At 60.3% G+C, this 57,671-nt stretch carries 49 protein-coding genes (1 of these 49 running past the window's edge); 22 read left to right on the top strand and 27 right to left on the bottom strand.

Annotation, left to right across the window (positions count from 1 at the left end):
• Positions 1-1,332: DUF6531 domain-containing protein (locus tag HX815_RS29075; RefSeq protein ID WP_256351190.1), on the bottom strand; the 1,332-nt coding region annotated here is incomplete at its 3' end.
• Positions 1,333-1,697: 365 nt separating this feature from the next.
• On the opposite strand from HX815_RS29075, the gene HX815_RS29080 reads away from it, so the two are divergent.
• The 7 genes from HX815_RS29080 to HX815_RS29110 all read left to right on the top strand — a co-directional run bounded on the left by HX815_RS29080 (position 1,698) and on the right by HX815_RS29110 (position 9,141).
• Positions 1,698-3,101, top strand: coding sequence for an amidase (locus HX815_RS29080; protein WP_032899092.1), 1,404 nt, complete (start codon positions 1,698-1,700; stop codon positions 3,099-3,101).
• Between the two features lie 212 nt (positions 3,102-3,313).
• Positions 3,314-4,072, top strand: a complete 759-nt coding sequence (locus HX815_RS29085; protein ID WP_177021221.1) for a DeoR/GlpR family DNA-binding transcription regulator — start codon at positions 3,314-3,316, stop codon at positions 4,070-4,072.
• A complete protein-coding gene (locus HX815_RS29090) occupies positions 4,050-5,330 on the top strand; it encodes a M20 family metallo-hydrolase (RefSeq protein ID WP_177029345.1) in 1,281 nt (426 codons plus the stop codon). Before HX815_RS29085 ends, HX815_RS29090 begins: the two co-directional genes overlap by 23 nt.
• A gap of 8 nt (positions 5,331-5,338) precedes the next feature.
• A complete protein-coding gene (locus HX815_RS29095) occupies positions 5,339-6,295 on the top strand; it encodes an aminoglycoside phosphotransferase family protein (protein WP_177029346.1) in 957 nt (318 codons plus the stop codon).
• On the top strand, positions 6,292-7,227 hold the full coding sequence (locus HX815_RS29100) for a choline kinase family protein (RefSeq protein WP_003218516.1): 936 nt from the start codon (positions 6,292-6,294) through the stop codon (positions 7,225-7,227). The genes HX815_RS29095 and HX815_RS29100 overlap by 4 nt, the downstream gene beginning before the upstream one ends.
• Before the next feature lie 130 nt (positions 7,228-7,357).
• Positions 7,358-7,612: a hypothetical protein gene (locus tag HX815_RS29105; protein WP_003218518.1), complete on the top strand. Its 255-nt coding sequence runs from the start codon at positions 7,358-7,360 to the stop codon at positions 7,610-7,612.
• On the top strand, positions 7,609-9,141 hold the full coding sequence (locus HX815_RS29110) for a sodium:solute symporter (protein ID WP_177029347.1): 1,533 nt from the start codon (positions 7,609-7,611) through the stop codon (positions 9,139-9,141). The genes HX815_RS29105 and HX815_RS29110 overlap by 4 nt, the downstream gene beginning before the upstream one ends.
• 134 nt (positions 9,142-9,275) lie before the next feature.
• On the opposite strand, the gene HX815_RS29115 is transcribed toward HX815_RS29110, so the two are convergent.
• The gene (locus HX815_RS29115) at positions 9,276-11,102 is read right to left on the bottom strand and encodes a sigma-54-dependent Fis family transcriptional regulator (RefSeq protein WP_177029348.1); all 1,827 of its coding nucleotides are present in this window, start codon (positions 11,100-11,102) and stop codon (positions 9,276-9,278) included.
• Positions 11,103-11,339: 237 nt separating this feature from the next.
• Here HX815_RS29115 and HX815_RS29120 point away from each other — a divergent pair, with 237 nt between their 5' ends.
• The 6 genes from HX815_RS29120 to HX815_RS29145 are packed head-to-tail and all read left to right on the top strand — an operon-like array spanning position 11,340 to position 17,266.
• Positions 11,340-12,434, top strand: a complete 1,095-nt coding sequence (locus HX815_RS29120) for an ABC transporter ATP-binding protein (RefSeq protein WP_003218524.1) — start codon at positions 11,340-11,342, stop codon at positions 12,432-12,434.
• Positions 12,434-13,531 carry an ABC transporter ATP-binding protein gene (locus HX815_RS29125; RefSeq protein ID WP_003218526.1) on the top strand — a complete coding sequence of 366 codons (1,098 nt, stop codon included), beginning with the start codon at positions 12,434-12,436 and terminating at the stop codon, positions 13,529-13,531. Before HX815_RS29120 ends, HX815_RS29125 begins: the two co-directional genes overlap by 1 nt.
• Positions 13,528-14,394, top strand: a complete 867-nt coding sequence (locus HX815_RS29130) for a carbohydrate ABC transporter permease (protein ID WP_003218527.1) — start codon at positions 13,528-13,530, stop codon at positions 14,392-14,394. The genes HX815_RS29125 and HX815_RS29130 overlap by 4 nt, the downstream gene beginning before the upstream one ends.
• Positions 14,395-14,404: 10 nt before the next feature.
• Positions 14,405-15,205, top strand: coding sequence for a carbohydrate ABC transporter permease (locus HX815_RS29135; protein WP_008433050.1), 801 nt, complete (start codon positions 14,405-14,407; stop codon positions 15,203-15,205).
• Positions 15,206-15,215: 10 nt separating this feature from the next.
• Positions 15,216-15,488 carry a DUF2160 domain-containing protein gene (locus HX815_RS29140; RefSeq protein WP_003218532.1) on the top strand — a complete coding sequence of 91 codons (273 nt, stop codon included), beginning with the start codon at positions 15,216-15,218 and terminating at the stop codon, positions 15,486-15,488.
• A 35-nt stretch (positions 15,489-15,523) separates the two neighbouring features.
• Positions 15,524-17,266, top strand: a complete 1,743-nt coding sequence (locus tag HX815_RS29145; RefSeq protein ID WP_003218534.1) for an ABC transporter substrate-binding protein — start codon at positions 15,524-15,526, stop codon at positions 17,264-17,266.
• A 140-nt stretch (positions 17,267-17,406) separates the two neighbouring features.
• Here HX815_RS29145 and HX815_RS29150 read toward each other — a convergent pair whose 3' ends face one another.
• The 7 genes from HX815_RS29150 to HX815_RS29180 all read right to left on the bottom strand — a co-directional run bounded on the left by HX815_RS29150 (position 17,407) and on the right by HX815_RS29180 (position 24,919).
• The gene (locus tag HX815_RS29150) at positions 17,407-19,047 is read right to left on the bottom strand and encodes a BatD family protein (protein ID WP_177029349.1); all 1,641 of its coding nucleotides are present in this window, start codon (positions 19,045-19,047) and stop codon (positions 17,407-17,409) included.
• Positions 19,044-20,786, bottom strand: a complete 1,743-nt coding sequence (locus HX815_RS29155) for a tetratricopeptide repeat protein (RefSeq protein ID WP_177029350.1) — start codon at positions 20,784-20,786, stop codon at positions 19,044-19,046. Before HX815_RS29155 ends, HX815_RS29150 begins: the two co-directional genes overlap by 4 nt.
• Positions 20,783-21,871, bottom strand: coding sequence for a VWA domain-containing protein (locus tag HX815_RS29160; RefSeq protein WP_008433043.1), 1,089 nt, complete (start codon positions 21,869-21,871; stop codon positions 20,783-20,785). Before HX815_RS29160 ends, HX815_RS29155 begins: the two co-directional genes overlap by 4 nt.
• Positions 21,864-22,358, bottom strand: a complete 495-nt coding sequence (locus HX815_RS29165; protein WP_003218539.1) for a DUF4381 domain-containing protein — start codon at positions 22,356-22,358, stop codon at positions 21,864-21,866. Before HX815_RS29165 ends, HX815_RS29160 begins: the two co-directional genes overlap by 8 nt.
• Positions 22,355-23,287, bottom strand: a complete 933-nt coding sequence (locus tag HX815_RS29170; protein ID WP_003218540.1) for a DUF58 domain-containing protein — start codon at positions 23,285-23,287, stop codon at positions 22,355-22,357. The genes HX815_RS29165 and HX815_RS29170 overlap by 4 nt, the downstream gene beginning before the upstream one ends.
• Before the next feature lie 5 nt (positions 23,288-23,292).
• Positions 23,293-24,252 carry a MoxR family ATPase gene (locus HX815_RS29175; RefSeq protein WP_003218556.1) on the bottom strand — a complete coding sequence of 320 codons (960 nt, stop codon included), beginning with the start codon at positions 24,250-24,252 and terminating at the stop codon, positions 23,293-23,295.
• Between the two features lie 310 nt (positions 24,253-24,562).
• Positions 24,563-24,919 (bottom strand): hypothetical protein, encoded by a 357-nt coding sequence (locus tag HX815_RS29180; RefSeq protein WP_003212949.1) that lies wholly within the window; start codon positions 24,917-24,919, stop codon positions 24,563-24,565.
• Between the two features lie 468 nt (positions 24,920-25,387).
• Between HX815_RS29180 and HX815_RS29185 the strand changes: the two genes are divergently transcribed.
• Complete coding sequence (locus HX815_RS29185) at positions 25,388-30,247, top strand: NAD-glutamate dehydrogenase (protein WP_003212956.1); 4,860 nt, start codon at positions 25,388-25,390, stop codon at positions 30,245-30,247.
• 100 nt (positions 30,248-30,347) lie between these two features.
• Here HX815_RS29185 and HX815_RS29190 read toward each other — a convergent pair whose 3' ends face one another.
• From HX815_RS29190 to HX815_RS29215, 6 genes are all read right to left on the bottom strand, one after another.
• Positions 30,348-32,084, bottom strand: a complete 1,737-nt coding sequence (locus HX815_RS29190) for an ABC transporter ATP-binding protein (protein WP_177029351.1) — start codon at positions 32,082-32,084, stop codon at positions 30,348-30,350.
• Complete coding sequence (locus HX815_RS29195; RefSeq protein ID WP_177029352.1) at positions 32,081-32,794, bottom strand: lasso peptide biosynthesis B2 protein; 714 nt, start codon at positions 32,792-32,794, stop codon at positions 32,081-32,083. The genes HX815_RS29190 and HX815_RS29195 overlap by 4 nt, the downstream gene beginning before the upstream one ends.
• The gene (locus HX815_RS29200; protein WP_177029353.1) at positions 32,787-34,361 is read right to left on the bottom strand and encodes an asparagine synthase-related protein; all 1,575 of its coding nucleotides are present in this window, start codon (positions 34,359-34,361) and stop codon (positions 32,787-32,789) included. Before HX815_RS29200 ends, HX815_RS29195 begins: the two co-directional genes overlap by 8 nt.
• 460 nt (positions 34,362-34,821) lie before the next feature.
• A complete protein-coding gene (locus HX815_RS29205; protein ID WP_177029354.1) occupies positions 34,822-35,505 on the bottom strand; it encodes a GntR family transcriptional regulator in 684 nt (227 codons plus the stop codon).
• 17 nt (positions 35,506-35,522) lie between these two features.
• Positions 35,523-36,227: a FadR/GntR family transcriptional regulator gene (locus HX815_RS29210; RefSeq protein WP_003212959.1), complete on the bottom strand. Its 705-nt coding sequence runs from the start codon at positions 36,225-36,227 to the stop codon at positions 35,523-35,525.
• 145 nt (positions 36,228-36,372) lie between these two features.
• Positions 36,373-37,683: a C4-dicarboxylate transporter DctA gene (locus tag HX815_RS29215; protein WP_008433031.1), complete on the bottom strand. Its 1,311-nt coding sequence runs from the start codon at positions 37,681-37,683 to the stop codon at positions 36,373-36,375.
• Positions 37,684-37,915: 232 nt separating this feature from the next.
• On the opposite strand from HX815_RS29215, the gene HX815_RS29220 reads away from it, so the two are divergent.
• On the top strand, positions 37,916-38,545 hold the full coding sequence (locus HX815_RS29220) for a DNA-3-methyladenine glycosylase I (RefSeq protein WP_032899088.1): 630 nt from the start codon (positions 37,916-37,918) through the stop codon (positions 38,543-38,545).
• 134 nt (positions 38,546-38,679) lie between these two features.
• Here HX815_RS29220 and HX815_RS29225 read toward each other — a convergent pair whose 3' ends face one another.
• From HX815_RS29225 to HX815_RS29250, 6 genes are all read right to left on the bottom strand, one after another.
• Positions 38,680-39,081 (bottom strand): cupin domain-containing protein, encoded by a 402-nt coding sequence (locus HX815_RS29225; protein ID WP_087692883.1) that lies wholly within the window; start codon positions 39,079-39,081, stop codon positions 38,680-38,682.
• Between the two features lie 83 nt (positions 39,082-39,164).
• The gene (locus HX815_RS29230; RefSeq protein ID WP_102604666.1) at positions 39,165-40,598 is read right to left on the bottom strand and encodes a PLP-dependent aminotransferase family protein; all 1,434 of its coding nucleotides are present in this window, start codon (positions 40,596-40,598) and stop codon (positions 39,165-39,167) included.
• A gap of 59 nt (positions 40,599-40,657) precedes the next feature.
• A complete protein-coding gene (locus HX815_RS29235) occupies positions 40,658-41,425 on the bottom strand; it encodes an SDR family oxidoreductase (protein ID WP_177029355.1) in 768 nt (255 codons plus the stop codon).
• 19 nt (positions 41,426-41,444) lie between these two features.
• The gene (locus tag HX815_RS29240) at positions 41,445-42,512 is read right to left on the bottom strand and encodes a phosphotransferase family protein (RefSeq protein ID WP_177008208.1); all 1,068 of its coding nucleotides are present in this window, start codon (positions 42,510-42,512) and stop codon (positions 41,445-41,447) included.
• A 130-nt stretch (positions 42,513-42,642) separates the two neighbouring features.
• A complete protein-coding gene (locus HX815_RS29245; RefSeq protein ID WP_177029356.1) occupies positions 42,643-44,499 on the bottom strand; it encodes a pilus assembly protein TadG-related protein in 1,857 nt (618 codons plus the stop codon).
• Positions 44,500-44,590: 91 nt separating this feature from the next.
• Positions 44,591-45,541 carry a 2-hydroxyacid dehydrogenase gene (locus tag HX815_RS29250; protein ID WP_087692887.1) on the bottom strand — a complete coding sequence of 317 codons (951 nt, stop codon included), beginning with the start codon at positions 45,539-45,541 and terminating at the stop codon, positions 44,591-44,593.
• A gap of 29 nt (positions 45,542-45,570) precedes the next feature.
• Here HX815_RS29250 and HX815_RS29255 point away from each other — a divergent pair, with 29 nt between their 5' ends.
• Together HX815_RS29255 and HX815_RS29260 are read left to right on the top strand one after the other, a co-directional pair.
• Entirely contained in the window at positions 45,571-46,056 is a 486-nt protein-coding gene (locus HX815_RS29255; RefSeq protein WP_177029357.1) for a hypothetical protein, read from the top strand.
• Positions 46,053-46,379: a hypothetical protein gene (locus HX815_RS29260; RefSeq protein ID WP_003210784.1), complete on the top strand. Its 327-nt coding sequence runs from the start codon at positions 46,053-46,055 to the stop codon at positions 46,377-46,379. The genes HX815_RS29255 and HX815_RS29260 overlap by 4 nt, the downstream gene beginning before the upstream one ends.
• A 15-nt stretch (positions 46,380-46,394) precedes the next feature.
• On the opposite strand, the gene HX815_RS29265 is transcribed toward HX815_RS29260, so the two are convergent.
• The 3 genes from HX815_RS29265 to HX815_RS29275 all read right to left on the bottom strand — a co-directional run bounded on the left by HX815_RS29265 (position 46,395) and on the right by HX815_RS29275 (position 48,180).
• On the bottom strand, positions 46,395-46,931 hold the full coding sequence (locus tag HX815_RS29265) for a cysteine hydrolase family protein (protein ID WP_003210786.1): 537 nt from the start codon (positions 46,929-46,931) through the stop codon (positions 46,395-46,397).
• A gap of 216 nt (positions 46,932-47,147) precedes the next feature.
• On the bottom strand, positions 47,148-47,744 hold the full coding sequence (locus HX815_RS29270) for a TetR/AcrR family transcriptional regulator (RefSeq protein WP_177029358.1): 597 nt from the start codon (positions 47,742-47,744) through the stop codon (positions 47,148-47,150).
• A 52-nt stretch (positions 47,745-47,796) separates the two neighbouring features.
• Positions 47,797-48,180 (bottom strand): tautomerase family protein, encoded by a 384-nt coding sequence (locus HX815_RS29275; protein ID WP_003210790.1) that lies wholly within the window; start codon positions 48,178-48,180, stop codon positions 47,797-47,799.
• Positions 48,181-48,432: 252 nt separating this feature from the next.
• Between HX815_RS29275 and HX815_RS29280 the strand changes: the two genes are divergently transcribed.
• The 3 genes from HX815_RS29280 to HX815_RS29290 all read left to right on the top strand — a co-directional run bounded on the left by HX815_RS29280 (position 48,433) and on the right by HX815_RS29290 (position 52,121).
• A complete protein-coding gene (locus tag HX815_RS29280) occupies positions 48,433-49,710 on the top strand; it encodes a serine/threonine transporter (RefSeq protein ID WP_008433015.1) in 1,278 nt (425 codons plus the stop codon).
• 169 nt (positions 49,711-49,879) lie between these two features.
• Positions 49,880-50,497 carry a ParB-like protein gene (locus HX815_RS29285; RefSeq protein WP_008433013.1) on the top strand — a complete coding sequence of 206 codons (618 nt, stop codon included), beginning with the start codon at positions 49,880-49,882 and terminating at the stop codon, positions 50,495-50,497.
• Complete coding sequence (locus tag HX815_RS29290) at positions 50,487-52,121, top strand: SulP family inorganic anion transporter (RefSeq protein ID WP_177029359.1); 1,635 nt, start codon at positions 50,487-50,489, stop codon at positions 52,119-52,121. Before HX815_RS29285 ends, HX815_RS29290 begins: the two co-directional genes overlap by 11 nt.
• Positions 52,122-52,129: 8 nt before the next feature.
• Here HX815_RS29290 and HX815_RS29295 read toward each other — a convergent pair whose 3' ends face one another.
• Positions 52,130-53,629, bottom strand: coding sequence for an FAD-dependent oxidoreductase (locus tag HX815_RS29295; protein WP_177029360.1), 1,500 nt, complete (start codon positions 53,627-53,629; stop codon positions 52,130-52,132).
• Between the two features lie 136 nt (positions 53,630-53,765).
• Here HX815_RS29295 and HX815_RS29300 point away from each other — a divergent pair, with 136 nt between their 5' ends.
• Positions 53,766-54,182: a MarR family winged helix-turn-helix transcriptional regulator gene (locus HX815_RS29300; protein ID WP_207241509.1), complete on the top strand. Its 417-nt coding sequence runs from the start codon at positions 53,766-53,768 to the stop codon at positions 54,180-54,182.
• A 58-nt stretch (positions 54,183-54,240) separates the two neighbouring features.
• Here the strand turns inward: HX815_RS29300 and HX815_RS29305 are convergent, their stop codons facing one another.
• Positions 54,241-54,735 carry a DUF934 domain-containing protein gene (locus tag HX815_RS29305; RefSeq protein WP_003210798.1) on the bottom strand — a complete coding sequence of 165 codons (495 nt, stop codon included), beginning with the start codon at positions 54,733-54,735 and terminating at the stop codon, positions 54,241-54,243.
• The gene (locus HX815_RS29310) at positions 54,719-56,377 is read right to left on the bottom strand and encodes a nitrite/sulfite reductase (protein WP_003210800.1); all 1,659 of its coding nucleotides are present in this window, start codon (positions 56,375-56,377) and stop codon (positions 54,719-54,721) included. Before HX815_RS29310 ends, HX815_RS29305 begins: the two co-directional genes overlap by 17 nt.
• Before the next feature lie 449 nt (positions 56,378-56,826).
• On the opposite strand from HX815_RS29310, the gene HX815_RS29315 reads away from it, so the two are divergent.
• Positions 56,827-57,671, top strand: partial view of an ABC transporter substrate-binding protein gene (locus HX815_RS29315; protein WP_177029362.1) — the 5' portion only. 235 nt of this gene lie beyond the right edge of the window; the window shows 845 of its 1,080 coding nt (coding positions 1-845); it begins with the start codon at positions 56,827-56,829; its stop codon lies off the right edge, out of view.

The following is a 57,671-nucleotide window of genomic DNA, read 5'->3' on the forward strand; positions in this document are numbered from 1 at the left end:
ATACAACCGCGTCCAGGCAAATGGCAGGACACCCTCCAACGAGCCGTCTGTGAGGGTCAGCAGTTCCTCACCAGTAACCATCGAAACCGGGCAGCCATTGGTACAGGTATTCGCCGAACAGACCGAAGCATCCCCATTGGGGTTTTTCGCCGAAGCCGGGGCATCATCCACATGTTCTTGCTTCACCAGCGCCGTGCGCGCCGCTTTAGGCTTTCGGACCAGCGCTGCCGGATTCGAAACCTCGTTTACACCGGCCTTCAACGGCACGGCCGCTGCCTTGATCGACACTGGATCATTTTTAAGCGACACCGGCTTAAGCACACTGGGGTGCCAGTCCAGCCGTGGTGCCTCGCCCAACTTGGCCATCTGCTCGAGTAACACCCGTGCCCGGCCGGACCTGACCTTGCCCAGCACCTGCGGGCCCAAACGCACCGCCACACCCATGCCGCCGGTGGCCAACAGCAACAGCAGGTTGAGCAGTACCTCGGAAGTCATTTCCCCCAGCAGCTCGTTCATGTCCGGCGGCGGAAGCAATTGCGCCCAACTGAACATCGCCGACAGATAGATGAACAGCAGCGGTTCATCGCTCAGCACCAGAAGACCGTTGGCAATGGCCTCATTGCTGAGCTTCAACAGCTCTTCAAGCTCGCCTTGGGAGAGGTACTGCAGCAACTTTTCGCTATTGGGTTTGATGTCCGCCAGCCAGTCGTACAGGTTTGGAATACCGTCCCAAAGGCTGTACAGCGTGTTCGTAATCCCTCGCACAAACGCGGCGTCCATCAACTTGCGACGGTCGAGGGCGCTGGCGTTTGAGTACTGTTTCCACTGCTCTTCGAAGGTGCTCGTCCATTCACTGCGCAAGCTGCTTTCCAGTGAGCTGATCACCGACTGATAGGAGGCGTAGAGCGCCTTGACGTGATCCTTGGAAACATCGGGGTAGAAGCTGACCTGATACTGCTGGTCGCGCGTGCAGTCGGTGATTTCGAGGATGCCGCTGGGGCCGATGGTTTTATGAATGGGGGGACCGATCAGGCTGCCGTCCTCGGCGATGGCCTGGAGGATGACCGGCGTGTTGCCGATCGGCACAAACCGCTTGCTCTCAAACATATGCACCAGGGTCAGCGCACCATTGGGTTTGCACATTGCAACGGTGGTACTGGGGGCTTTAGAGGAAACAGGCGCGACCAGCGCGACCTCATCCCCAACCTTGAACACCTGCTCGACTTCCAGCGACGAAAAGCTCCAGAAGCTCTCAGCCCAATCGTCAAACGTGTTAAGGCACTCCCTGAAGTTACGAAAGACCGCTTCAACGTCCTTCGTCTCCACATCCATGGGAGCCAGGGCCAACCTGCCTAGGGCGGGATTCAAGAGGCAGCCCCATCGGGCAGGGCATTAATCGAAAAAAACATCGGCGTTCCCTCGCGCTGTGTGATCAGGCGAGGGACTTTGCAGAGGTTTGTAAGAGAAAGAAGTCAGAGCTATCCACTGCTACTGATAGGACGTTTCGCCAAATCCCCGGCTAAACCGACCCGTTTTCGTAAGCCAAATCTCCGACAAAAATAAATCCCACAAAACCCACATACGCAACAAATCCAACTTGACAGCTTCCATTCCCTTGGCGTCTATTGACGTACCCGCTGGATCATTTCGCAGATGTCCCAGGATGCTCAATGAAGACTGATACCTCACTGACCCACATGCCCAGCGTCCTGCACGCAGCCGAAAGCATCCGCCAAGGCACACTGACCCCTGTGCAACTGGTCGAGCAAAGCCTCGAAGCCATCAAAACCCACAATCCCACACTGAATGCCTTCGGCGACGTCTACACCGAATCCGCGCGGGAGCAGGCTGAAATCCTGACCGCAGAAGCGCAGGCCAACCAATTTCGTGGCCCGCTCCACGGCATCCCCTTCGGCATCAAAGACCTGTTCTCCACCGCCAATCTGCGCACCACCCGCGGTTCGCTGACCGGCCTGGACAACGTCCCCACCCAGGACGCCCCGATCATCCGCCGCCTCAAGGAGGCCGGCGCGATCATCCTCGGCAAGACCGCCACCACCGAATTCGGCTGGACCGGCGCCAGCACCTCCCGGGTTTTCGGCAATGGCCGCAACCCCTGGAACCCCCAGCTCACCAGCGGAGGATCCAGTTCCGGCTCGGCCATTGCGGTGGCAGCACGCATGGTCCCGGCCACGCTGGGTTCCGACGGCGGCGGTTCGGTGCGCATTCCCGGCGCCTTTTGCGGTGCATTCGCTCTTAAAGGCTCTCTGGGGCGCATCCCCACCTGGCCCTGGTCCGCCACTGAAATGCTCAGCCACGCCGGCCCGATCACCCGTACCGTGCGCGACAGCGCGTTGCTCTTCGATATCCTCTCCGGGCCCGATCCGCTGGATCACCAGGCCTTGCCCGCGCCCACCGAGTCCTACCTGGCGCGCTGCGACCAACCGCTGGGCCCTGTGCGTGTGGCGTATTGCCCGACCTTGTTCGATACGCCGGTGGACCCGGTCATCGCCGCCACCGTCGAAGCGGCGGTGCATTACCTTGCGGATGAGCTGCCGGTCACCGTCACCACCCTGAACCTGGACTGGCAAGACCCGCTGGCCACCTTCGAAACCCTGTGGGTCGGCGGGCGCGGGATCGCTTATGGCAAATCCCTGGCCGATCGCCTCGACCAACTGGACCCGGGTTTCGCTGCGCTGATCAAGCGCTCCGCCGATTACGATCTGGCGGCCTACCTCAAGGCTGTGCAGCAACGTGCACTGTTCGCCAATCAGGTACACGCGCTGTTTAATGACTACGACGTACTGCTGATGCCGACGATGCCGATCCTGCCGTTCGCCGCCGACCGGGTTGCCCCCGAGGGCTGGCCGGGCGAGGAGGGCGCGGTGCCCTGGGCCCGCTGGACGCCGTTTACCTATCCGTTCAATATCACCGGCAACCCCGCTGCCAGCCTGCCCTGCGGCTTCAGCCCGAGCGGTTTGCCGATTGGCCTGCAGGTGATCGGCCCACGTTTTGCCGACGCCCAGGTGCTGCAATTCTGCGCGGCCGTCGAAGCCATCGCCCCCTGGGATCAGCACCTCCCCCCGATGCTGATGCCTTGATTGATTGCACCCGGAGTGGGCTCAAAAGAAGCCCGCCCGTGATAAACGCTTTGTGTTGTCCTGCCCTTTCACACCCTGATGAGTGAGAGGTACCCGTGACCCTGTCCATGGCCGTATTACGTTCTATGCTCCCCGCTGGACCGGCTCGCGCCGCGTTTCGCCGTGGGGCGCGCAATACCGGCCGCCTGAACCTGCCCTGGAATACCTCTTTTATGCTCAACCAGCCACGTCTCGACGAAATCATGCTCCTGCTCACTCAACACCAGCGCGTCAAGGCGTCGGACCTGGCGCAGGTACTGTTCGTCTCCGAAGAAACCATCCGTCGCGACTTCAAGTACCTGGAAGAAGCCGGCAAGCTGCGGCGCATCCACGGCGGCGCGATCCTGCCGCGACTCAACGAAGAACAGCCGCTGCAGGTGCGCAGCCGCATCAAGCCCCAGGCCAAGACGCGTATCGCGGTGTGTGCAGCGAAGCTGGTGGGCGAAGGCATGGTGCTGTTCCTCGACACCGGCACCTCGACCCTGGCCCTGGCCCAGCAACTGACCGCGTTCAGCCAGTTGCGCATCATCACCAACTCCCTGGACATCGCCCGCCTGATCACCGAGCAAAGCGCCAACCAGGTGCTGGTGGTGCCCGGCGATGTGCGCCGCAACGACAACGCGCTGATTGGCGCCCACACCCTGGAATTCGTCCGACAGTTCCACTACGACATTGCCTTCATGGGCATCGGCGCTGTCGACCTTGAGCTGGGGTTCATGGACTACCAGGAGCCCGAGGCGCTGCTGCGCCGGGAACTGACCAAACACAGCCTGCGCAGCGTGATCCTGGCCGATGACGCCAAGTTCGGCCACCGCACCTTTATCAATACGCTGCCGTTCAGCGCCATCACGACCCTGGTCACCAATCGTGCGCCGTCCAACGACTTTGCGACCCGCCTGGAGCAAGCCCATGTCGATATCCTTTACCCCTGAGTTGCTGGTGCCCAGTGAACAGGACCTTGAAACCTTCGAGGCGCTGTTCCGCGACACCTCGGTCATCGGCGCGACCAAGGCCGGTGGGCTGCATCGCCTCGCCGCCTCGGCTGAAGACGGCGCCGTGCGCGACCTGTTCGCGGCCTGGATGACTGAACGCGGTTTTGACGTGCGTGTGGATGCAGTGGGTAACATGTTCGGTTTGATCACCTTTAATCCAGAAGCGCCCTACGTGCTGTGTGGCTCGCATCTCGACAGCCAGCCGAGTGCCGGGCGTTTCGATGGGGTCTATGGCGTGCTGGCCGGCGCAGTCGCGGTGGCCAGCCTGGCTCGCCAACTGCGCGAGCGCGGCGAAGTACCGGAGTGCAACCTGGCGGTGGTGAACTGGACCAACGAGGAGGGCGCGCGTTTCCAGCCCAGCCTGATCGGCAGCAGCGTGTTCACCGGTGACCTGGCCCTGCAGGACGCCTGGGCCTGCCGCGATGGCGATGGCATCAGCCTCAAGCATGCGCTGCAGCAGATTGGTTATCTGGGGGAGGGCCGCGTCGAGCTGGACGTCGCCGGTTATGTGGAAATCCACGTCGAACAAGGTGATGGCCTTGAGCGCGACGGGCTGGCCATCGGTGTGGTGCGCGACACCTGGGCCGCCCTCAAGCAACGGATTCGGTTCATCGGTGAACAGAACCACACCGGTCCTACACCCATGGCTGCACGCAAGGATGCCTTGCTGGCCGCCGCCCACGCGATCACCGCTGTGCGGGCCGAGGCCGACCTGCATGGCGCGCAACTGCACAGCTCGGTGGGGCGCCTGGAGATCTATCCCAACTCGCCCAACGTGGTGCCGTCCAGCGTGACGTTGCATGTGGAATACCGTTCGCCAGACACCGAGTTGCTGGCCGCCGCGGGTGAACGCCTGGACGCGAGCCTCAAGGCCACCGCCAGCGCCACGTCGACGGACTACAGCATCGAAAGCCGCGCCCTGCGTGAGCCAACGCACCTGCATCACGGTTTTTCCGAACTGGCCTACAGCGTCGGCCAGCAACTGGGCTTGCCCATCGGCAACAGCGTCACCGTCTCAGGCCACGACGCCATCAGCCTGAGCCGGCACTACCCGGTCTGCCTGCTGTTTATCCCGAGCAGCAATGGCGTGTCCCACAACGAAGCGGAATTCACCAGCGAACAGGACATGCGCAACGGCCTGCACATGCTGACCGCGTTGCTGCACCGCGCCTGTTCCACCCCCAACGCCTACCGCTGAGGTCTGCCATGTCGAGTCGTTTGCAAGCAAAGTCACGGCTGCTGGGCGCCCTGGAGGCCGCCGGCTTGTCCGCCCATGTGGTGGTCGAAGAGGGCACCGCCGGGATTGCCTCGCCGGTACGCCTGGCCACCGAGTGGGCCGGTTTTACCGTCAGCGCACCGTGGGGCCAGTGTTACGCCAAAGTCTTGCATGACGACATGCGCGCGCTGATCGACATTGAACGCACTGCCCGCGCCACCCAACTGGCAGCTGATTGCGACGTGACGCCGGGTGTGCGCCTGGTGGATGCCACGGCCGGCGTGTTGCTGCTGGATGCGTTGCCCACCAGCGAGTGGCGTTGGGCCCGCCTCGAGGAATTGATGCAGCCCCAGCGCCTGCAAGCGCTCTGGGCCCTGAAGAAACAATTGCACCAAGGCACCTCGCCGGGCTTCGCCCGCTCGCCGCTGCAAGACATCCAGCACCTGCGCGAATTATGCGTGCGCTACAGCGTGGCCTTGCCCATCGACCACGCCTGGATCAGCACCTGCATTGACCTGGCCTGGACCTCGCTGCAACTGAACGCCAGCGACTCGGTGCCGCTGCACGGCGACGGCGTGGCGAGCAACGTGATGATCGGCCCGGACGGCGCCTTGCAACTGATCGACTTCGATTACGCCGGCAGTGGTGATCCCTGGTACGACGTGGCGATCAGCCTTAACGAGTTGTACGTCTTCGAAAACGACTGGCGCGAAGGCATCCATGCCTGGGCCGGCGAGTGCCGTGAAAGCGACTATGCGCGCTGCCGCTTGTACGCCTTGATCAACGATTGGTACTGGACGCTCTGGGGCCTGTGGGTCGGCGCTACCTCGGCGCGGCCGCTGGAGTTTTCCAAGGTCGGGCAGTGGACGCTGTTGCGCTGCCGCCAAAGTCTGCAAGACCCGCGGTTTGAAGGTTGGCTACGTCAGGTACAGGAGGGGCAGGCATGAAAGCGTTAGGTGAGGCGTGTACGCCACAAGAGTGTCAGCTGGAAGCGGCGGTGCGCGGGGTTGCCAGTTGGGGCGGCACCGGCATTCGTTATGAACCGGTCAGCGGCGGGATTTCCAACACCAACTGGCGGGTGGAAGTGGCCGGGATCGACACTGCGTATTTCTTCAAGGTGCCGGGCGTGGGCACCGAGATGTTCATCGATCGCCGCACGGCCCACGACGCCAGCCTCAAGGCGGCGCAAACCGGCTATGGCGCGCCGGTGTTCGCATTCCTTGAAGAGTTCGGCGTGGAAGTCTTCGAGTTCATGGAGGGCTGGCGCGCCTCCTCCAACCACGACTTCCTCGACCGCGACGTGCGCCACAACGCACTGCACGCCCTCAAGGCGTTCAACGACCAGCCGCCACTGGTGCAGACCAAGACCGTGTTCGACATGATTGCCGAGCACCAGCGGCAGGTGGAGCAACTCAACGGCTGCAAGCCCGCCGACGACGCCTGGCTGCGCCGCCAATGCGACCGCGCCCGGGGCGTGCTGCAAGCTTCCGGCATCGACCTGGCTCCCTGCATGAATGACACCCTGGCGGGTAATTTCATGCTCAACGACCGTCGGCAAATTCGTCTGGTGGACTTCGAATACGCCTCCAACAACGACCGGCATTACGAACTGGCGCTGTGGTTCGGCGAGATGTTTTTCACTGATGAAATGGAACTGGCCCTGATCGAGGATTACTTCGGCCAGGTCACCCCGCAGAACCTCGCGCGCATCAAGTTGCACAAGGCCCTGGCGGACATCAAATGGTCGACCTGGGCGATGGTGCAGCACGCGGTGTCGCAGCTGGATTTCGACTTCTACAAATACGGCACCTGGAAGCACATGCGTGCCCGCAGCATCATCAACGATTCGCAATGGGAAACCTGGCTAAGACAGGCTTGAGCCTGCGCCAGACAACAATAATGCATTGAATGAAGTCACTTGGGCGCTGATTGGTGCCTGCGTTTTCACTGCTTGATTTTTGTTTGATCACACAAAAAAACGATCCACAAATTCAAGGAGCACCCGACTCATGAAATCTGATAGCGCACCACCCGGACGCCTGAAAAGCCAACTCTTCGGCGTGTACTTTTTCCTGTTGCTGATGCTCGCCTTATTCCCGCCGTTCTATTTGAGCGTGAGCGGCAGTACCGCGTTGGTACTGGGCATACCGTTGCCGATCTTCTACTGGATCGCCATTGCAGTCCTCGCAGGCCTGGGCCTGTGGGCGTTGTACGTCGCCGAATTGAAGGCCGGCGAAATACCCGAAGAGGGGGATGCGCAATGATCAGCACCGCCAGCGATGCCAACCTCTTTATCACCTTCGGCGTCATCGGCCTGTTCCTGGCCGGGATGATCGCCGTGCTGTACGCCACCAACCGCGAGAGCACGAGTTTTTCCGATTACGCCGTAGGCGGGCGCTCCTATGGGCCGTGGTACATCGCCATGTGTTACACCAACTCGTGGTGGCCGGGCTCGACCTTTACCGCGTTTTTCGCCCTGACCATCGGCGGCGCCCTGGGCTTCTACGGCATGGTCTACGCCACCCTTGGCGTGACGGCAATGTACCTGATGGCCCGCCGCGCGTGGACCTGGGGCCAGCGTTTCAACCTGCGCACCCAGCCGGACTTGCTCGGCATGCGCTTCAACAGCCCGGTGGTCAAGCGCGTGGCCTCGATCATCGGCATCATCTCGGTATTCCCGTGGGTGGTGATGGGCATCCAGGCGTTGGCGATGTTGTTCCAGTTCGCCAGCTTCGGCCGCTGGGGCGTCACCACCTGCCTGGTCGCCGGCGTGGTGGTGGTGCTGGTGCGCCAGTACTGGACCGTGAGCATGGGCATGCGCGGGCTGATCATGACCGACATGTTCCAGGGCCTGATCGCCTATGTCGTGTGTGCGGCGCTGTGTGTGTTCCTGCTGTTCGGCGACCAGGCGTCGTTCTCCAACCTGTCGCACCTGCCGGCGAAAATGTTGCTGATTCCCGGCGCCAGCGGCACCGGTTACGGCCCGCTGTACATGTTCAGCCTGATCTTCACCGGCGTGATCGGCTCGATGTGCTGGCCCATGAGCTTCCAGCGCATCTACACCGCCAGCGGCGTCAAGGCGGTGAAGAAAGGCACGCTGTACACGATCCTGTTGGTGGGTGGTTTCTACGGGATTCTGATGCTGTTTGCCGCGGCCATCAGCCAGGACCCGAACGTCATCGCGCACCCGCAACAAGGTTGGTTCCTCTCGCTGTTCGACATCGGCGGGCCGTGGATGCTGGCGCTGGCGATCGTCATCGTGCTGGCGGCGAGCATCGGCCACGTCGACGGCTGCGTGCAGGTCTGCGGCACCCAATTCGCCAACGACCTGGCTACCTGGAACACCCCGCGTACCGATCGGCAACTGACGCTGTTGGCCAAGTCCGGGATGGTGGTGTTTATCGTTGCCGCCTCGGTGCTGGCGTACCTGACCTTTGATTACGCGCGACTGCAATTGCTGGCGCAGATTTCCTACCAGGGGATTATCCAGTTGGCGGTGCCGCTGTTCTTCGGCATTTTCAGCCGCCGCGGCAACAAGGAAGGCGCGATTGCCGGGATGCTGGCGGGGATTGTGGTGGCGATTGTGCTGACGACGATGTATCCGGACGACATTCCCGGGCTGGGGTCGTTGACCAGCGGGATTGTGGGGCTGGTGGTCAATGCGGGGATTTTTGTGGCGTGTGCATTGGCGATCAAGCCGAGTGCGCAGGAGAGTGCGCGGGTTGAGCAGTTGTTTGAGATGGCGGCGCCGGGTCGCAAAGTGCCAATGGGGGCAAGGCCGGTCCTGAACTGAACCCACTTCTCTAACCCAATGTAGTTCCAATGTGGGAGCGGGCTTGCTCGCGAATGCAGACTGTCAGTTAAAGCATCAGCGACTGATATACCGCATTCGCGAGCAAGCCCGCTCCCACATTTTTGATTGTGTTTCTACACAGCATTCCCGTTTTGTCGCAGGCGTTTGTAGAGGGTATTGCGGCTGACGCCAAGCTCTCTGGCCAGGTGAGAGATATTCCCGCCCACCGCCTTCAGTCGCTCATTCAGGTCCAGACTGTCATCCACTGCATCACACACCGGCACCACCCCATTCAAATCCACAAAAAAATCATCCGGCAAATGTTCCACCCGAATCGGCTGCTCTTCCGCCATGGCCAGCGCCACCTGCAACACGCTACTCACTTGGCGCAGGTTCCCCGGCCACGGATGCTGTTCAAACAAGGCCAGCACCTCGTTACTCAACCCGGCCCACTGCGTCGGCTCGCGATGCTGTTGCCACAGCTGCTTGAACAACGCCTGTTTATCCGTGCGCTCCCGTAGCGGCGGCAGCTCCAGGGTCAGGCCACCGATGCGGTAATACAGGTCTTCGCGAAAACGCCCGAGCTGTACCTGTTCGCGCAGCGAGCGGTTGGTGGCGGAGATGATCCGCAAATCCACCGGGTACAACTCGCTGCTGCCTACAGGCTGCACACAGCGTTCCTGCAATACCCGCAACAGCCGGGCCTGGGTCGGCAGGGGCATGTCGCCGATCTCGTCGAGGAACAGCGTGCCTTTGTCTGCCTTGCGGATCAGCCCGATGCTGCCTTTCTGGTTGGCGCCGGTGAATGCGCCTTTTTCATAGCCGAACAGTTCCGACTCCACCAGTTCGGCGGGGATCGCTGCGCAGTTGACCGCGATAAACGCTTGTTGGCTGCGAGAGCTGGCCTGGTGCAGGGCTTTGACGAACACTTCCTTGCCGACACCTGTTTCACCGTGGATCAGCAACGGAATATCCTTTTCCAGCAGGCGCTCGGCCTGACGCACGGCCTTTTCCACGCGGGCATCGCCGAAGTGCAGGGTCTTGAGACTGATGGCCGTGGGGCCGGGTTCGCGGGGCTTTTTCGTTTCCACGAACACGCGAGCCTGCACTGGCGCCTGTTTCGGCCGTTTCAGCAGGCACTGGAAACGGTTGCGCCCGGCGGCTTGCAGCGAGAAGGGCAGGCCTTCGGGCTGGTTGAGCAGTTCCAGCAGCGAGACCTTGAACAGGCTGTCGATCAGCACCCGCGACAGGCTGATGCCCAGCAGGTTGTCGGCCCGGCGGTTGGCTGACAGTACCTGACCGCTTTCATCAAAGATCAGCAGTCCGGCCCACTGGCTATCGAGGTTGTTCAGCCCGGTGTTGAACGTCAGCTGGAAATGCTCACCGCGAAACAGGTTGAGGATCAGCCGGTTCTCGACGGTCTGGCTCATCATCTTGACCATGCCGAGGGTGTGGGAGGGCGGCAGGTAGCTGTCGCTGGACACATCCAGCACCGCGATGATTTCCCGCTGCGCATCGAAGATCGGCGCTGCCGAGCCGGTCATGAAACGGTTGGCCTTGAGGAAGTGTTCGTCATGTTCGATATGCACTGCCTGGGCACAGGCCAGGGCGGTGCCGATGGCGTTGGTGCCGCTGGAGCGCTCCATCCAGCTGGCGCCGGCGCTGAAACCACGGGCCAGCTTGGGGTCGATAAAGCGTTGGGTGCCCCACGAAGTCAGCACCTGGCCCTGGTTGTCGGCAAGCATGATCAGGCAGTTGGAATTGCTGAGGATGTTTTCGTAGTAGGGCAGCACTTCCTGGTGGGTGGTCTGCACAAGGGAATGCTGGCTTTCCAGCAACTGGCTGACGCCGTCTGCGGGCAGTTGGTCGAAGCTCGGTGTGCTCTGGTGATCCAGGCCATAGGCCCGGCAGCGGCGCCAGGAGTCCTGGATGATGGCATCGTGCGCCAGCGGTGTGCTCATGGCGGTGACCCTTGCTTTATTGTTGTTCTGGGGTGCGGAAGGCCCGTTCAGTGTTGTTCAGAACTGTTCATTGTCAACCCGCCGATTGTTCAGTTGTTCAGCCTGACCTGTTCATTTCTGTTCAGAGGCGAATCGCTGTTTTGCCTAACTCGTTGACCGGCCTGAGGTTTGGGTTGTTGGCACGGAACTCGCTCTGTGCTCCTGCCAGAACCATTCCAATAATAAAAAGGTCGTGTCATGTCATTGACCCTGGAGCACGTCACTCGCGTTGTCGAAGGCCAAACCTGGATCGACGACGCCAACCTGCGTTTCGAAGCCGGTTCCTTCAATGTATTGCTGGGCCGCACGCTCTCCGGCAAGACCAGCCTGATGCGCCTGATGGCCGGCCTGGACAAGCCCGACAGCGGGCGCATCCTGATGAATGGCGTGGACGTCACCCAGAAGCCGGTGCGCCTGCGCAATGTGTCGATGGTCTATCAGCAGTTCATCAACTACCCGACCATGACCGTGTTCGAGAACATCGCCTCGCCGCTGCGCCAGGCCGGAGTCTCTGCCGAGCAGATCCAGAGCAAAGTCCTCGAAACCGCGAAAATGCTGCGTATCGAGAAATTCCTCCAGCGTCACCCCCTGGAACTCTCCGGCGGCCAGCAGCAACGCACCGCCATGGCCCGGGCGCTGGTCAAGGATGCCGAGCTGATTCTGTTCGATGAACCCCTGGTGAACCTGGACTACAAACTGCGCGAAGAACTGCGCCAGGAAATGCGCGAGCTGTTCAAGGCACGCCATACCATCGCGATCTACGCCACCACCGAACCCAACGAAGCCCTGGCCCTGGGCGGCACCACCACGATTCTGCATGAGGGCCGGGTGATCCAGAGCGGCAAGGCGGCCGAGGTTTATCACCAGCCGCAAACCGTGCTGGCGGCCGAGCTGTTTTCCGAGCCGCCGATCAACCTGATGCCCGGGCGCATCAGTGGCAATGAAGTGAGCTTCGCCAACTTCGTGCACTTCCCGCTGAACGTCGACCTGCGGCCCATCGGCGAAGGCGAGTTTCGCTTTGGCGTGCGCCCCAGCCATATCAGCCTGGTGCCGAGCAACGATGATGACCTGGAGCTGGCAGTGACCGTGGAGGTCGCCGAGATCAGCGGCTCGGAAACCTTCCTGCACGTACGCAGCGAACACTTCCTGCTGGTGCTGCACTTGCCCGGGGTGCATGAGTACGACGTCGACGCGCCGATCCGCATCTATATCCCCACCCACAAACTGTTTGTGTTCGATGGCCAGGGACGGCTGGTCCAGGCCCCCGGCCGACGTGTCGCGAGGGTTGCCTGATGGCCGAGATCCATTTGCAGAACCTGGCCCACAGCTACAGCTCAAAGCCAAACGGCCCCGAGGACTATGCGATTCGCGAGATGAACCACGTCTGGGAGCAGGGCGGCGCCTACGCGTTGCTGGGGCCGTCGGGCTGCGGCAAGTCGACCTTGCTCAACATCATCTCCGGCCTGCTCAGCCCATCCGAAGGCCAGGTGCTGTTCGACGCCAAGGTGGTCAACGAACTGACCCCGGAAAAACGCAACATCGCCCAGGTGTTCCAGTTTCCGGTGGTGTACGACACCATGACCGTGTTCGATAACCTGGCTTTTCCCCTGCGAAACCAGGGCATGGCCGAGGCGAAGATTCACAGCAAGGTGCAGGAAATTGCCGAGGTGCTCGACCTGCAAAACCTGCTGGACAAAAAGGCCCGCAACCTCACTGCCGATGAAAAACAGAAAGTCTCCATGGGCCGCGGGCTGGTGCGGGATGACGTGTCGGCGATCCTGTTCGACGAACCGCTGACGGTGATCGACCCGCACCTGAAATGGAAGCTGCGGCGCAAGCTCAAGCAGATCCACGAGCAGTTCAACATCACCATGGTCTACGTGACCCACGACCAACTGGAAGCCTCGACCTTCGCCGACAAGATCGCGGTGATGTATGGCGGGCAGATCGTGCAGTTCGGTACGCCCCGGGAGTTGTTCGAGCGGCCCAGTCACACCTTTGTCGGCTATTTCATCGGCAGCCCTGGGATGAATCTGATTGAGGTGCAGGCAGAGGCGGGCGGTGTGCGCTTTGCCGGGACACATCTGGCGTTGCCCGAGGCGTTGCAGCAGCGCATTGGCGAAATGCCTTACAAGAAGCTGCAGGTCGGCATCCGCCCGGAATTTATCCATGTGTGGGATGAGCACAATCCCGACGCGCTACAGGCGCAAGTCACCCATGTGGAAGACCTCGGCACCTACAAGATCATGACCCTCAACCTCGATGGCGCACCGTTGAAAGTGCGCCTGGCCGAAGACAAACCGGTGCCCGAGGGCCAGGCGTCCATCAGCTTTCCGGGGCAGTGGCTGATGGTGTATGCCGATGACTACTTGCTGGAGGTGCAGCCATGAACAAGGTGCAGAACAACAAGGCCTGGTGGCTGGTATTGCCGGTGTTCCTGCTGGTGGCCTTCAGCGCGGTGATCCCGATGATGACCGTGGTCAACTACTCGGTGCAGGACATCTTCGACCAATCCAGCCGCTACTTCGTCGGCGCCGACTGGTACAAACAGGTGCTGCTGGACCCGCGCCTGCATGACTCGCTGCTGCGTCAGTTCATCTACTCGGCGTGTGTGCTGTTGATCGAGATTCCGCTGGGCATCGCGATTGCCCTGACGATGCCCACCAAGGGCCGATGGTCGTCGCTGGTGTTGATCGTAATGGCGATTCCGCTGCTGATTCCGTGGAACGTGGTCGGCACCATCTGGCAGATTTTCGGCCGTGCCGACATTGGCCTGATGGGTTCCACGCTCAATGCGATGGGCATCAGCTACAACTACGCCGCTAACACCATGGACGCCTGGGTCACGGTGCTGGTGATGGACGTGTGGCACTGGACGTCCCTGGTGGCGCTGCTGTGTTTCTCGGGGCTGCGGGCGATCCCGGATGTGTACTACCAGGCGGCGCGGATTGATCGGGCGTCCAGCTGGGCGGTGTTCCGACATATCCAGCTGCCAAAACTGAAGAGCGTGCTGTTGATCGCGGTGATGCTGCGCTTCATGGACAGTTTCATGATCTACACCGAACCGTTTGTGCTGACGGGCGGCGGGCCAGGGAACGCCACCACCTTCCTCAGCCAGACGCTTACCCAGATGGCCGTAGGCCAATTCGACCTGGGCCCGGCGGCGGCGTTTTCGCTGGTGTACTTCCTGATCATCCTGTTGGTGTCCTGGCTGTTCTACACCGCCATGACCCACTCCGACGCCAACCGCTGAGGCCGCCAACATGAGCAAGCGCAAGGTAATCCCGCTGCTGGTCTACATCCTGTTCCTGCTGGTGCCGATCTACTGGCTGCTGAACATGTCCTTCAAGAGCAACACTGAAATCCTCGGCGGCCTGACCCTGTTTCCGCAGGACTTCACCTTCGCCAACTACAAGGTGATCTTCACCGACCCGAGCTGGTACACCGGCTACCTCAACTCGCTGTACTACGTCAGCCTCAACACCGTGATTTCCCTGAGCGTGGCGCTGCCGGCGGCCTACGCGTTCTCGCGCTACCGCTTCCTCGGCGACAAGCACTTGTTCTTCTGGTTGCTGACCAACCGCATGGCGCCGCCGGCAGTGTTTTTGCTGCCGTTCTTCCAGCTGTATTCGTCCATTGGCTTGTTCGATACGCATATCGCGGTGGCCTTGGCCCATTGCCTGTTCAACGTGCCGCTGGCGGTGTGGATTCTCGAAGGTTTCATGTCGGGCGTGCCCAAGGAAATCGACGAAACGGCCTACATCGACGGGTACAGTTTTCCCAAGTTTTTCGTGAAGATCTTCATCCCGCTGATTGGCTCGGGGATCGGCGTCACGGCGTTTTTCTGTTTCATGTTTTCCTGGGTCGAGCTCCTGCTGGCACGCACGCTGACGTCGGTGAACGCCAAACCCATCGCCGCAGTGATGACCCGTACGGTTTCGGCCTCCGGCATCGACTGGGGCGTGCTGGCGGCGGCGGGGGTGTTGACCATTTTGCCGGGCATGCTGGTGATCTGGTTCGTTCGCAACCATGTGGCCAAGGGCTTTGCCCTGGGCCGGGTCTGAGGAGTCGATGATGGAATGGATGGCCTGGACCACCCCGACTGCACTGTTCTTTGCCGCGATCGGCCTGCTGCTGGTGGGCATGACGACCTGGGAATTGCGCTCGCCGAGTATCCCCCGACGCGGCTTTTTACCGATCAGCACCACCCGTGGTGATCGTTTGTTTATCGGTCTTCTCGGCAGCGCCTACCTGCATTTGTTGGTGATCGGCGTAACCGGCTGGAGCATCTGGGTGGCGTCCGCGCTGTCTCTGGTGTGGCTGTTGTCTGTGATGCGTTGGGGCTAGCTGCCCCTTTTGAACCCCAAAACCAGGAGGTCTCTATGTTCGATAAAAACAATAAGCTGCGACATAGCATTTCATTGGCGGCCGTGCTGGCGCTCAGCGGGCTCAGTGCTGCGGCCTGGGCGGATGCTTATGAAGACGCTGCGAAAAAATGGATCGGCAGTGAGTTCAAACCGTCGACCCTCACCGAAGCCCAGCAGCTTGAAGAGCTGAAGTGGTTTATCAAGGCCGCGGAGCCGTTTCGTGGGATGAAGATCAACGTGGTGTCGGAAACCCTCACCACCCACGAGTATGAATCCAAGGTGCTGGCCAAGGCCTTCAGCGAAATCACCGGGATCAAGCTGACCCACGACTTGCTGCAGGAAGGCGACGTGGTGGAAAAGCTGCAAACCCAGATGCAGTCCGACAAGAATATCTATGACGGCTGGGTCAACGATTCCGACTTGATCGGTACGCACTTTCGCTATGGCAAGACAGAATCCATCACCGACCTGATGGCCAACGAAGGCAAGAACTTCACTTCACCCACCCTGGACATCAAGGACTTCATCGGTATTTCGTTCACCACTGCGCCCGACGGCAAGATCTACCAATTGCCCGACCAGCAGTTCGCCAACCTATACTGGTTCCGCGCCGACTGGTTCGAACGGGCAGACCTGAAAGCCAAGTTCAAGGAAAAGTACGGCTATGAACTCGGCGTGCCGGTGAACTGGTCGGCCTACGAAGACATCGCCAAATTCTTCAGCGAAGACGTCAAGGAAATCGACGGCAAGCGCGTCTACGGGCACATGGACTACGGCAAGAAAGACCCGTCCCTGGGCTGGCGCTTCACCGATGCCTGGTTCTCCATGGCCGGTGGCGGCGACAAGGGCCTGCCCAACGGTTTGCCGGTGGACGAGTGGGGCATTCGCGTGGAGGACTGCCACCCGGTGGGCTCCAGCGTCACCCGTGGTGGCGACACCAACGGCCCGGCGGCGGTGTATGCCACGCAGAAATACGTGGACTGGATGAAAGCCTATGCACCACCGGAAGCGGCGGGCATGACCTTCTCCGAATCCGGTCCGGTGCCGTCCCAGGGCAACATCGCCCAGCAGATCTTCTGGTACACCGCGTTTACCGCCGACATGACCAAGCCGGGCCTGCCGGTGGTCAACGCCGACGGCACGCCGAAATGGCGCATGGCGCCATCGCCCGTCGGGCCTTACTGGGAAAAGGGCATGAAGAAGGGCTATCAGGACGTAGGTTCCTGGACGTTCCTCAAGTCGACGCCCGAGAAGCAGAAACTGGCGGCCTGGCTCTACGCGCAGTTCGTGACCTCGAAAACCGTATCGCTGAAAAAGACCATCGTTGGCCTGACGCCGATTCGTGAGTCCGACATCAACTCCCAGGCCATGACCGACCTGGCGCCGAAACTCGGCGGGTTGGTGGAGTTCTACCGCAGCCCGGCCCGGGTGGAGTGGACCCCGACCGGCACCAACGTGCCGGACTATCCACGGTTGGCGCAATTGTGGTGGAGCCATATTTCGGAGGCGGCCAGCGGAGAGAAGACGCCGCAGCAGGCGCTGGATGGGTTGGCCAAGGATCAGGACGCGATCATGACGCGCCTGGAACGCTCCAAGGTGCAGCCGATTTGCGGGCCGAAAATGAACGAGGAACGGGACGCGCAATACTGGTTTGACCAGCCGGGTGCGCCGAAACCGAAGCTGGCGAATGAGAAGCCGCAGGGTGAGACGGTCAGTTATAACGAGTTGCTGAAGTCGTGGGAGGCGGCGCGCAAGTAACCCAGACGCCGCAGATCAAAAATGTGGGAGCGGGCTTGCTCGCGAAGGCGGTAGATCAGTCAGCAGATATGTGACTGACAGACCGCTTTCGCGAGCAAGCCCGCTCCCACATTGGGTTTGCGGTGTTTCTGCAAGGGGGGCTATTTGGGATACAGCGGCGGCAAGCTGGTGCTGTCCCCCGCAGGGTCCTGCTCGCGCTCCGCCATCGGAATCGCCTTCACCGCCCGCCACAATTCCTCTCCCTGCCAATACTGCCCACTCTCGCTGTACAGCGCGCCGTTCAACCCATCCAGCGCATCCGACAACGGCACAAACCGCGCCGCCATATCCGCCAGGGTCTCCGGCTGCTGTCGCGCCCAGGCATCCAGCGCCTGACGCGTAGCCTGCGGGTCATTCGCCTGGCTCGCCCGCTTGAGGTCGTCCAGCAAGGTACGCGGGCTCGGGCCGGTTTGCGCGGCACGCAAAATCGCCGGCTGCCAGCGTGCACGCCACCACAAACCGAAGCCCAGCAGGGTGGTGCAGGCCAGGATCAGGCTGGTCAGTTGCCAGATCCACAGGCTGTCGTTGTCCGGCGCGGTGATCACGGTCGGGCTGGCCGGCGTGTCCACGATCAGGCTCGGGTTGGTCGCCACCTGCAGGGTGCGCGCCGGCAGGCTGGTGCGTTCCAGATGGTCTTCGTGGGTGTTCCACCACACCACGTCCACCGCCGGCAGTTCAAGCGCGCCAACGCGGTTGGGCACCAGCGCTTCGCGGTCTTCACGGCTGCCGATCAGGCCACGGTCGTTGTTCTGGTTGCTCAGCACCGGCTGGTCCGGGTAGCGGCGCAGGCCGGGGATGTCGCTCAGTGCCAGCGGTGGCAGTTGCGCGCCGGCCAGGCCTTCGGCTTTCAAGGTCAGGCTGCGGGTCAGGGAGTCGCCCACCTGTACGTGATCGGGCTCGGGGTTCCAGCTTTCCGTGAGGGTCAGGCTGCGGGCCGGCAGCCAGGGAGCGTCGGCCGGGTACATTGCCGGCTTGGCCTTGACCGTCAACGACAGCTCCGGCGAACTGACGTGAATCAGCTTACCGGGCTTGGAACCCTGGGGGTTGTTGTCCTGGGCAGGCCGTGGCTCTACCAGGGTGGCGCTGAACGTCTGCGTCGGAATGGTCAGTGTGCCGCTGTGCTGCGGGTAGATGGCATAGCGGGTTTCGATCACACCGTGGCGGATGCCGTTGATGACTTTCTCGTAGGTGCGCGACTCGCCCAACTGCTCGATGCGCGTATCGGCGACCTGCAACGGCGTGAGGCTGCTGTCGTCATACAGCGATACCGAGTGGTAGACGCGCACGGTCAGCAACGCCTGGGCCTGGACGTAGACGCTGTCCTGGTCGAGGTTGGTTTCGATGAACACAGGAGCCAGTTGGGCCTCGGTGTTCTGGCTGACGGTTTCCACCACTTGCAGGGTAATCGGCTGGGTCTTGAGTTCGCCGATCTGCAACGGTGGAATCACCACGGTGCCGTTCTCCTTGGGCAGCAGGGTGATGATCCAGCGGGTGGTGGCGTGGTTGTCGCCGCCCAGGGTGGTGAGCTGGTTGATCTGGCGTGTGCCGCTCACTTCAAACAGAGGGTCCAGCGGCGCCAGGTCCGGTTTGCCGAACAGCGTGACGTCGTTGGATTCCACCGTCAGTTCCACCGTCTCCCCGGAATTGATGCGGCTGCGGTCGACACTGGCCACCAGGCCGGCGGCCTGGGCCTGGCTGGCCCACAACGCGAGGGTGAGAAGAAGGGCGGTGCAGCGGTTCATCGAGTCTTGTCCTGATGTTGTTGCTGTTCGTACCAGAATTTGCGTCGCAGCAACTCGCCGGGGTTGTCCGGGATCTGCCGCAGCCATTGTTCCAGGGCCTGGCGCTGCTCGCCTTCAAGCGTGCCGTCGACCGGGCGCAGGGGCGGGGTGGTGGTTTGTTCATCACCCAACTCGCTGCCGGGTACCTCGTTGCTGCCGGCGTGGGGCGTGGCCCCGGTTTGCGTGTCGGTCGCGCCGGGCTGGCCCTGGCCTTGAGACGTCTGCTCGCCACCGGTGGCGGTCTGGCTGCTGGCGCCCGGTTGCGCAGTCTGGCCGGGTTGGGTGGTTTCGTCATCCTCGTTTTTTGCAGGCTTGGCCGGCTCGGTTTTTTCCGGTTCCTGTTGCATCAGGCTTTCCACCAGCGCCTTGTTCTTCAGCGCCGGCTGCAAGTCTGGCTGGGCTTCGAGGGCTTGTTCGTAGGCATCGATCGCCGCTTCCAGCTCGCCGCTTTTGGCCAGGGCATTGCCTCGATTGTAGTGGGAGTAGGCGTCGCTGCCTTCGGCAAACCGCTTGGCGGCTTCGGCATAGTTGCCCGCTTCATACAGTGCGACGCCTTGCCATTGCGGGTCTTCGAAATGTTCGGCTGCTTCGGCCGGGCGTTTTTTCTTCAGCAGCAGTTGGCCCTGTTGGTCGGGGCGCAGCCACAGGTCCTGGAAGTCGAAGGCATAGCTGGGCTGCGGCGCGCCCAACAGCAGCAACGGCAGGAAGAACAGCCAGCCCCGGCGCCCGGCGCAGGCAGCGAGCAGCAGCATTGGCAAGAGCAACCAATAACCCTGGTCGGCCCAGGTGTCGAGGTGCAGCAGTTGGCCGTCATTGCGCAGGCTTTGCGGGCCGTCCAGCATCCCGAGGTGGCGCAGGTCCTTGTCGTCCAGGCGTGCCTGGCGGTAGAGGCCGCCCATTTCGCTGGCGAAGGCCTTGAGGGTCGGGCTGTCGAGACGCGGTACGAGGATTGCGCCTTGGGCGTCCTTGAGGAATTCGCCGCTTTCCTGGGTCACCGGCGTGCCTTCACGGCTGCCGATGCCAAGGATCGACAAGCTCGGCGCCTGGTTGCCTTGCAGCTGCAGGCGGATGCCCTGGCGCTCCTGCTTGGACAGGGAAGATCCGATCAGCAGCAGTCGGCCCTGGCCGAGGCCGCCATGCTTGAGCAGGCTCAGGGCTTTTTCCACCGCCAGGTCTGCGCGGTGGCCGGGCTCGGGCATGATCGAGGGGCGCAGGGCTTCCAGCAGGTTATGGCTGGTGGCCAGGTCGTCCGAGAGTGGCACCAGCGTATGCGCGCTGCCGGCGTAGACCACGATGGCGGTCTGCGCATCGCTGCGGGCCTGAAGCAGGTCGAACAGCTTGCGCCGTGCCTGTTCGAGGCGGCTGGGCGGGCTGTCGGTGGCGAGCATTTCCGGGGTCAGTTCCAGCAGCACCACCAGCGGGTCGGCGGGCTTCTGGCTGGACTGTTCGACGCGTTCCCAGCTCGGCCCCAGCAACGCCAGCACGGCCAGCAGCCAGGCGATGCCGAGCACCACCCACGGCGATTTGCTCTCCCGACCATTGCCGCCACTGAGCAACGCGGCGTGGAAGGCCGGCGGCAGAATCATCTGCCAGCGCCCGGCGCGTTTCTGGCGGTGCCACAACTGCCACAGCAACCAGCCGAGCAGCGGCAGCAGCAACAGCCACCAGGGACGGAACCAGTGCGGCCACAGGGCGATCATCGACGCCTCCGCAAACGCAAGCGTTTGAGGCGTTCACGCCATTCAGGATTGGGTTGCAGGAAACGGCCCTTGCTTGAGAGTTTGCTGAACAGGCGTTGCAGGGCGTTATCCGGCCAGCGTTCCTGGATCACCAGCAGCATGCTGAGGATCAGCGCCAACGCCAGCGGCGCGCTGTACAGCGCCTGGGCGGGGCGGGCCTGGGTGGGTTGCTGGGCCACGGGTTCGAGCTGGTCGAGGGTTTCCTTGATCTTCAGCAGTTCGTTGCCGTCGCGGGCGCGGAAGTAGCGGCCGCCGGTGGCCTCGGCGATGGCCTTGAGGGCCGGTTCGTCGAGGTCGAGGCTCGGGTTGACGCCGAGGATGCCCAGGGAACCGGTTTGCTCGGGGTCTGCGCCGATGCCGATCGGGTAGATTTTCACCCCTTCTTCGGCGGCCAGGCGGGCGGCGGTCAGCGGGTCGATTTCGCCGGCATTGTTGGCGCCGTCGGTGACCAGGATCAGCACCCGGCTTTGCGCCGGACGCTGGCGCAGGCGCTTGAGGGCCAGGCCGATGGCGTCGCCAATCGCGGTGTTTTTACCGGCGATGCCAATCCGTGCCTCATCCAGCCAGGTGCGCACGGTGCGCCGGTCAAAGGTCAGCGGCGCTTGCAGATAGGCCTGGCTGCCGAACAGGATCAATCCCACGCGATCACCTTCGCGGCCCTCCAGGAAATCTCCCAGCAGGTGCTTGACCAGGCTCAGGCGGCTGACGTCTTCGTCTTGCCATTGCATGTCGGGGAAGTCCATCGAGCCGGATACGTCCACCGCCACCAGCAAGTCGCGGCCGCTGGCTGCAATCGGCAAGGGTTCGCCCAACCATTCCGGGCGGGCGGCGGCGGTCAACAGCAGCAGCCACAGGAACACAAACGGCGCTTGCTGGCGCCATCCCGGCAGGTTGACCCGCGCGCGGCGGCGGGCCAGGCCTTCGAGGTCGCTGAGGAAGCTGACTTTCAGCGCCGGTTCGCCGCTGTCGGCCACCGGCAGGATGAGGCGCAGCAACCAGGGCAATGGCAACAGGGCAAAGATCCACGGCCAGGCGAACTCAAACATGTTTGCGAATCCAGGTATCGACGGCCTGGGTCAGACCGGCGATGGCCTTGTCGTCGAGTTTGCATTCGGGCTTGTAGGCGCCTTCCACCAGCACCATCCAGCGGGTCAGGCCGGCAGCGGGGCAACGGTTGTCGAGGAACGCCAGCCACTTGCGGCCGTTGAGGGTGTGGCTCTGGCTGTAGGGGTAGTCGTTGCGGCACAGGCGCTTGAGCAGGCCGTTGAGTTGTTGCAGCCAGGCACCGGCCGGTGCGCCGTCGTAGGGTTTGGGCATCAGCGCCAGTTCGGCGAGGGCGGCGATGCGCAGCGGGTCCAGGGGTTGTTCGGCACGGGCCAATGGGCGCTTGGCTGGCAGGAAACGGCGCAGCCACCACAGGCCCCAGCCCGCCAACGGGATGATCAGCAGCAACAGCCACCAACCCGGCGCCGGCGGCCAGAAGCCGATCACTGGCGGGGCGATCAGGGGTTGCAGTTGGTCGAGGCTGCTCATTGCTTTTTAACCGGGCGTTGCGGGTTCAGGTATTCGCGCAGTTGCTCGACCATTTCACCCTGGGTACTCAAGGGCATCAACAGCACCCGCAGCTTTTGCGCGAGCAGTTCCCAGCGTGCGCTGCGGGCTTCGGCCTGGGCCTTGTAGGCCTGGCGCAGATCAAAATTCAGGGTGTCCAGCTCCAGCTGTGCGCCGCGCTCGGCGAAGCGCAGCAGCCCGGCGGCGGGCAGGGCGTGGTCCAGCGGGTCGGAAACCGGCAACAGCAGCAGGTCGCAATGCCGTGACAGCAGGCTCAGCTGTTGCTCGGCGCCTTCGGTCAGGGCGCGCTCGTCACAGATCACAATCACCAGGCTGCCCGGGCGCAATACTTCCCGGGCTCGGCGCAAGGCCATGCCGAGGGCGTCGGCTTCGGGGCGGCGTTCGGTGTTGAGGCTCTGGTTGACCCGTACCAACCGGTTGAGCAATTGCAGCAGGCTTTGCTTGCTGCGCCGGGGTTTGATTTCGTAGTGCTCGCTGTCACCGAACACCAGCCCGCCGACCCGGTCGTTATGGCCCAGCGCCGCCCAGCCGATCAGGCTCGCCGCCTGGGCCGCCAGCACCGATTTGAACATCTGCCCCGAGCCGAAAAACAAGCGGCAGCTTTGCTCCACCATGATGAAGATCGGCCGTTCGCGCTCTTCATGAAACAGCTTGGTGTGGGGCTCCTGGGTGCGTGCGGTGACGCGCCAGTCGATGGTGCGCACATCGTCGCCGGCCTGATACACCCGCACCTGGTCGAAGTCGACCCCGCGCCCGCGCAGTTTCGAGTGGTGCAGGCCGATCAGGGGGCTGCGCTGGCTCGGCGTGGAAAACAGCTGCACTTCCCGCACGCGATGACGCATCTCGATCAATTCGCTCAGGGTGACACGGGTTCCATCGCCAGCGTTCATAGGCGTCAAGCGACGGCAACGACGTCGAGAATGCGTTGCACCACGCGGTCCTGGTCGATGCCGGCCGCTTCGGCCTCGAACGACAGAATGATGCGGTGGCGCAGCACGTCGAACAGCACCGCCTGGATGTCTTCCGGGCTGACGAAATCGCGACCGGCCAGCCAGGCGTGGGCCCGGGCGCAGCGGTCCAGGGCAATCGAGCCACGAGGGCTGGCGCCATAGGCAATCCATTCGGCCATTTCCGGATCGAACTTGGCCGGGGTGCGAGTGGCCATGACCAGTTGCACCAGGTATTCCTCCACCGCATCGGCCATGTACAGGCCGAGGATCTCCTTGCGCGCGGCGAAGATCGCCTGCTGGCTGACGCGCCGCTCGGGCTTGGTTTCACCGTTGAGGGCTTCGCCACGGGCCTGCTGCAGGATGCGGCGCTCGACGGCGGCATCGGGGAAGCCGATTTTCACGTGCATCAGGAAACGGTCGAGCTGGGCTTCGGGCAGCGGGTAGGTGCCTTCCTGCTCGATCGGGTTTTGCGTGGCCATCACCAGGAACAATGGCGACAACTCGTAAGTGCTGCGCCCCACGCTGACCTGGCGCTCGGCCATGGCTTCGAGCAATGCCGACTGCACCTTGGCCGGGGCACGGTTGATTTCGTCCGCCAGCACCAGGTTGTGGAAGATCGGGCCTTGCTGGAACACGAAACTGCCGGTTTCCGGGCGATAGATCTCGGTGCCGGTGATGTCGGCGGGCAGCAGGTCGGGGGTGAACTGGATGCGATGGAACTGTGCCTCGATCCCTTCGGCAAGCTCCTTGATGGCCTTGGTCTTGGCCAGGCCGGGAGCGCCTTCAACCAGCATATGGCCATCGGCGAGCAGGGCAATGAGCAAGCGCTCGATGAGTTTTTCCTGGCCGAGAATCTGCGTTGAAAGAAAGGTTCGCAGCGCAAGCAGCGCTTCACGATGTTCCATCGATGACGGTTCCTGGAGAGGTGAGACTCGGCATTGCGAAAAATGCCAGGCCTGGGGGCGTTACTTTAATGCATCGGAGGGGGTGGAGACTAACGGCGCGGGGGGTATTTTTCGGGAAATGTGGGAAATGTCTGAGGTTTTTTCCGATAGGCGCCTGCCTTTGTGGCGAGGGAGCTTGCTCCCGCTGGGTTGCGCAGCAGCCCCAGCAAGGCTGCCGAGTTTTTCCAGGCAGAACGCAGTTGGCTGGATTGGGGCCGCTTCGCAGCCCAGCGGGAGCAAGCTCCCTCGCCACATTGTGCGTGTTTGGCAGCTAGGCCCGGATATAGGTCCCGGTGCCCTTGAGAATGTTCTGCAGGGTTTCTTCCACTTCGGCCAGATCCGACTCGGCGGTGCCGTGGGTGATTGCCAATTGATCGTGGCCGCCCAATGCATCGGCATCCGCCGCGCCAATCTCCACTAACAGTGTCGTGGCACTCAGGGTGATCTTCAGCCCGTCCAGGGTCGACGGCTCGTAATCCCAGGTGACTTCCACCTCGTCCTCGTCCGGATAACGGGTCACCATGAACATCTCGCCCTTGTCGCCGTGGCAGCAGAGCATGGCCATGTTGTCTTCTTCGTCATCGCACGGGTTGACGATCAGGTGGGCGGTGGTGAGTTGCAATGGCATGGTTAATCCTGTCTGGGGGAGGGCGAAGCAGGGCAATTGTGCCATTGCGGCGAATTTTGTGCTGCATCGTGTGTCAGACCTTGTGGCATGACCTGGCGGGCAATATCAGTCATTTCCGGTACTCGGCGCCCCGGGATTTCTCCGAAAACACCCGGTTGCCCAAGTCGCAACCCGCCGGCAGCGTGCCGATGACCGAATATGTCGCAGCGTCGCAAGCAGCTTGCTTCCTACACTCGTTAAGCTGCGCAACGGATGTGCCTCGCCAGGAGTCTGACCTGCCCGTCGTACCGTCACCTGGCAAGGTGCGCATCTTATGGAAGTTGAATGTGACCTCATTGTCTTGTCCAGCTTCACCCACCTGTCACTCTGAATTCGTTACTGTAGACCGCGAACAGAGCTGACGGTCTCCCCGCAAGGGGATAACACGCGACGCTTCCATCAATAACAAGCCCAAGCGGAGTACCACAGATGGCGTTCTTCACCGCAGCCAGCAAAGCCGACTTCCAGCACCAACTGCAAGCGGCACTGGCGCAGCACATCAGTGAACAGGCACTGCCACAAGTGGCGCTGTTCGCTGAACAATTCTTCGGCATCATTTCCCTGGATGAACTGACCCAGCGTCGCTTGTCCGACCTGGCCGGTTGCACCCTGTCTGCCTGGCGCCTGCTTGAGCGCTTTGATCACAACCAACCGCAAGTGCGGGTCTACAACCCCGATTACGAACGTCATGGCTGGCAATCGACCCACACCGCGGTCGAAGTGCTGCACCACGACCTGCCATTCCTGGTGGACTCGGTGCGTACCGAGCTGAACCGCCGTGGCTACAGCATCCACACCCTGCAAACCACCGTACTCAGCGTGCGTCGTGGCAAGAAGGGCGAATTGCTGGAAATCCTGCCCAAAGGCACCCAGGGCGAAGACGTTCAGCAAGAATCGCTGATGTACCTGGAAATCGACCGTTGCGCCAACGCCGCCGAGCTGAGTGTCCTGAGCAAGGAACTTGAGCAGGTACTGGGCGAAGTGCGCGTTGCCGTCGCCGATTTCGAACCGATGAAAGCCAAGGTCCAGGAACTGCTGGCCGGTATCGACGCCAGCCCATACGTGATCGACGGCGAAGAAAAAGCCGAGATCAAGAGCTTCCTGGAATGGCTGGTGGGCAACCACTTCACCTTCCTCGGCTATGAAGAGTTTGTGGTACGTGACGAGGCGGACGGCGGTCATATCGAATATGACGCCAACTCGTTCCTCGGTCTGACCAAACTGCTGCGCCCAGGCCTGACGGCCGACGAGCTGCGCATCGAAGACTACGCGGTGAACTACCTGCGTGAGCCGGCCGTGCTGTCGTTCGCCAAGGCTGCACACCCAAGCCGCGTGCACCGCCCGGCCTACCCGGACTACGTGTCGATCCGCCAGATCGACGCCGACGGCAAGGTCATCAAGGAATGCCGCTTCATGGGCCTCTACACCTCCTCGGTGTACGGCGAAAGCGTGCGGGTGATTCCTTACATCCGTCGCAAGGTGACGGAAATCGAGCGTCGCTCGGGCTTCCAGGCCAAGGCGCACTTGGGCAAGGAACTGGCCCAGGTGGTCGAGGTTCTGCCCCGCGATGATCTGTTCCAGACCCCGGTGGACGAGCTGTTCAGCACCGTGATGTCGATCGTGCAGATCCAGGAACGCAACAAGATCCGCGTGTTCCTGCGCAAAGACCCGTACGGTCGCTTCTGCTACTGCCTGGCCTACGTGCCGCGGGACATCTATTCCACCGAGGTGCGCCAGAAGATCCAGCAAGTGCTGATGGATCGCCTGAAAGCCTCGGACTGCGAGTTCTGGACGTTCTTCTCCGAGTCCGTACTGGCTCGCGTGCAGTTGATCCTGCGGGTAGACCCGAAGAACCGCCTGGACATCGACCCGCTGCAACTGGAAAAAGAAGTGGTGCAGGCCTGCCGCAGCTGGCAGGACGACTACTCCAGCCTGGTGGTGGAAAGCTTCGGCGAAGCCCATGGCACCAACGTGCTGGCAGACTTCCCGAAAGGTTTCCCGGCCGGCTACCGCGAGCGTTTCGCCGCGCATTCGGCCGTGGTCGACATGCAGCACTTGCTCAGCCTGACCGAAGCCAACCCGCTGGTGATGAGTTTCTACCAGCCGCTGGGCCAGGTTTCCGGCCAGCGCGAGCTGCATTGCAAGCTGTATCACGCCGATACGCCGCTGGCGCTGTCCGACGTGCTGCCGATTCTGGAAAACCTCGGCCTGCGTGTCCTGGGTGAATTCCCGTACCGCCTGCGTCATGCCAATGGCCGCGAGTTCTGGATTCACGACTTCGCGTTCATCGCCGCCGAAGGCGTGAACCTCGATATCCAGCAATTGAACGACACCCTGCAGGACGCATTCGTGCATATCGTGCACGGCGACGCCGAAAACGATGCGTTCAACCGCCTGGTGCTGACGGCCGGCCTGCCATGGCGCGACGTGGCGCTGCTGCGTGCGTACGCCCGTTACCTGAAGCAGATTCGCCTGGGCTTCGACCTGGGTTACATCGCCAGCACCCTGAACAACCACACCGACATCGCCCGCGAGTTGACCCGGTTGTTCAAGACTCGTTTCTACCTGGCGCGCAAGCTCACCGCCGAAGACCTCGAAGACAAGCAGCAACGCCTGGAACAAGCGATCCTCACGGCCCTGGACGACGTTCAGGTGCTCAACGAAGACCGCATCCTGCGTCGCTACCTGGACCTGATCAAGGCCACCCTGCGGACCAACTTCTACCAGGCTGACGCCAACGGCCAGAACAAGTCGTACTTCAGCTTCAAGTTCAACCCGCACGCGATTCCTGAACTGCCCAAGCCAGTGCCGAAGTTTGAAATCTTCGTCTACTCGCCACGGGTTGAAGGCGTGCACCTGCGCTTTGGTAACGTCGCTCGCGGCGGCTTGCGCTGGTCCGACCGTGAAGAAGACTTCCGTACCGAAGTGCTGGGCCTGGTAAAAGCCCAGCAAGTGAAGAACTCGGTGATTGTGCCGGTGGGCGCCAAGGGCGGTTTCCTGCCGCGTCGCCTGCCGTTGGGCGGCAGCCGGGACGAGATCGCGGCCGAGGGCATCGCCTGCTACCGCATCTTCATTTCCGGCCTGCTGGACATTACCGACAACCTGAAAGACGGCGCCCTGGTGCCACCGTTGAACGTGGTGCGCCACGACAACGATGACCCGTACCTGGTGGTGGCCGCGGACAAGGGCACTGCGACCTTCTCCGACATCGCCAACGGCATCGCCATCGACTACGGTTTCTGGCTGGGTGACGCGTTCGCTTCCGGTGGTTCTGCCGGTTACGACCACAAAAAAATGGGCATCACCGCCAAGGGCGCGTGGGTGGGGGTGCAGCGTCATTTCCGTGAGCGCGGCATCAACGTCCAGCAAGACAGCATCACCGTGGTGGGCGTGGGCGACATGGCCGGCGACGTGTTCGGCAACGGCCTGTTGATGTCCGACAAGCTGCAACTGGTCGCGGCCTTCAACCACCTGCACATCTTCATCGATCCAAACCCGAACCCGGCCAACAGCTTCGCTGAACGTCAGCGCCTGTTCGACCTGCCGCGCTCGGCCTGGACCGACTACGACACCAGCATCATGTCCGAAGGCGGCGGTATCTTCTCGCGCAGCGCGAAGAGCATTGCCATTTCGCCGCAGATGAAAGAACGCTTCGACATCCAGGCTGACAAGCTGACCCCGACCGAACTGCTGAACGCCTTGCTCAAGGCGCCGGTGGACCTGTTGTGGAACGGCGGTATCGGCACCTACGTCAAGGCCAGCACCGAGAGCCACGCCGATGTGGGCGACAAGGCCAACGACGCCCTGCGCGTCAATGGCAACGAGCTGCGCTGCAAGGTGGTGGGCGAGGGCGGTAACCTCGGCATGACCCAGCTGGGTCGTGTGGAATTCGGCCTCAATGGCGGCGGTTCCAACACTGACTTCATCGACAACGCCGGTGGTGTGGACTGCTCCGACCACGAAGTGAACATCAAGATCCTGCTCAACGAAGTGGTGCAGGCCGGTGACATGACCGACAAGCAGCGCAACCAGTTGCTGGCGAGCATGACCGACGAAGTCGGCAGCCTGGTGTTGGGCAACAACTACAAGCAAACCCAGGCCCTGTCCCTGGCTGCCCGCAAAGCCTTCGAGCGCGTGGCCGAGTACAAGCGCCTGATGAGCGACCTGGAAGGCCGTGGCAAGCTGGACCGCGCCATCGAGTACCTGCCGACCGAGGAGCAGCTCAACGAGCGCGCCGCTGCGGGCAAGGGCCTGACCCGTCCGGAGCTGTCGGTACTGATCTCCTACAGCAAGATCGACCTCAAGGAAGCGTTGCTCAAATCCCTGGTGCCGGATGACGACTACCTGACCCGTGACATGGAGACCGCTTTCCCGCCGAGCCTGGTGGCGAAGTTCTCCGAAGCCATGCGTCGCCACCGTCTGAAGCGCGAGATCGTCAGCACCCAGATCGCCAACGACCTGGTCAACCACATGGGCATCACCTTCGTTCAGCGCCTCAAAGAGTCCACCGGCATGAGCCCGGCGAACGTGGCGGGCGCCTACGTGATCGTGCGTGACATCTTCCACCTCCCGCACTGGTTCCGTCAGATCGAAGCCCTGGACCACCAGGTCTCGGCCGATGTGCAACTGGAGCTGATGGACGAGCTGATGCGCCTGGGCCGCCGTGCCACGCGCTGGTTCCTGCGCAGCCGTCGCAACGAACAGGATGCCGGGCGTGATGTTGCGCACTTCGGTCCACACCTTGCCGCGCTGGGCCTCAAGCTCGACGAACTGCTGGAAGGCCCGACCCGCGAAGGTTGGCAGAACCGTTACCAGGCTTACGTCGAAGCCGGTGTGCCGGAGTTGTTGGCGCGCATGGTTGCAGGCACTACCCACCTGTACACCCTGCTGCCAATCATCGAAGCCGCCGACGTGACAGGCCAGAGTGCGGCAGACGTCGCGAAGGCTTACTTCGCCGTCGGCAGCGCCCTGGACTTGCCGTGGTACCTGCAGCAGATCAGCAGCCTGCCCGTGGGCAACAACTGGCAGGCCCAGGCCCGCGAAGCCTTCCGCGATGACGTGGATTGGCAGCAACGGGCGATCACCATTTCCGTACTGCAAATGGCCGATGCGCCAGAAGACATGGAAGCCCGCGTGGCCCTGTGGCTTGAGCAGCACCAGGACATGGCTGATCGCTGGCGCACCATGATGGTGGAGATTCGTGCTGCAGTCGGCACGGACTACGCCATGTACGCGGTAGCCAACCGTGAGTTGCTGGACTTGGCGATGAGCGGTCAGTCGGTGCTGTAATGGGTCTGATTGAGCGTTAATACAAAAAGCCCGGTATCGAAAGATACCGGGCTTTTTGTATTCAGGATGCCTAATTCATACTTCTTAAAATTAGAGTGGTCTATATTGTTGCTGGTTTGGATAGGTTTTCATAATACCAACCTCTCGACGATATAAGCTGCGCTGGTGAGCCGGTCTCCACTATTGAGCCGTTTAATAAGACAATAATGTGGTCAGCTAACCCGGCATCCTCAAGGTCGTGAGTGATAATTATCCTTGTTGTATGGTGTTTGAGGGTTTGGAATATGTAGTCATTTATTATTTTTTTTGAGTTGACGTCCAAAGAGTTTGTAGGCTCGTCTAGAAGTAGCAGTTTGGAATTTCTTGCAACTGCTCTTGCAAGAGAAATTCTTTGTTTTTCTCCACCGGACAAGCCTTCAAGTGTTCGCTCAGTTCCATCTTCTTCCATCATGGGGGGCATGTTTGAGCTGTGATAAAAACTGATTGTCTTGTCGTAGTGCTGGTTGGAGGTGGAAAATATATTGTTTTTTATTGTTCGATTAAACAGGCAATGTTCTTGAGGAACATATCCCAGGCGGCAACGCAATTTTTTTACGTTGGTATGGGATAAGCGTTCCGAGTCTACATATATGTGGCCTGAGTGGAGGTTGTAGAGTCCGGCAAGTGATTTGAGCAAGGTACTCTTTCCAGAGCCGGAACTGCCCACGATGGCCATAGATTCACCTGGAGGAATTTTAAATGATACATTTTTTAGGATGAATGAGTCATCAAATCCTTTTACGTAAATATTGTCCACTTCTATTGATGGCGCGGATAACGCTGTACAGTCTATTTTATGTTGCTTGTATTCGAGTGAGCGGGTGAGCAAAAAAGCCGAATTTTCTGCAATGGTAACGGACGCTCTTTTAATGCTGCTGATGACTAGGCCAAAATAGCTGACGGGTAAAACAAACTGTAGCAAATAGGCATTGATCTGTACAAAGTCACCCACCGAAATCACACCCTTCGATAGATCTACGGCGGATAAAGCGGTGATTATTGTAAGGCCCGCACCCATTACCGCTATCTGCGCCCCTCCGATGAATTGGTTTGTTATGGTATTTTTTACTTCGCTGGTATTGATTTCATTTAAGTTTCTTTCTATGTTGAGTTTTTCGGTGTTTTCGTTTGAATGGGCGATTACTATTTCGCGGTTCTTAAGAAGGTCTAAAATTACTTCGTAAGCGGTTTGTGAAATTTTGTTTGAAGTAGTCTGTCTTTCTCCAATGAGTTTGAATGTAAAGTAAGAAATGGTGCCAAAGGCAAATACGACTAAGGCTAGTGTGAGGGAGTAAATGACTGGCAAAAATTGTATGAGGATGCCTATTGATAAGAAAAATCTTACAATTAGTGGTAATACTTGCGAAAGTACACCGTCTAAAAAGATAGGTAAGGCAGAATTTATTCGAGAAAATTTGTTGGCAAAAACTCCGCTCGACATCGCTGGCTGGCTGGAATCCCATATGAAAATCGTATTTAAGCAGAAACGAATGCTGGCCTCTTTTTTGATTTGCTCAATTAAAATGCTGCTAAATACGGCTCTGAGCCTGAGCATAAGTTCAGAGGCTAACCAGACCAAACCATACGCTGCGCCTACCCATGCAAGATTATAACTGGGCAGGTTTTCGCTGTAAGAGTCAATCAATGTTTTTAGCAGTGCGGGCGCTGCCACCGAAAAGACCACGGTTAAAATATCCATTACTAATGAAAGCGCAAAAAAAAGCTTTAACTTGTGCTCGGCGACTCCCATTATGCTGAAGCAGATTCTAATGCAAGTAAAAAAATCTTTTCCTATCATCCAGTTGCACCTATGGAAACGATAATGGCGAGATCTTGAGGTAGTTCGGCTTTGTCGAGAATGACTCCGTATGGCCCCTCAGTCCATGCGTGAGAAATAAATGGGTGTGTTTGAACACCAATGTTGAATGAACATCTAAGGCTTTCTTCGAATGCAATCCTAGATAGGCTGTATGCGAATTCGAGGCATTTTACTTCGACGCTTAATAATTTAATTGCAAAATTAATGTTATTCCCTATCTTTACCAGTCGCCGTTGGCTCGTTTTTTTCTGGTGAGCACTGCTTGCTCTAAGGTCGTTTAATAATTCCGAAAGCTTGCCTGCTTCGGTGAGTGTTTTAGCGCGTTTTAGATAAATAAATGCTTTGATAAACAATGTAGGAGTTAGATCTCCCAGTCGCCAGGAATCGTCTCCGTTACGCCACTCACAGGTAAATGCGCCTAGGCTATTTTTTACATCGGCAAATGGTTTGCCAGGATTCCGTTCCTCAATGGACAAGATTCCACACTCAGTTAGTTCGCTTATAAACTCCCTGTCCTTTGATGTTAGATGGTTAGGCGATTTGTGAATTATTGACTCTATGAATTTTCCCTGATCAGGTTCAAAAAAAATAAACCGATCCTTTGTTTCGTCCAGGCTCACAATTTGTGAGTTGTAAATTACGCTGTGCAGGCCTTTTGCCCACTGTACTACTGGTTCTTTATTAGCCATTTATATAAGGCTCCCAGTGCTTTATGAACATGTTTGCTGTGTATAAGTGTATAAGCGCGTGTGGGCACTGTATTGCGCCTACAGCGATCCCGCTTATCAGTCTTTGAATGCGGTCCGTGTCAACAATGTCCAGTTCCACGAGTGGTCCATTTAAAATAAGTTGTTCGATTTCAAATCGGTTCGCCAATAAAGATTTTTGTGTCAGGCCCATCGCACTCCCTTTTCTGGTGTTCCATAAGGAGTTATCGCTATATCGATCAAATGCAGATTGCCGTAGAAAATGCCTGTCGAATTTTCCTTTTATTAATTTATGCGAATGTACCTGTAAAGCAGTAGCTAACGACTCAGGCGATAGGAATGGATATAAATAGCGGCCAGGTACACCCGAGAGTGGTGAGGTAAGCATTTCATACTTGTTTATGAGCGCATTTTGCGTTCGATCTCGTAAAGATATCCGATGATCATTGTTGTCTACTTCGTAAGAAGACCTGTTGTTGCTTTCTTTGTCTATATGTTCTGGTTTTAGAATTAGATTTGCACCGTAGTCAATAGCTAAACATTTTTCTGGGTCATTCACTCGGTTAAGTGTTTGGTGGTAGCTGGACTTTGAGGCGGCGTACATGCTCGCGATAGGTGATCTAAAATACTCTGAAAGATTTTTCAGTGTTATGGCTGCGGTAATGTAGCGTCTTTCTTTGATGAGTTCTATAACAAGCCCTTTCTGAGGTAGCGCACAAAACAGCGCGTCTCCGCCGGCGCCGTTGATAAGTGTAGTATTCTGATTAGTGATTAAATCATTAGAAAAGTCTAGATAGGCAGTGTTGACCAAGCCGGTATGAGGAAAGCTAGGTAACAATGTCGTGCAAGGCTGACATCCAAATGGTAGGGAGTCATCATAGTTTAGTATGGTGATATCGCACTTGTAACGCTCGGCGGTTTTTATTACTGATTGGGTATCGTCTCCTGATGCGCAAAAATGGTCTGTAATATGATAAAGTTTTAAGCGTTCGGGACAGAGTCTTAGAAGTATATGCAGTAATATAGTGGATTCCAGTCCGCCGGAATATTCAAGCCCAATAGTGCCGGTACTTGGAATGCTTTTTTCCATATGTGTTTCTAGAATATCCAAAAAATTTACACGTCTGGCAGTATCCCAGTCGCGGTTGATTACGACCCAGTTGACAATGTCGAGTGCGGTTCCTGGTGGCAAATACAATACGCCCGCAAACGGTGAGCTAAAGCACGGTTGTGTTCCATACATGAGGTATTTTATGAAGTGTTCTTTGTTTATTTTAGGTGTCTCATGAGATTTTTCGATTGTTGTCTTCAAATCAGAGCTGATGTGGATATGCTCAGGTGAACGCTTGTTAACGTATAGTTGGTGTTTGCAGTGGTGGCCGGTTTCTATGAAATTGCCTTTAAGCGAGAGTATTGGTTTGCCTCTTTCGCTCAGTATGTGTTCATTTGGATCCTTGGGGTTGGGTAGTAGGGTATATCCATCGTTGGTAATATCTGGGGTTTTTACGAGGATTGCTACTCTGTCTTTTATTTCAATCATGAAGTGCATCCAATGCCTCCATCCCTTTGAATCGTTATTAAATGATTAAGCATCCAGCGACTCTTCGCTCGCTGGACGCTTAATCAGTTTATTTTACGATACTGGGTACTTGGCCCATTGAGGGTGTTCCAAGTTTGGCCCGCCCGGTGGCCCTTGGATATTTTTTGCTGCAGGTAGTTGAATCAGGTTTTTAAAGTTCATAGCAAATCTCCTTTATCAAACGTGATTTGGTACTGACTTTGAATCGAAATGATTCAAGAGCAAATTTAGAATCTTGAGTCCAAAAGTACAGACTCAGAATTCCTCAAATATCGTAGGAAAGTTCCCGAGCGAGAGGTGTCCTAGCGAAGCCAAACGCTGGCATGCGCAATCGGGGCTGTAACCAGCTTGATTGAGCGTTAAAACAAAAAGCCCGATATCGAAAGATGCCGGGCTTTTTTGTGTGCGCCATTTACAGGCTCGACAGCTGCTACGTGATAAGGAGCTTGGCTTCCAGATGGTCCAGATGTTGAGTCATCAAGGCTACGGCTTTGCCGGCATCGCCATGCTCCACCGCATCCACAATCGCCCTATGTTCCTGCCATGCGCAATACGTGCAAGCCTTGGCCTCAAACTGCGCAATCGCCAATGAGGTCAGCGGCACCAGGCTGTTGAGAAACTGTGCCAGCGGCGCGTTGCCCGCAATTGCCGCCAATTGCAGGTGAAATTCCCCGGAAAGGCGAATCGCCGGGCCACGTTCGTCACGCTCGATGCAGTCGCGCTCCCGTGCGATCAACTCCCGCAGTTGGCGGATCTGCGCCGGTTTCGCCTGGGCACACGCCAACTGCACCACGGTGATTTCCGTCAGGCGCCTTGCCTCGAGAATCTGCTGGGTCTGTTGTGCATCCGGTGCCGCCACCTGGGCGCGGTGGTTGGGCCGCAGGATGATCACTTGCTGGTGCGACAGCCGCGCCAGCACCCGGCGAATCACGCTGCGGCTGACGCCAAAACTTTGCCCGAGGCTCTCCTCGGTAAAACGGCTGGCGGGGGCGATGCGTTGCTCGAGAATGGCGTCGAACAGTGCCGGGTAGATGTCGTCCACCGAGAGTTTCGGCTTGCCCACCAGGCGCAACGGCGTAAAGGGGAAAGGGGTGTGCAGGGCGTGAGCGGTCATGCGCGGTCTCCTGGAAGTCAGCTACCCAGATGGTCATCCGGGATGTTCAAGCGAATGCCCATGCGCAAGCCTTCCTGCAGGATATGCCGGCGCATTTCGGCGCTGGCAAGGGCGCTGTTCTTGTTGCGGATCGCCCGCACCACGGCGTCGTTTTCCTGCAAGCGTTCCGCCAGGTGTTCGGGGGAGTTGCGCAGCACCTGGGCGCTTTGCTTGAGGGCGTTGCTGGTCTGTTGCACCACGTTCTGGAAGATCGGGTTGGAGGTCAGGGCGAACAGTTCTTCGTGGAACGCGATGTAGGCGTTCATCCCGGCTTCGCTGTCGCCGGCGTCGAGGGCTTCGCGCATGTCCATCAGGGTCAGGCGCAGTTGCCCGACTTCCTTGCTGCTGATGGATTGCGCCACCAGGCCGACGATAAAGGGCTCGAGGGTGTAGCGCAGTTGCAGGATGTCTTCAAGGCTGGCGTCCGCCACGCCGCTGTCCTGGGCCTGGGATTCGCTGAGGGTGGTTTCCAGCACCACCACGCCCTTGCCGGGCATGGAGCGCACCAGGCCGAGGGTTTCCAGCACGATCACCGCTTCGCGCAGGCTCGGGCGGCTGATGCCCATTTGTTCGGCCAGTTCACGCTGGCCGGGCAGCATCTCGCCGCGCCGCCACTGACCCCTCGCCAGGGCGGCGCGCAGTTTTTCTACCACTGAATTGACGACGGTTGACGAGGTGATCACGTGTGGCTCCCTTTAAATTGAACTGTCTGCTTTGTGTGGCGAGGGAGCTTGCTCCCGCTGGACTGCGCAGCAGGCCCATTTTTTGGGGCCGCTTCGCGCCCCAGCGGGAGCAAGCTCCCTCGCCACAGGGGGTGAGTCTGTCTCATCAGAACTCTTGGTGGGCGGGCAGCACCGGCTTCTTGGCCTGGAAGGCATACCCTTGTTGCCCGTCCAGCACCTTGTTGGCGCGCTGGATATCGATGTCTTTTTCCCAGCGGGCGATGGCAACGGTGGCGACGCAGTTGCCGATCAGGTTGGTCAGCGCCCGGCCAATGCCCATGAACCAGTCCACCGCCAGCACCAGCACCAGGCCCACCACCGGAATCGCCGGGATTGCGGTGAGTGTCGCCGCCAGAATCACCAGTGCCGAACCCGGAATCCCGTGGGCGCCCTTGGAGGTGATCAGCGACACCAGCAGGATGGTCAGCAGGTCGGTCATCGACAGCGGTGTGCCGGTGGCATTGGCGATAAACACGATGGCCAGGGTCAGGTAGATCGAGAAACCGTCGAGGTTGAACGAGTACCCGGTCGGAATCACCAGGCCCACGGTGGAGCTGCCAATGCCAAGGTGTTCCAGTTTACGCATGATCTGTGGCAACACGGCATCGGAGGACGCGGTGCCCATCACGATCAACAGTTCTTCCCGCAGGTACTTGAGCAGCGGCATCATCCGCAGGCCCGACAGGCGCATCACCAGCCCCAGAATCACCGCGACGAACAGGAAGCACGTAAGGTAGAACAGGCCCACCAGGCTGCCCAGGTGTTGCAGGGAATCCAGGCCATACGTGCTGGTGGTGAAGGCGATGGCGCCGAACACGCCGATGGGCGCCAGGCGCACGATCATGCCCATGATGCGGAAGATCACGTGGCTCAGCTCGTTGATCAACCGCGAGATGCCGGAAGCGGCTTCGCCCACCAGGTTCAGTGCGCTGCCGAACAACACCGAGAACAACAGCACTTGCAGCACGTTGTTGTCCGCGAAGGCGCCGATCACCGAGTTGGGGATCAGGTCCATCAGGAACTGGCTGGTGCCCTTGATGTGTTGGCCGCGGTCTGCCAGTTCATTCAGGCCGGCAGACGACAGTTGCTCCAGGTGGATATTGGCGCCGGTGCCGATCCCGGTGCTGAAGGCCATGATCAGGCCGATCACCAGGGCCACGGTGGTCAGTGCTTCGAAGTAGATCACCGACTTGAGGCCGATGCGCCCGACTTTCTTCAAGTCGCCGGCACCGGAAATACCGCTGACCACCACGCAGAATACGATCAGGCCAATCAGCATTTTGATCAGCTTGATGAAGCCGTCACCCAGGGGTTTGAGTTGCGAGGAGAATTCAGGGAGGGCGAGGCCGCAGATTATGCCGATCACCAGGCCAATCACGACTTGCAGGAAAATCGAACGCGAGCACCATCTGAGCATGGGAAGGATCTCTATTCGGTGCCCTGGTGGGTCCAGGGCTTAATTGTTGTGGTCTGACCGGTATGTCCAGTGCGGGGCCAGTCTACGCTCGGTTTTTTTCAAGTCGCAAGTAAATATTACGCGGATGGCAGGTCCCGGTCTGACCAGTTGGTCCGCAAGGTTCGTGCTTGAGCGGTTGGCGGCCCGGAATTTTTTTCGCTTATCATCCCGGGCTTGGTTCACAGGGTGAGTTATGGATATTCCAGGATTGATCACGGACGCGGCGGGCGTCACCAGCTGTACGTGGCGCACGGCGGCGCCGGAGTACCCGGATTACCACGACCACGAATGGGGCGTGCCGGTGGCCGATGACATTGCGCTGTACGAGAAGATTTGCCTGGAAGGTTTTCAGGCGGGCATGGCGTGGATCACCATCCTGCGCAAGCGCGAGGCGTTTCGCCGGGCGTTCGAGGGCTTTGATTTTCGCCGGGTGGCGCAGTACACCGAGCAGGACATCGAGCGATTGATGGCCGACCCGGGCATCGTGCGCAATCGCGCCAAGATCGTGTCCACCATCAACAACGCCCGGCGCGCCTGTGAGCTGGTGGATGAGACCGGTTCGCTGGCGGCGTGGCTGTGGTCGTTTGAACCGGCCGCCGATGAGCGCCCGGCGGTGGTGGACATGGCGTACTGGACGGCCAACCCCACGTCAGCCGCGTCAACACGTTTGTCCAAGGCCCTGAAGAAACGTGGCTGGAGCTATGTGGGCCCGACCACGATGTATGCGTTCATGCAGGCGATGGGCATGGTCAACGACCACCTTGAAGGCTGTACCTGCCGGTCTCGAATCGAACACCTGCGCCACCACTTCAAACGACCCTGAGCCACTGACTGTGCGCGGTTAAAACTGTGGGAGCTGGCTTGCCGGCGATGGCGGTGGATCAGCAAACACAACTGTGTCTGATGCACCGCCATCGCCGGCAAGCCAGCTCCCACAGGAGGGTGCGGTGGCGCGGGTTAGTGGGGCAGCGGCGTGAGCACGTCGGCCTTGTCATCCATCACCATCACTACCAGCAGTTTCGCCGGTTGGGTCTGGCTGGCATTGCTGGATTCAAAGTGCCGCGAGCCGGCGGGTTCGTAGAACGATTGGCCGACCGTGTAGGTGATCGCCTTCTCATCGTTGACCCGCGAGGTGATTGCACCTTCCAGCACATAGGCCACGGCCGTGCCGGTATGGCTATGGGGCACGGTGGCCTGGCCCGGGGCGTAGTCCACCGTGAGCATCACGGTTTTCTTGCCGGGGACGTTGGCCAGGGCGTGTTCCTGCAACACGTTGATCTTTTCCTGGTTGTACACCGGGTCGTGGGCAAAGGCGCTTAACGAGGCCAGCAGCAGGGTGGTGCCGAGCAGTACTTTCATGGTGAGGCTCCGAGTGAGTCGAGACCCGTTCACCCTAGGCCCCGATCCGGATTTGACCAATAGCCAATCCGGCGGAAATTCCATCAGCCAATCTGTCGCAGGATATCCCGCACCACGTCCAGCGCCGGGTCAATGTCCAGGGTTTCGATCGCGCCAAACCCGATCTTCAGTCCCTCGCGTACCGGTGTGTCGTGGAAAAACACGCTCAGCGGATAGAGCCCCACGTCAGCCTCCCGTGCCAATTGGGTGAGCTGCGGAATATTCACCGGCACCTTGCACAGTGCGGCCAGATGGAACCCGGCCACGGTGGGCACCACGTCGAACCACGGCGAGAGGTCCCCCGCCAGGCGCTGCAGAATCCGTTCCCGGCGCCCGGCATATACCCCATGGCAGCGCCGAATGTGCTTGAGCAGGTAGCCTTCGCTGATGAACTTGGCCAGGGCCCATTGCGGCAGGGTGGAGCTGTGCTGGTCGGTGAGTTGCTTGGCCTTGAGCACCGCGCCGAAAATTGCCGGCGGCAACACCGTGTAGCCCAGGCGCAACTCCGGCAGCAGGGTTTTCGAGAAGGTCCCGACGTAGGCGACCACGCCGCGGGTGTCCATGCTTTGCAGGGAGTCGGTGGGGCGGCCCTCGTAGCGGAATTCGCTGTCGTAGTCATCCTCGATCACGATGGCGCCCAACGCCAGCGCACGTGCCAGCAACGCCTCACGGCGCGGCACGCTCATGGGCATGCCCAGGGGGAACTGATGGGACGGTGTCACGTAGATCAGCCGCGTGCCGTCGGGAATCAAGTCGACCCGCAGGCCGTGTTCGTCCACCGGCACGCCCACCACGGTCGCCCCCATGGCGTCGAACATCAGTCGCACCGGGGTGTAGCCGGGGTCTTCCATGGCGACGACGGTGCCCGGTTCCAGCACCACGCGGGCGATCAGGTCGAGCGCCTGCTGGGCGCCGTTGGTGACTACGATGTCGTCTTCGCTGCACCTGACCCCACGGGAAAATGCGATATGCCCGGCGATTGCACTGCGCAGGGCCGGCAAGCCTTCCGGCCGGCTGTAGAAGCCGCTGTCCTGTGAGATACGGCGCAAGGCATCGAGGGTGCAGCGCCGCCATTCATCCTGGGGGAACTGGCTGCGGGCGGTGGCACCGCCGATAAAGTCCCGGCTCGGGCGGGTTTCACGGTTGGGGTGACCCATGGGCGCGGGAAGGGCCTGCCACTTGGCCAGGTTGGCGGCGCAGGCAAGGTCGGCGGCACTTTGCAGGTGTTCGCGGCGCGTGGCCCAGGCGTTGACGAACGTGCCACGGCCGATCCTGCCGACCAACAACCCTTCGTAGGTCAGCGCCGCGTAGGTGTCTGAGACTGTCTTGCGCGACACGCCCAGTTGCAGGGCCAGCAAGCGGCTGGGAGGCAATTGCGACCCGGCCACCAGTTGTCCCGACTCAATGGCCGTGCGCAGTTGCTGGTAAAGCTGTTCGGCCAGGTCCTTGCGGCCTTTGATAACGACGTGCAGTTCCATGTTTCATCCAGAGGCAAGCAATCACCCGCAAGATTACCGCAAGTCACCCGCCAGCCGAATCAGGACAGGAAACCACCGTCTACATTCAGCGATACACCGGTGGTGTAGCTCGACGCGTCGCTGGCCAGGTACAGCACCGCGCCGGCCATCTCGCTCGGGTCGGCCACGCGCTTGAGGGGGATCTGCGCCAGGGCCATTTTCAGGATCGAGTCGTTCTTCACCAGCGCGGAGGCGAACTTGGTGTCGGTCAGGCCCGGCAGCAGCGCGTTGCAGCGAATGCCGAACGGCGCGCATTCCTTGGCGAAGACTTTGGTCATGTTGATCACGGCGGCCTTGGTCACCGAGTAGATGCCCTGGAATACGCCCGGCGAAATCCCGTTGATCGAGGCCACGTTGATGATGCTGCCGCCACCGTTCTCGCGCATCAGCTTGCCGGCTTCCACCGACATGAAGAAGTAGCCGCGGATGTTCACGTCGACGGTCTTCTGGAATGCGCCCAGGTCGGTGTCCAGCACGTTGCAGAACTGCGGGTTGGTGGCGGCGTTGTTGACCAGGATGTCCAGGCGGCCGAACTGTTCGCGGATCGCGGCAAACACGTGGGTGATCTGTTCCATTTCGCCGATATGGCAGGCAATTGCCGTGGCCTTGCCGCCGTCGGCGATGATCGCGTCGGCCACGTGCTGGCAGCCGTCGATCTTGCGGCTCGACACGATCACGTGGGCGCCTTGCTGGGCCAGCAACCTGGCGATGGCCTCACCGATACCGCGGCTGGCGCCGGAAACGAAAGCGATCTTGCCGTCGAGGTCGAACAGTTGGGTCTTGGACATGGTTTTTCCTTGAAGAGGGTCAGAGGGAAGACTGTTTGATGACATTCAGGCTCATCTGCTCAAGCAGCTTGTTCATGTGAATGAACTGCGCAAAGCGTTTGTCCTGGGTCTGGCCATGGAAGAAGCGGTAGTAGATCTGCTGCACGATGCCGGCCAGGCGGAACAGGCCGTAGGTGTAGTAGAAGTCGAAATTGTCGATTTGGATCCCGGAGCGTTCGGCGTAGTAGTCGACGAACTGGCGGCGGGTAAGCATGCCGGGGGCGTTGCTCGGCTGGCGGCGCATCAGTTGCACCGGGGCCGGGTCGGCCGCTTCGATCCAGTAGGCGAGGGTGTTGCCCAGGTCCATCAGCGGGTCGCCGAGGGTGGTCAGTTCCCAGTCCAGCACGCCGATGATCTGCATCGGGTTATGCGGGTCGAGGATCACGTTGTCGAAGCGGTAGTCGTTGTGGACGATGCTCGAGGTGGGGTGGTCGGCCGGCATCTTGTCGTTGAGCCAGGCACGTACCGCTTCCCAGCTTGGGGCGTCGGGGGTCAGGGCTTTTTCGTAGCGGTCGCTCCAGCCGCGAATCTGCCGCTCCACGTAACCTTCGGGCTTGCCCAGGTCGGCCAGGCCGCAGGCGCTGTAGTCGACCTGGTGCAGCTCGACGAACTTGTCGATAAAGCTTTTGCACAAGGCTTCGGTTTTCGCCGCGTCCAGGCCCAGTTCCGGCGGCAGGTCCGAGCGCAGGATGATCCCCTTGACCCGCTCCATCACGTAGAACTCGGCGCCGATCACTGACTCGTCGGTGCAGTGCACGTAGGCCTTGGGGCAATACGGGAAACCGTCCTTGAGCTGGTTGAGAATCCGGTATTCGCGGCCCATGTCGTGGGCGGACTTGGCCTTGTGGCCAAAGGGCGGGCGGCGCAGCACGAATTCCTGGCCGGGGTATTCCAGCAGGTACGTCAGGTTGGAGGCACCCCCGGGGAACTGGCTGATTTTGACGCTGCCGCTCAAGCCCGGGATATGGGCCTTGAGGTAGGGATCGATGAGGCTGGCATCAAGTTCTTCGCCGGGGCGAATCTGGGTCGATTGGTCATTAAGCGCCATGCTTATCCCTTCTGCTTATTCTTAAGGCCTTGGACTATTGGCTAATCTAATGCGCGCGGCCGCCAAGCCACAAGGTTGGGGCGGCTTAATAGGTTAGCGTGTTGGCCGATGATCAGCGGGCTTGATGTGCTCAGATCACCAGAACTGCGCGCCCGCCGGGGTTGCAGGACAGGTTGTCACCGATTTCGACTTTTGCCAGGTCGATGCCCAGGCCGGCGAGCAGGTTATTGACCAGCGGGTCGAGGAGCGGGCTGAGCAGTCCGGAGATGATGCCGCTGAGCAGATTCAGTACGCCGGTGACCAGGCCGACCACCAGGTTCAGCACCAGCCCAATCAGTCCGCCCTGTGTCGGTGGATGGTTGATCAACTGGATGCCATTGAGGGTGTTGCTCAAGCTGCCCACCACGTTGTTGGAACTGAAACTGAAGTAATCCGGGGGGCTTTTCACCTCGGGCGGCGACAGGTAAGTGTGGTTCCGGACGGTCTTGGCCACGCTGCTGTCGATCTTCAGGCTGATGCCACCCACGCCATACGGTTGCCGGGGATCGCAGACACCGTTGCTACAGGTCTTCACCCCAAGGTCGAGTAATGGGAATTCGTCAACGTTCAGTGGTGCTGTGGAGGAAAACAGGTTTTTTGGGTCGATCTGGCCCACCATCAGCCTAACCGCCGAGGTGGTACCGAGCACCGACAAGGCTTTGTCCGCAGGCCCATTGCAGCGATATCCGGTGACCGTGCTGCTGCCGCTGGCGGCTTCCAGTGCTACATCGATTTGCTGGCCGATTTTGGGGTCAAAGGAGCTGCCTAACAAGAGGCCCACCAGCGCCGTTACCCCGCCCAGTAAATCGTTCACCGCGCCGATTGCCGGCAGTTTCACCGAGATCAACGTCCTGACTTGCGCGGTCCTGACGTAGATCGGCTGGGTGGCGATCAGCTTGGGGTTACCTATGGCGGAAACCTGTGCCGGTTCAATGACCTTGGTCTTGACCGTGATATTCAGCAGTCCCAGCACATCCACCGGCAGCTCCACCGCGACCGCGTTGTACTTGTTCGACAGTTGCACAAACCCCTGGATCAGGTTGAACAGTTGCAGATTAACGTCCAGGGCGCTCTTGTCGGTGCCGTTCTGGATGGTCAGTAGGTCGCCCAGGTGCAGGATCTTGGTGCCGGGTGCAATCAGCTTGATCGCTTCCAGGTTATTGATCACCACCTTGACCGCATCGCCCCCCAGCTTGAGTACATCTATCGCGGCCTGGATCAGATCGCCGACGCTGGCGTCGGTCTTGAGCAACTCGTCGTAGTTGCCGGCGCTGACCTTCAATTGAATCGCCAGCGCGTCCAGGTAACTGAGCAGGTTGATATCGGTATTGATCAGGCCCTTCCAGCCCACCGCGTCGAGTTGCAACTTGCCCCCCAGCAGTCCGCCGATCAACGCATTGAGTGCGGCGGACTTGGTGCTGTCCACGGTCAGCAAGGTGCTGCGGATGGTCAGTACGGCCACCGGTGGCGCGGGCACGGCGGCCACGGCCACTGCCTGCAACCGGATGGTCGGCTCGAAAGGGCCGGTGGAGAGCAGCATGAACAGGCGGTTGGCGATACTGGTGACGACGCGGTGGGTGGCGATGACCTGGATCGCATCGGACCTTGAGGGATTGGGGCTGAAGGCGCGCATGAAGTCAGCCCCGGTGACCAGGGTGCCACAGGTGGTCGCCAGGGTACGGTCTTCGTTCAGCGGGAAATCATTGCGGGCTGCGCTTTGGATCGCGAATTGCGCGGCGTTGGTATTCGGCGTCACGCAGGCGCCGCCGCGGGTGACCACTTCCAGCGCCGCGGTGTCGGCAACCCGTTGCAGCTTGCGCTTTTCCAGGTACAGCCGGCCGCTGTCGACCACCAGCAACAGGAACAACAGTGCGATCCCCAGGGTCATCGCACCCATCAGTCCTATCGCGCCGCGTTGGCGGGCCGAGCCGGGTCCTTGGCAAACCATCCTGCGTTCCTTCGCCGATCCAGTACCGGCATCCTGAATATCCCCTCAGGCAGTGTAGTCAGGTTTTGCAAGGATTTATGGCTATTGGCCATTATTTTCGCGGAGGCAGTGCCACGGGCGTCAGCACAGGGCGGCCGGCAAAGTATTCCAGCAGGTTGTCCGCCACGCGCTGCACGGTGTCATGGGCGGCTTCCGGCGACAGGCCGGCGACGTGGGGCGTGAGCACGGTATTGCTGAGGCGCTTGAGCGCGTCGGGCACGTTGGGTTCATCGTCGAACACGTCCAGTGCCGCGCCGCCGATGCGCCGTTGCTCCAGGGCGGTAATCAGGTCGGCGGTGACCACCACGCTGCCGCGCCCGATGTTCACCAGGAAGCCGTTGGGGCCCAGCGCGTCGAGGGCCTGGCGGTCGATCAAATGTCGCGTGCTGGCGCCGCCCGGGGTGGCCAGGATCAGGAAGTCCGAGGCCCGCGCCAGTTCCACGGCGGTGGCGCAGTAGGTGTAGTCCACATCTTCGCGGGGCTGGCGGTTGTGATAACTCACCTCCATGCCAAAACCCAGGGCAGCCCGCTTGGCGATTTCCAGACCCACGGCCCCCAGGCCGAGAATGCCCAGCTGTTTGCCGGCCAGGGAAGGGCGCATTATCTTGGGCCATTCGCTGCGCCGTACTGCTGCGTCCGCCCGGGGAATGTCCCGCACCAGGCACAGCAACAACGCCATGGCGTGGTCGGCCACCGACGGCGCATTCACCCCGGCGCCATTGGTGACTACGATTCCACGGTTGCTGGCGGCTTGCAGGTCCACGTGTTCATACCCGGCGCCGATCACGCAGATGATCTCAAGCAGCGGCAGCGCGGCGATTTCCTCGGCGTACAGGCCCAGCGGGCCACGGGTCAGCACCGCCTGGACCTGCCCGCCGTGGGTCTTGATGGCCTTGGCGCGTTCGGCCGGGGTCGGCGCAAGAATCACGTGAAAGCCATTGCCTTCGATGATCGGCAGGTAGTCGTTGATGGTTTCAACCAGGACCAGAACGGTGACGGGCATCGGAAGGTTCTTCCTGAAGGATTGGAGGCTTGGATTATGCGGGATTTGTAGTCCCGATCGTTTCTTTACCGCAGAAAAATTTCATTTCTCACCAGCCTAATCTGATTTTCCAGACCGCTCGTCCCAGGCCTTTTTACTGCAGCAGACTTCGACGACTTTCCTTAGCAGAGACGTCATGGATGCATGTTCCTGCCACCTCCGAAATCGTCGAGTGGACCTCTTATGGCTACAAGCACAGCCCATCAAAAAACCTAGCTTGGGAAGATATTGTCAGCAGCACCCGATACGGCCCGGCCAAATACAAGCCCGGTATAAATATTGAAAAGCTTGAGCGAGAAGCCTATAAAAATGGAGTGCCAAGCACTCATGCAAAACCCTGGAAACTCAGGGAGTATCCGCAAGTCATAGGTGCCAGTGATGGCAAGCCCAGCTACTGGGTTCGAATTGAGTCAAGCGCGGGCGTCATACATGGTCATCCGATTTCCGAGCAGGAATTCAGGAGGTTAACAAGTTGATCTCACTAGGCTTTATTGACGGAAACGTCACCCATGATGATCTCTCCATCTTGCAGGATGGGGCGATGGAGAGTCAGGTTCACCTGTTGAAAGAGGACATGCTTCAGGTTGAATACGCCGGTGGGCTTATATTGGATGTCGGCTGGTACCCCTCCTTCGATACCCATGGTGGGTTCCGCATCAATGTAATAAGAAATTACGACTGGGACCGCCCAGTGATTGCGTTAACGGCGCACGCAGCCGGTGATCTGGTGGAGCAACTGGCTGTTGCGCAGAGCGCGATCAATGGCGAACTGCGCAACGTATTGAGAACCTCGGCTTAGGTAAAGCTCCAGGCTTTAGAAGCAGATATCGTCAGCTTTCACACGCTGCACAAATGCCCCGGCCAAGGTTGCGTTATGGTGCTCGATAATCGATGCGGCCGATAACGCCGGAGTGTCCATACAAGTATGGGCATCCTCCGGCAGCAGCACCGAGAACCCCAGCTCCACGGCCACTCGGCACGTCGTGTCGATGCAGTACTGGGTTTTCATCCCGACGATCACCAGTTCATTCACCTGTGCCGCCGCCAGTTGCTGCGACAGCTCGGTGCCGAGAAAACAGCTGGGCCGGGTTTTATTGAAAACCGTGTCGCGAGCTTCATCAACCTCCAGTGCTGGCCATAGTTGCCAAAACGGGCTGCCCACCTCGATGGGCGAACCCGCAGGGCCGGTGTGACGTGCAGCGAAAACCGGCACGCCAACGTGTCGGGCGCGCTGAATCAGCTGGTTGATGTTGTCGAGTACGCGCTGGCGTTCGTAGGGTTTTTCCGGACCATCGTACAGACCGGTCTGCATGTCGATGATCAGCAGGGCGGGGCGCTTGTTGTCAGGCATGGTGCTGCTCCTTGTGTTTGCCAGATGGCGGAGCAATAAAAAGGCCCCGTCCATTGCTGGCGGGGCCTTGGGTAAATCCGGGTGGCTTAGTTTGCGCGCCACTCACCGCTACCACACGACCCGCCGGAAGCGGTCGTGGTGGTGGTACGGGTGAGGGCCAGCTGGAAAATGTTCATGGGCCGATCATGCTGGCGCTGGCGTTTGGCTGTCAACGCGTCAGCCGAGGTTTTTTTCCGGGATCAGGAGATTCCTGGCGGCAGCGAGGAATTCATCAGACAGGCCGTTGCCTTTGGTCGCACGGGCGAGGGTAATTGCGCCTACCATCATCGCGTACTGGGCAATGGCGGCCTGGCGGTCGCCTTCGGGGGTTCCGGTGGCCTGGGTAGCGGCCAGGATGCCCATGGACGCTTCAAAGCCCCGGATAAAGCTGCGTTGCAACGCGCTGTCGGCGGCTTCATGGCACATCTCCCCGGCAAAAGCCGCAACCGGGCAACTGTCCCCGGGGTTGTCACGATTGGCGGCCGACAGATACGGATCAATCAACGCCAGGCGCGCAGCCTCGGGATCAGGGCTTTGCTCGACCCTGGCCTGCCAGCGCTCGCTCGATTGCTCGAATGCCCGGTTGCAGGCTTCCGTGGCCAGCGCCTCACGGGACTCGAAGTGCCCGTAGAAACCGCCATGGGTCAGCCCGGCGGCGGCCATCACGTCCGACACGCTGATGCCATGGATGCCCCGCTCACGAAACAGCCGCGTGGCGGCCTCGACGATGATTTCGCGGTTGAGTTCGGCTTGTTTGCGGGACACGCGTGGCATCGAGGGCTCTCTGGATCAGGTGGTGGCAGGGATGCGCGGAATCATAAAACGTTTAGCTGGCGTACTGCGCGATCCCGTTGCCGAACGACCAGTTTTCCTTCTTGACCTCCACCAGGCTGATAAACACATCTTCCAGGCGCACCGCCAGTTCACGGTTCAAGCTCTCGGCGATGGTCTTGTACAACAGCTTTTTCTGCTCGGTGCTGCGACCTTCGTTCAGAGTGATCTGGATGATCACCAGGTTGTCGGTGCGCTGGATGCCCAGGTACTCCGGGTCATAGATGAAGTGGTGTTCATCGTGCTCGGTGAGGATCTGGAAGTTGTCGTGCTCAGGCACGCCGATAGCCGTGTGCATGGCGTTGTAGATCAATACGCCGACGCGCTTGGCGTAGGTGACGTCGGGGTTTTTCCGAAGGTCGATGCGCACGATTGGCATGGCAGGTAGTCCAGTGAGGGGCGTGCTTTAAAAATACATGACGTGATGAATTTATAAAATAGATTTCTTATGAAATGTAAAATTGACGCTGTCAAAATCGCCTTCAATCCTCTGCACCGCACAACCATTCCTCAGCTAAGTCTTTGCTTCTTCAAGCGAATCCCGGACAATCGCGCCCCTGTTTCGGTCGTGGCGCTGCCTGTCAGGTTTTTCTGACTCGTCTCGACTGAGTGAATGCGGAGATCCGAACGGATGAATGATCAGGCCAATAGCGTCGACGAACGCTACGCAACGACACCTGCAACCCTCACAAGCTGGAGCCGCCAGGACACCACCTGGATGCTCGGCCTGTTCGGTACGGCCATCGGCGCCGGCACCTTGTTCCTGCCGATCAACGCGGGCCTTGGCGGTTTCTGGCCGCTGGTGATCCTCGCGCTGCTGGCATTCCCGATGACGTTTTTCGCGCACCGTGGCCTGACCCGCTTTGTGCTCTCGGGCCGTGAAGGCTCGGACATCACCGACGTGGTCGAAGAACATTTCGGCCTCAAGGCCGGCGCCGCGATCACCTTGCTGTACTTCTTCGCGATCTTCCCGATCCTGCTGATCTATAGCGTGGCGCTGACCAACACCGTCGGCAGCTTCATGGAGCATCAACTGCACATCGCGCCACCACCGCGGGCGATCCTGTCACTCGTGCTGATCCTCGGCCTGCTGGCCGTGGTGCGTTGCGGCGAGCAGGTGATCGTCAAGGCCATGAGCCTGATGGTGTATCCGTTTATCGTCGCCTTGCTGTTCCTCGCCGTGTACCTGGTGCCGCACTGGAACGGCGGCATCCTCAGCACCGCCAGCACCGTGCCTGCCCCGTCGGCGCTGCTGCACACGCTGTGGCTGGCGATTCCGGTGATGGTGTTCTCGTTCAACCATTCGCCGATCATCTCGGCCTTTGCGGTGGACCAGAAGCGCCAGTACGGCGAACACGCCGAGGAACGCAGCTCGCAGATCCTGTCCCGGGCACACATCCTGATGGTAGTGATGGTGCTGTTCTTCGTGTTCAGTTGCGTACTGACCCTGTCGCCGGCGCAATTGGCCGAAGCCAAGGCGCAGAACCTGTCGATCCTGTCCTACCTGGCGAACCACTTCAGCAACCCGACCATCGAGTTCGCCGCGCCGCTGATCGCGTTTGTGGCGATTGCCAAGTCGTTCCTGGGCCATTACATCGGCGCCAGTGAAGGCCTCAAGGGCCTGGTGCTCAAAAGCGGCCGTCGCCCGGCTGCCAAGACCCTGGACCGCATGACGGCTGCCTTCATGCTGGTGGTGTGCTGGATCGTCGCGACCCTCAACCCTAGCATCCTCGGCATGATCGAGACCCTGGGCGGGCCGATCATTGCGTCGATCCTGTTCCTGATGCCGATGTACGCGATCCGCAAGGTACCGGCGATGGCCAAGTACCGTGGCCAGGCGTCCAACGTGTTCGTGACGGCGGTGGGCCTGGTGGCGATTACCGCGCTGATCTACTCGTTGATGTCCTGATCCCCGGGGCGCTGTGAAAAAAGGCCGACTTGCCATAACGCGAGTCGGCCTTTTTTTGTGCCTGCACGCCGCAAGGTGCTGATAAGTATCAACGCCAGGCGATCAATCACGGCTAAGCTTGTCGCGGGTGTCTGACAGGGCACGTCGAATTCTTACCTGGAGGTTGTTCATGGCTCGCGCCCGCCCGCAGTTGATCACCGGCAAGCTGGAAAAGCTGCACCCCACTCAATTGACGGTGGGCCTCGCCGAGGTCGCGACCAAGCGCGAGGCCTGGAAAAAGCTCAAGCGCAAGGAGCGCGCCGCCGCACTCGACCAGCATTGGTTTCCCTGTGTAATTGGGCCGGACGAGCGTTACTACATCACCGACCATCATCACTTCGGCCTGGCGTTGTTGCAGGAAGAGGTCAAGAGTGTGTCGTTGCTGGTGCTCAAGGACCTGTCGTTTGTCGAGCGTACTACGTTCTGGAACGTCATGACCTTCAACCAATGGGTGCATCCCTATGATGCGCGGGGTATCCGCCGCTCCTACGACGCCATTCCCCGGAGGATTACCGATTTGCAGGATGATCCCTACCGCAGTCTCGCGGGCCTGCTGCGTACCGCCGGCGGGTATGCCAAGGACGCCGCGCCTTTCAGCGAGTTTCTCTGGGCCGACTTTTTCCGCAGCCGCATCGGCAGCGACCTGATCGGCGACCTGAGCCCCAAGTTGATGGGCAAGGCCATGACCCTGGCCCGCAGCCAGGAAGCCCGTTATTTGCCAGGATGGGTAGGCCCGATTGACCACTGAAACCCGACAGAGCCGCGTCCAGGATTTATTGGCAGGCCTGTCCATCGCCGGCCTGTTGCTGCCCGAGGCCGTGGCCTATTCCAGTATCGCCGCGTTGCCGCCCCAGGCGGGCGTGATCGCCTTGTTTGCCGGATTGTTGTGCTACGGGCTGTTTGGCACCAGCCGCTTCGCGATTGTCTCTGCCACATCGTCCTCGGCAGCGGTGCTGGCGGCGGCCACGGCAACGCTGGCGGGGGATGACCCGGCACTCAGGCTGAGCCTGGCAATGGGCCTAGTACTGGTGACGGGGGCGTTTTTCCTGTTGGCCGGGATGCTCAAGCTGGGCGGGCTGACCTCGTTTATCGCCAAGCCGGTGTTGCGTGGCTTTGCCTTTGGCCTGGCGCTGACGATCATCCTCAAGCAGTTGGCCAGCGTGGTGGGCGTGCACCTGACCGATAACAACCTGATTCGCTTCCTGCCCCAGCTCCTGGAGCAACTGCCGCGCTGGAACTGGGCCGCCGCTGCCGTCGCGGGCGTCGCGTTGCTGCTGCTCTGGCTATGCGCGCGAGTTCGGCGCCTGCCGGGCGGGTTGCTGGTGGTGATCCTCGGGATTGCCGCCGGCCAGTGGCTGGATCTGCAGGCCCATGGCGTGGCGTTGATCGGCGTCATCGACCTGCGCCTGGAACTGGCGCATTTGCCGGTATTGCCGTTCGCCGACTGGCTGCGCCTGGGAGAGTTGGCGTTTGCCATGGTGATGATTCTTTACGCCGAGTCCTACGGCTCCATCAGCTCCTTCGCCCTCAAGCATGGTGATCGCGTGTCATCCAACCGTGACCTGCTGGCGCTGGGGGCCGCCAACCTGCTGTCCGGGCTGTTCCAGGGCATGCCCACTGGCGCCGGGTATTCGGCGACATCGGCCAATGAGGCGGCGGGCGCCAACTCCCGGCTGGCGGGAGTCGTGGCGGCGCTGGTGGTGTTGGCGATCGTGCTGACGGTGCTGCCGCTGGTGGCATTGACGCCGGAGCCGGTGCTTGCCGCCATCGTCATTTACGCCTTGGGCCGTGGCTTGAGCCTGCAGCCCCTGGGCCGCTATTTCTCCTGGCGGCGCGACCGGTTGCTGGTGATTTGCGCGGTGGCGGCGGTGTTGGTGCTGGGGGTGCTGGATGGGTTATTGGTGGCGGTCGGGATCAGCGTGGTGTTGATGTTGCGCCAGATGTCGTCGGCGGACGTGCGCGAGTTGGGGCGCATTGACGGTGGGCATGATTTTGTCGACTTGCTGCATCACCCGAGCGCCGAACGGATCCCCGGTGTGCTGATCGTGCGGCCCAGTGAAGCGCTGTTCTTCGCGAATGCCGAGCGAGTGTTGGGGGCGGTGTTGAGCCTGATGCGGCACGCTACGTTACTGGTGCACACGGTAGTGCTCAGCCTGGAAGAATCCCCCGACCTGGACGGCACCAGCATCGAGGCGTTGCAGGCGTTTTTCGTACAGGTGCGAGGGGAGGGCAAATGCCTGGTGCTGGCCCGCGTACGGCATGAGGCGCAGGAGGTGTTGCAGACGCTGCCTGAGGCGTGTGCTCCCCAGGTATTGATCAGCGGCTTGAGTGTTGATGGCGCGGTGCAGTTGGCGTTGCAGCCAACTGCCTGAGCTCGACATTAAAACGCCTCGGCGCTGAGCCCAACTTGGGCGAGGTAGCCGTGCAGTTTCTCAACGTCTGTGAAGATCGCGCCGACGTAGCCATCGGGGCGCACCAGCACCCATTCGCCATGGTCGAGGTTGTAAGCGTCATTGAACTGTCGCTGATCATCCACCAGGTCGCCGCCCGGCCCGAAGCGATGGATATGCAGCCAGGCGGCAGGCTTCAGTGACCCGCGTTCCACCTCATAGCCCAGCAATGTCCAATGCGCGCCCTGGAACAGCTTGAATAGCCGGGACGAATGGCCGCTGGCGTCCCGCACGGTTGCATCGGGCGCCCGGTCACCGGCGAGCAAGCGGCCTTCTCGTTCTGCCGGTTGCACTGCGAGCGAGGAGTGGGGATACCCGATATCGAGTTGGTGCACCTCGCGGCCGCGGCGCATGTTGCCCTTTTTCATTCCGTCCAGCAGCCTGGTCGACAGGCCGAGCATCGAGGCTGCCACAGGCCGTCGCTCTTCCTCATAGGTGTCGAGCAACGCTTCGGGCGCATCGGCCGTCACCGCCGCCAGCTTCCAGCCCAGATTGTAGGCATCTTGCACGCTGGTATTGAGGCCCTGGCCGCCGGTGGGTGGGTGGATGTGCGCGGCATCGCCGATAAGAAATACCTGTCCTACGCGATAGTGATCGGCCAGCCGCGCATTCATCGTGTAGGCCGACGCCCAGGAGACAGAGTCGATATGAATGTCCTGCCGACCCGTGCGCTCTGCCACCAGGTTCATGAGCCCCTCAGCGCTGAGGTCAACTTCTGTGTCCAGCGGAATCGGCGCCTGTATCTGAAACAGCTCGGTCCCCGCCAATGGGCAGATTGCGACCTGCATTGTCATGCACTCAGTGCTGAACCGGTGCCAGTAGTCACGCGACAGGCCGGTCATAAGCACATCGGCTACGATGGCACGGACCCCGAGGGTCTGCCCAGGAAATCCGATGTCCAGCGTGCGGCGTACCACACTGCGGCCGCCGTCTGCGCCAATGAGCCAACGTACACGCAGTGTCTGTTCGCCTTCGTTGCCGACCAAATATGCGGTCACGCCGTGGCTGTCCTGCTCGAAGCTGACTAACTCGCAGCCAAACGCCGGGCGGTGCCCCAATTCCAGAAGGCGCTCGCGCATCACCTGTTCGGTGAGGAACTGCGGCAGCATCATAGGCTGCTGATAAGGTTCGGCTGACGTTGGCGCCGAGAGCTCGATAACCTCGGCGTCGATGTGGCTGCCATCTTCGTTGTATCGCCGCTCGGGCGGGTAGACGTCGCCCGCAGCGGTGATCCGGTCGAGAATGCCGAGGTCTTCGAATATTTCCAGGGTGCGGGGTTGAATACCCTTGCCCCGCGAGCCGTGGAACGGCGCGGGGGATTTTTCGATCAGCCGGAAGGAAATGCCTCGTCGCGCCAGGTCGATCGCCAGGGTCAAACCGGCCGCACCGGCACCACAAATCAGAACGTCGACTGCACATTGCTCTTTCATCTGGACTGCCTTTATATGTAATATGCACATATATTTGAACAGGGAAGATTCCGTGTCAACAGAAAGCGTGCAAAATACACCTATAGGTCTTCAGATTCGCGAGCTTCACGGGGCGCTGATTGAAATTGTCGGTGCCATGAACCGGCCGCAGCGCGACGAAGTGATGGTCCGGGAGGCGGGTATCGCCCTTGATCGGGCACTGTTTCCGCTGCTGGTGCTGGTGGAGCGGCTGGGGCCGATCGGCGTTGTGGAGCTGGCCGACCGCGTGGGACGCGACTACACCACGGTCAGCCGCCAGGTGGCGAAGCTGGAAAGCCTCGGTTTGGTCGACCGCCAGGAAAGTGCCAAGGACCGCCGGGTTCGCGAGTCGGTGATCACCCCGCAGGGCAAGGCAATGACGGATCGGGTGGATGAGGCACGTACGCGAATGGGGATGGCCATTTTCGCCACCTGGGAACAGCAGGACATCGACGACCTGGTGCGGCTGATGGGCAAGTTTGCCGCCGACCTCAACGACGATGCGCTGGTCACTCTGACGCTTGAGAATCGATAGAAAAGCCGGGCAAAAAAATACCCCTCAATGAGGGGTATTTTTAAACGACTTCCAGCGGTTACCGGCGGCGGAACAACGGCAACGGTTCATCCGTCGCGGCCTGGTACGTCACCGAGAAATCCTTGAGGCTTTCCAGCGCTTCGTACGGGTCTTTGTCCGCGCGCAAGGCGAAGGCATCGAACCCGCAGCGGCGCAGGTAGAACAACTGGTCGCGCAGCACATCGCCAATCGCCCGCAGCTCGCCCTTGTAACCATAACGGTCACGCAGCAGGCGGGCGTTGGAGTAGTTGCGACCGTCGGTGAAGGCCGGGAAGTTCAGGGCGATGACCTGGAAGTGCTCCACGTCATCACCGATCTCTTCGGCTTCTTCATCGGCGTCCAGCCACACACCCAGGCCGCCGTCGCGGGCCTTGAGGGCGTGAGCGTGCTCGCGCCACAGGGCCAGTGGCACGATCAGGTCGTCGCAGTTGGAGATGCCATCGAAGCTCGCATCCTTGGGCAGCAGGTGCCAGGTTTCGTCGAGGACTTCGTTGTTCTTAATGATTCGCTGCATAGACGCGCTCCTTGAACAGGTCAATGCCGATGCGCTGGTAAGTGTCGATGAAACGCTCATCTTCGGTGCGCTGTTCGACGTACACGTCGATCAGCTTGCCGATCACGTCAGGCATGGCTTCCTGGGCGAAGGACGGGCCGAGGATCTTGCCCAGGCTCGCATCGCGGCTGGCGCTGCCACCCAGGGACACTTGGTAGAATTCTTCGCCTTTCTTGTCCACGCCCAGGATGCCGATGTGGCCGACGTGGTGGTGACCACAGGCGTTCATGCAACCGGAGATGTTCAGGTCCAGCTCGCCGATGTCGAACAGGTAGTCCAGGTCGTCGAAACGGCGCTGGATCGATTCGGCAATCGGGATCGACTTGGCGTTGGCCAGGGAGCAGAAGTCGCCGCCCGGGCAGCAGATGATGTCGGTCAGCAGGCCGATGTTCGGCGTGGCAAAACCCTGCTCGCGCAGCTCGCCCCACAGGGTGAACAGTTGAGACTGTTCAACGTCGGCGAGGATGATGTTCTGCTCGTGGGAGGTGCGCAGTTGGCCGAAGCTGTAGCGCTCGGCCAGGTCGGCGACGCCGTCCAGTTGCTTGTCGGTGATGTCACCCGGTGCAACACCGGTAGGTTTCAGCGACAGGGTCACGGCGACATAGCCCGGCTTTTTGTGGGCCAGGGTGTTGCGGGTGCGCCAGCGGGCGAAACCCGGGTGCTGCGCATCGAGCTCGGCCAACGCGGCGTCCTGATTGCTCAGGGCCTTGTAGTCCGGGTCGACGAAGTGTTTGGCAACGCGGTGCACTTCGGCGTCGGTCAGGGTGGTCTGGCCGCCGCGCAGGTGTTCCATCTCGGCGTCGACTTTCTGGGCGAACACCTCGGGGGTCAGCGCTTTTACCAGGATCTTGATCCGGGCCTTGTACTTGTTGTCACGACGGCCGTAGCGGTTGTAGACCCGCAGGATCGCGTCGAGGTAGCTCAACAGGTCCTGCCACGGCAGGAATTCGTTGATGAAGGCACCCACTACCGGCGTACGACCGAGGCCACCGCCGACGAGCACACGGAAGCCCAACTCGCCCGCCGCGTTGTGCACCGGCTCCAGGCCGATATCGTGCACTTCGATGGCGGCGCGGTCCGAGGTCGAGCCATTGATGGCGATCTTGAACTTGCGCGGCAGGTAGGCGAATTCCGGGTGGAAGGTGGTCCATTGACGGACGATTTCACACCATGGGCGGGGGTCGATCAGCTCGTCAGCGGCAACGCCGGCGAACTGGTCGGTGGTCACGTTGCGCAGGCAGTTACCGCTGGTCTGAATGGCGTGCATCTGCACGGTGGCCAATTCAGCCAGGATGTCCGGCACGTCTTCCAGGGCCGGCCAGTTGAACTGAACGTTCTGGCGAGTACTGATGTGGGCATAGCCCTTGTCGAAGTCGCGGGCAATCTTGGCCATCATGCGCGTCTGACGGGAAGTCAGTTGGCCATAAGGCACGGCAACCCGCAGCATCGGCGCAAAGCGCTGAACATAAAGGCCATTTTGCAGGCGCAGAGGGCGGAACTCTTCTTCGCTCAGTTCACCTGCCAGATAGCGTCGGGTCTGATCACGGAACTGCTTGACGCGGTCCTCGATGATGCGCTGATCGTATTCGTCGTATACGTACATATAGGTCCTGTTCTCGGCAAATCTGCGCGCACGGCCGCGCACTCCCAACGGAGCCGGCGCACGATACCAGTTTGCGTTTATGCGCAAAAGTGATGTTTGAGTATATGCAAATAACCAAATGGCCTAATGAGAACGGTTATCGCGATACCCACATTTGTCATGCGGGCAATCATGAACTTTACTGTGCTCGTGTCTTTGTGCAATCACCTATAAAACCGACAAGAGGCGATGCTATGAGCAATCCGACCAAAGCCCGCAAAAGTGACAGCAGTGTCGATGCGTGGGCCATTCTGTTCTTGATTATCCTGGTGGTTTCCACTGCCGTGTTCTGGGTCAGCCATCAATAAAAGGGCGTTATCGAGCCTTGTTGTCGACAATCGGCAATTAGCCGAGATTGACCGGCCTGATGCCATTATCATGGGCCGTCATTCCGAAGGGCTCAGGCAACGATGTTGAAGGTTCTCTGCAAGTGCTTGCTGGTGCTGAGCATGCCGTTCTGGGCCATCGCCCAGGCGACGTCGGTGGTGTTTCTCAACCCTGGCAATTCGACCGAGACCTTCTGGGTCAGCTACGCGCAATTCATGCAGGCCGCCGCCAGGGACCTCGGCCTGGATTTGCGTGTGCGCTATTCCGAGCGCAATCCCGAGACCACGCTGGTGCAGGCCCGTGAAGCCCTGCAAGGCGCCGAGCGCCCGGACTACCTGGTGCTGGTCAACGAGCAGTACATTGCCCCGCAGATCTTGCGCCTGGCCCAGGGCAGCGGGGTCAAGCTGCTGATCGTCAACAACGCGCTGACCGCGGACCAGACTCAACTGCTGGACGCCGGCAAATACCCTGACTGGATCGGCAGCATGGTCGCCGACGACGAACAGGCGGGCTACTTGATGCTCACCCAGTTGTTGCGCTTGCATGGGCCTGTCGCCCCCGGCCAGACCCTCGACCTGATCGCGTTCTCCGGGGCCAAGACCACTCCCGCCGCGCAACTGCGCGAGCAAGGCTTGCAGCGCGCCCTGGCGGATCATCCGCAGGTGCGCCTGCGCCAGTTGGTGTATGGCGAGTGGAGTCGCCAGCGCGCTTTCGACCAGGCCACGCAGTTATTCAAACGCTACCCGCAGACCGCGCTGGTGTGGGCGGCCAACGATGAAATGGCGCTGGGGGCAATGGATGCACTCAAAGGCAGCGGGCGCACGCCGGGCACGGACGTGTTGTTCAGCGCGGTCAACAGTTCGCCCGAAGCGTTGCAGGCGCGCCTTGAGGGGCGCCTGAGTGTGCTGGTGGCCGGGCATTTCACCCT

Source organism: Pseudomonas sp. E6002 (genome assembly GCF_013385565.1).
Lineage (GTDB): Bacteria > Pseudomonadota > Gammaproteobacteria > Pseudomonadales > Pseudomonadaceae > Aquipseudomonas.

Excerpts from the sequence above, each read along its gene's own strand:
- HX815_RS29195 (WP_177029352.1), bottom strand. The coding sequence starts at position 32,794 with ATGGCTAATAAAGAACCAGTAGTACAGTGGGCAAAAGGCCTGCACAGC.
- HX815_RS29155 (WP_177029350.1), bottom strand. The coding sequence starts at position 20,786 with ATGATCGCCCTGTGGCCGCACTGGTTCCGTCCCTGGTGGCTGTTGCTG.
- HX815_RS29310 (WP_003210800.1), bottom strand. The coding sequence starts at position 56,377 with ATGTACGTATACGACGAATACGATCAGCGCATCATCGAGGACCGCGTC.
- HX815_RS29220 (WP_032899088.1), top strand. The coding sequence starts at position 37,916 with ATGGATATTCCAGGATTGATCACGGACGCGGCGGGCGTCACCAGCTGT.
- HX815_RS29100 (WP_003218516.1), top strand. The coding sequence starts at position 6,292 with ATGAAAGCGTTAGGTGAGGCGTGTACGCCACAAGAGTGTCAGCTGGAA.
- HX815_RS29095 (WP_177029346.1), top strand. The coding sequence starts at position 5,339 with ATGTCGAGTCGTTTGCAAGCAAAGTCACGGCTGCTGGGCGCCCTGGAG.
- HX815_RS29140 (WP_003218532.1), top strand. The coding sequence starts at position 15,216 with ATGGAATGGATGGCCTGGACCACCCCGACTGCACTGTTCTTTGCCGCG.
- HX815_RS29215 (WP_008433031.1), bottom strand. The coding sequence starts at position 37,683 with ATGCTCAGATGGTGCTCGCGTTCGATTTTCCTGCAAGTCGTGATTGGC.
- HX815_RS29105 (WP_003218518.1), top strand. The coding sequence starts at position 7,358 with ATGAAATCTGATAGCGCACCACCCGGACGCCTGAAAAGCCAACTCTTC.
- HX815_RS29185 (WP_003212956.1), top strand. The coding sequence starts at position 25,388 with ATGGCGTTCTTCACCGCAGCCAGCAAAGCCGACTTCCAGCACCAACTG.
- HX815_RS29090 (WP_177029345.1), top strand. The coding sequence starts at position 4,050 with ATGTCGATATCCTTTACCCCTGAGTTGCTGGTGCCCAGTGAACAGGAC.
- HX815_RS29245 (WP_177029356.1), bottom strand. The coding sequence starts at position 44,499 with ATGGTTTGCCAAGGACCCGGCTCGGCCCGCCAACGCGGCGCGATAGGA.
- HX815_RS29145 (WP_003218534.1), top strand. The coding sequence starts at position 15,524 with ATGTTCGATAAAAACAATAAGCTGCGACATAGCATTTCATTGGCGGCC.
- HX815_RS29160 (WP_008433043.1), bottom strand. The coding sequence starts at position 21,871 with ATGTTTGAGTTCGCCTGGCCGTGGATCTTTGCCCTGTTGCCATTGCCC.
- HX815_RS29135 (WP_008433050.1), top strand. The coding sequence starts at position 14,405 with ATGAGCAAGCGCAAGGTAATCCCGCTGCTGGTCTACATCCTGTTCCTG.
- HX815_RS29080 (WP_032899092.1), top strand. The coding sequence starts at position 1,698 with ATGCCCAGCGTCCTGCACGCAGCCGAAAGCATCCGCCAAGGCACACTG.
- HX815_RS29285 (WP_008433013.1), top strand. The coding sequence starts at position 49,880 with ATGGCTCGCGCCCGCCCGCAGTTGATCACCGGCAAGCTGGAAAAGCTG.
- HX815_RS29295 (WP_177029360.1), bottom strand. The coding sequence starts at position 53,629 with ATGAAAGAGCAATGTGCAGTCGACGTTCTGATTTGTGGTGCCGGTGCG.
- HX815_RS29275 (WP_003210790.1), bottom strand. The coding sequence starts at position 48,180 with ATGCCAATCGTGCGCATCGACCTTCGGAAAAACCCCGACGTCACCTAC.
- HX815_RS29305 (WP_003210798.1), bottom strand. The coding sequence starts at position 54,735 with ATGCAGCGAATCATTAAGAACAACGAAGTCCTCGACGAAACCTGGCAC.
- HX815_RS29235 (WP_177029355.1), bottom strand. The coding sequence starts at position 41,425 with ATGTCCAAGACCCAACTGTTCGACCTCGACGGCAAGATCGCTTTCGTT.
- HX815_RS29270 (WP_177029358.1), bottom strand. The coding sequence starts at position 47,744 with ATGCCACGCGTGTCCCGCAAACAAGCCGAACTCAACCGCGAAATCATC.
- HX815_RS29130 (WP_003218527.1), top strand. The coding sequence starts at position 13,528 with ATGAACAAGGTGCAGAACAACAAGGCCTGGTGGCTGGTATTGCCGGTG.
- HX815_RS29190 (WP_177029351.1), bottom strand. The coding sequence starts at position 32,084 with ATGATAGGAAAAGATTTTTTTACTTGCATTAGAATCTGCTTCAGCATA.
- HX815_RS29225 (WP_087692883.1), bottom strand. The coding sequence starts at position 39,081 with ATGAAAGTACTGCTCGGCACCACCCTGCTGCTGGCCTCGTTAAGCGCC.
- HX815_RS29150 (WP_177029349.1), bottom strand. The coding sequence starts at position 19,047 with ATGAACCGCTGCACCGCCCTTCTTCTCACCCTCGCGTTGTGGGCCAGC.
- HX815_RS29200 (WP_177029353.1), bottom strand. The coding sequence starts at position 34,361 with ATGCACTTCATGATTGAAATAAAAGACAGAGTAGCAATCCTCGTAAAA.
- HX815_RS29125 (WP_003218526.1), top strand. The coding sequence starts at position 12,434 with ATGGCCGAGATCCATTTGCAGAACCTGGCCCACAGCTACAGCTCAAAG.
- HX815_RS29165 (WP_003218539.1), bottom strand. The coding sequence starts at position 22,358 with ATGAGCAGCCTCGACCAACTGCAACCCCTGATCGCCCCGCCAGTGATC.
- HX815_RS29180 (WP_003212949.1), bottom strand. The coding sequence starts at position 24,919 with ATGCCATTGCAACTCACCACCGCCCACCTGATCGTCAACCCGTGCGAT.
- HX815_RS29230 (WP_102604666.1), bottom strand. The coding sequence starts at position 40,598 with ATGGAACTGCACGTCGTTATCAAAGGCCGCAAGGACCTGGCCGAACAG.
- HX815_RS29280 (WP_008433015.1), top strand. The coding sequence starts at position 48,433 with ATGAATGATCAGGCCAATAGCGTCGACGAACGCTACGCAACGACACCT.
- HX815_RS29205 (WP_177029354.1), bottom strand. The coding sequence starts at position 35,505 with ATGACCGCTCACGCCCTGCACACCCCTTTCCCCTTTACGCCGTTGCGC.
- HX815_RS29175 (WP_003218556.1), bottom strand. The coding sequence starts at position 24,252 with ATGGAACATCGTGAAGCGCTGCTTGCGCTGCGAACCTTTCTTTCAACG.
- HX815_RS29240 (WP_177008208.1), bottom strand. The coding sequence starts at position 42,512 with ATGGCGCTTAATGACCAATCGACCCAGATTCGCCCCGGCGAAGAACTT.
- HX815_RS29085 (WP_177021221.1), top strand. The coding sequence starts at position 3,314 with ATGCTCAACCAGCCACGTCTCGACGAAATCATGCTCCTGCTCACTCAA.
- HX815_RS29115 (WP_177029348.1), bottom strand. The coding sequence starts at position 11,102 with ATGAGCACACCGCTGGCGCACGATGCCATCATCCAGGACTCCTGGCGC.
- HX815_RS29250 (WP_087692887.1), bottom strand. The coding sequence starts at position 45,541 with ATGCCCGTCACCGTTCTGGTCCTGGTTGAAACCATCAACGACTACCTG.
- HX815_RS29120 (WP_003218524.1), top strand. The coding sequence starts at position 11,340 with ATGTCATTGACCCTGGAGCACGTCACTCGCGTTGTCGAAGGCCAAACC.
- HX815_RS29265 (WP_003210786.1), bottom strand. The coding sequence starts at position 46,931 with ATGCCTGACAACAAGCGCCCCGCCCTGCTGATCATCGACATGCAGACC.
- HX815_RS29300 (WP_207241509.1), top strand. The coding sequence starts at position 53,766 with ATGAACCGGCCGCAGCGCGACGAAGTGATGGTCCGGGAGGCGGGTATC.
- HX815_RS29110 (WP_177029347.1), top strand. The coding sequence starts at position 7,609 with ATGATCAGCACCGCCAGCGATGCCAACCTCTTTATCACCTTCGGCGTC.
- HX815_RS29170 (WP_003218540.1), bottom strand. The coding sequence starts at position 23,287 with ATGAACGCTGGCGATGGAACCCGTGTCACCCTGAGCGAATTGATCGAG.